General features: G+C 64.0%; 49 protein-coding genes, 1 pseudogene and 1 riboswitch (1 of these 51 running past the window's edge). Of the genes and pseudogenes, 27 read left to right on the top strand and 23 right to left on the bottom strand.

All coding sequences use genetic code 11. The annotated features are described in order from the left end of the window. Positions 1-2,237, bottom strand: the 5' portion of a protein-coding gene (locus RHODMAR_RS15590) for a bifunctional lysylphosphatidylglycerol flippase/synthetase MprF (RefSeq protein WP_157226115.1). 286 nt of this gene lie to the left of the window's left edge; the window shows 2,237 of its 2,523 coding nt (coding positions 1-2,237); it begins with the start codon at positions 2,235-2,237; the stop codon falls past the left edge of the window. Between the two features lie 128 nt (positions 2,238-2,365). Beyond that, positions 2,366-3,667 carry an alpha/beta hydrolase gene (locus RHODMAR_RS15585; protein WP_008716128.1) on the bottom strand — a complete coding sequence of 434 codons (1,302 nt, stop codon included), beginning with the start codon at positions 3,665-3,667 and terminating at the stop codon, positions 2,366-2,368. Positions 3,668-3,867: 200 nt separating this feature from the next. Between RHODMAR_RS15585 and RHODMAR_RS15580 the strand changes: the two genes are divergently transcribed. The 4 genes from RHODMAR_RS15580 to gndA all read left to right on the top strand — a co-directional run bounded on the left by RHODMAR_RS15580 (position 3,868) and on the right by gndA (position 8,911). Continuing rightward, positions 3,868-4,296: a BlaI/MecI/CopY family transcriptional regulator gene (locus RHODMAR_RS15580; RefSeq protein ID WP_042939444.1), complete on the top strand. Its 429-nt coding sequence runs from the start codon at positions 3,868-3,870 to the stop codon at positions 4,294-4,296. Between the two features lie 11 nt (positions 4,297-4,307). Beyond that, complete coding sequence (locus RHODMAR_RS15575; RefSeq protein WP_008716125.1) at positions 4,308-5,264, top strand: M56 family metallopeptidase; 957 nt, start codon at positions 4,308-4,310, stop codon at positions 5,262-5,264. Positions 5,265-5,541: 277 nt separating this feature from the next. Beyond that, positions 5,542-7,293, top strand: a complete 1,752-nt coding sequence (locus tag RHODMAR_RS15570) for a DEAD/DEAH box helicase (RefSeq protein WP_008716123.1) — start codon at positions 5,542-5,544, stop codon at positions 7,291-7,293. A gap of 166 nt (positions 7,294-7,459) precedes the next feature. Continuing rightward, positions 7,460-8,911 carry an NADP-dependent phosphogluconate dehydrogenase gene (gene gndA / locus RHODMAR_RS15565; protein ID WP_008716121.1) on the top strand — a complete coding sequence of 484 codons (1,452 nt, stop codon included), beginning with the start codon at positions 7,460-7,462 and terminating at the stop codon, positions 8,909-8,911. Between the two features lie 70 nt (positions 8,912-8,981). On the opposite strand, the gene RHODMAR_RS15560 is transcribed toward gndA, so the two are convergent. Then, positions 8,982-9,404 carry a DUF4262 domain-containing protein gene (locus tag RHODMAR_RS15560; protein WP_051048054.1) on the bottom strand — a complete coding sequence of 141 codons (423 nt, stop codon included), beginning with the start codon at positions 9,402-9,404 and terminating at the stop codon, positions 8,982-8,984. Positions 9,405-9,659: 255 nt separating this feature from the next. On the opposite strand from RHODMAR_RS15560, the gene RHODMAR_RS15555 reads away from it, so the two are divergent. The 9 genes from RHODMAR_RS15555 (at position 9,660) to RHODMAR_RS15510 (ending at position 22,212) form a co-directional block, all read left to right on the top strand. After that, the gene (locus RHODMAR_RS15555) at positions 9,660-10,979 is read left to right on the top strand and encodes a DEAD/DEAH box helicase (protein ID WP_042939436.1); all 1,320 of its coding nucleotides are present in this window, start codon (positions 9,660-9,662) and stop codon (positions 10,977-10,979) included. After that, entirely contained in the window at positions 10,976-11,875 is a 900-nt protein-coding gene (locus RHODMAR_RS15550; protein ID WP_008716113.1) for a DMT family transporter, read from the top strand. Before RHODMAR_RS15555 ends, RHODMAR_RS15550 begins: the two co-directional genes overlap by 4 nt. A gap of 11 nt (positions 11,876-11,886) precedes the next feature. Then, the gene (locus RHODMAR_RS15545) at positions 11,887-13,323 is read left to right on the top strand and encodes a GuaB1 family IMP dehydrogenase-related protein (protein WP_008716111.1); all 1,437 of its coding nucleotides are present in this window, start codon (positions 11,887-11,889) and stop codon (positions 13,321-13,323) included. Positions 13,324-13,671: 348 nt separating this feature from the next. Continuing rightward, complete coding sequence (locus tag RHODMAR_RS15535) at positions 13,672-15,051, top strand: hemolysin family protein (protein WP_008716108.1); 1,380 nt, start codon at positions 13,672-13,674, stop codon at positions 15,049-15,051. After that, positions 15,044-16,186 carry a hemolysin family protein gene (locus RHODMAR_RS15530; RefSeq protein ID WP_008716105.1) on the top strand — a complete coding sequence of 381 codons (1,143 nt, stop codon included), beginning with the start codon at positions 15,044-15,046 and terminating at the stop codon, positions 16,184-16,186. The genes RHODMAR_RS15535 and RHODMAR_RS15530 overlap by 8 nt, the downstream gene beginning before the upstream one ends. Next, positions 16,187-17,101, top strand: coding sequence for a hypothetical protein (locus tag RHODMAR_RS15525; protein WP_008716103.1), 915 nt, complete (start codon positions 16,187-16,189; stop codon positions 17,099-17,101). A gap of 64 nt (positions 17,102-17,165) precedes the next feature. Further along, positions 17,166-19,340, top strand: a complete 2,175-nt coding sequence (locus tag RHODMAR_RS15520) for a malate synthase G (protein ID WP_042939462.1) — start codon at positions 17,166-17,168, stop codon at positions 19,338-19,340. Between the two features lie 67 nt (positions 19,341-19,407). Further along, a complete protein-coding gene (locus tag RHODMAR_RS15515; RefSeq protein ID WP_008716099.1) occupies positions 19,408-21,069 on the top strand; it encodes a substrate-binding domain-containing protein in 1,662 nt (553 codons plus the stop codon). Between the two features lie 3 nt (positions 21,070-21,072). Next, positions 21,073-22,212, top strand: coding sequence for a metallophosphoesterase (locus tag RHODMAR_RS15510; protein ID WP_008716097.1), 1,140 nt, complete (start codon positions 21,073-21,075; stop codon positions 22,210-22,212). Positions 22,213-22,257: 45 nt separating this feature from the next. Here the strand turns inward: RHODMAR_RS15510 and gcvP are convergent, their stop codons facing one another. From gcvP to idi, 12 genes are all read right to left on the bottom strand, one after another. After that, positions 22,258-25,125, bottom strand: coding sequence for an aminomethyl-transferring glycine dehydrogenase (gene gcvP, locus RHODMAR_RS15505; protein ID WP_008716094.1), 2,868 nt, complete (start codon positions 25,123-25,125; stop codon positions 22,258-22,260). Positions 25,126-25,318: 193 nt separating this feature from the next. Continuing rightward, a riboswitch (glycine riboswitch) is annotated at positions 25,319-25,416 on the bottom strand. A 12-nt stretch (positions 25,417-25,428) separates the two neighbouring features. Next, positions 25,429-25,968, bottom strand: coding sequence for a MerR family transcriptional regulator (locus RHODMAR_RS15500; RefSeq protein WP_157226114.1), 540 nt, complete (start codon positions 25,966-25,968; stop codon positions 25,429-25,431). 413 nt (positions 25,969-26,381) lie between these two features. Beyond that, positions 26,382-26,855: a bifunctional nuclease family protein gene (locus tag RHODMAR_RS15495; RefSeq protein ID WP_008716091.1), complete on the bottom strand. Its 474-nt coding sequence runs from the start codon at positions 26,853-26,855 to the stop codon at positions 26,382-26,384. Between the two features lie 97 nt (positions 26,856-26,952). Further along, positions 26,953-27,690: a transcriptional regulator FtsR gene (ftsR, locus tag RHODMAR_RS15490; protein WP_008716089.1), complete on the bottom strand. Its 738-nt coding sequence runs from the start codon at positions 27,688-27,690 to the stop codon at positions 26,953-26,955. Beyond that, the gene (gene garA, locus RHODMAR_RS15485) at positions 27,687-28,184 is read right to left on the bottom strand and encodes a glycogen accumulation regulator GarA (RefSeq protein ID WP_008716088.1); all 498 of its coding nucleotides are present in this window, start codon (positions 28,182-28,184) and stop codon (positions 27,687-27,689) included. The genes ftsR and garA overlap by 4 nt, the downstream gene beginning before the upstream one ends. 213 nt (positions 28,185-28,397) lie before the next feature. Further along, complete coding sequence (gene gcvH / locus RHODMAR_RS15480; RefSeq protein ID WP_042939459.1) at positions 28,398-28,802, bottom strand: glycine cleavage system protein GcvH; 405 nt, start codon at positions 28,800-28,802, stop codon at positions 28,398-28,400. Between the two features lie 40 nt (positions 28,803-28,842). After that, positions 28,843-29,589, bottom strand: a complete 747-nt coding sequence (locus tag RHODMAR_RS15475) for a DUF881 domain-containing protein (protein ID WP_008716084.1) — start codon at positions 29,587-29,589, stop codon at positions 28,843-28,845. 3 nt (positions 29,590-29,592) lie between these two features. Next, positions 29,593-30,021 carry a small basic family protein gene (locus RHODMAR_RS15470; RefSeq protein WP_008716083.1) on the bottom strand — a complete coding sequence of 143 codons (429 nt, stop codon included), beginning with the start codon at positions 30,019-30,021 and terminating at the stop codon, positions 29,593-29,595. Continuing rightward, positions 30,018-30,740 carry a DUF881 domain-containing protein gene (locus tag RHODMAR_RS15465; protein WP_008716081.1) on the bottom strand — a complete coding sequence of 241 codons (723 nt, stop codon included), beginning with the start codon at positions 30,738-30,740 and terminating at the stop codon, positions 30,018-30,020. The genes RHODMAR_RS15470 and RHODMAR_RS15465 overlap by 4 nt, the downstream gene beginning before the upstream one ends. Before the next feature lie 146 nt (positions 30,741-30,886). After that, the gene (locus RHODMAR_RS15460; RefSeq protein ID WP_086000263.1) at positions 30,887-31,489 is read right to left on the bottom strand and encodes a CDP-alcohol phosphatidyltransferase family protein; all 603 of its coding nucleotides are present in this window, start codon (positions 31,487-31,489) and stop codon (positions 30,887-30,889) included. A gap of 69 nt (positions 31,490-31,558) precedes the next feature. Beyond that, positions 31,559-32,194, bottom strand: coding sequence for an NUDIX hydrolase (locus RHODMAR_RS15455; RefSeq protein ID WP_008716076.1), 636 nt, complete (start codon positions 32,192-32,194; stop codon positions 31,559-31,561). 27 nt (positions 32,195-32,221) lie between these two features. Then, positions 32,222-32,830 (bottom strand): isopentenyl-diphosphate Delta-isomerase, encoded by a 609-nt coding sequence (gene idi, locus RHODMAR_RS15450; RefSeq protein WP_042939426.1) that lies wholly within the window; start codon positions 32,828-32,830, stop codon positions 32,222-32,224. Between the two features lie 182 nt (positions 32,831-33,012). Here idi and RHODMAR_RS15445 point away from each other — a divergent pair, with 182 nt between their 5' ends. Beyond that, on the top strand, positions 33,013-33,270 hold the full coding sequence (locus RHODMAR_RS15445) for a hypothetical protein (RefSeq protein WP_008716074.1): 258 nt from the start codon (positions 33,013-33,015) through the stop codon (positions 33,268-33,270). Next, the gene (locus RHODMAR_RS15440) at positions 33,267-34,529 is read left to right on the top strand and encodes a cupin domain-containing protein (protein WP_008716072.1); all 1,263 of its coding nucleotides are present in this window, start codon (positions 33,267-33,269) and stop codon (positions 34,527-34,529) included. Before RHODMAR_RS15445 ends, RHODMAR_RS15440 begins: the two co-directional genes overlap by 4 nt. Before the next feature lie 6 nt (positions 34,530-34,535). Here RHODMAR_RS15440 and RHODMAR_RS15435 read toward each other — a convergent pair whose 3' ends face one another. Both RHODMAR_RS15435 and RHODMAR_RS15430 read right to left on the bottom strand, forming a co-directional pair. Next, positions 34,536-35,297, bottom strand: coding sequence for an SDR family NAD(P)-dependent oxidoreductase (locus tag RHODMAR_RS15435; RefSeq protein ID WP_008716069.1), 762 nt, complete (start codon positions 35,295-35,297; stop codon positions 34,536-34,538). 27 nt (positions 35,298-35,324) lie between these two features. Continuing rightward, complete coding sequence (locus tag RHODMAR_RS15430; protein ID WP_008716067.1) at positions 35,325-37,121, bottom strand: acyl-CoA dehydrogenase; 1,797 nt, start codon at positions 37,119-37,121, stop codon at positions 35,325-35,327. A gap of 279 nt (positions 37,122-37,400) precedes the next feature. On the opposite strand from RHODMAR_RS15430, the gene car reads away from it, so the two are divergent. Beyond that, positions 37,401-40,919, top strand: coding sequence for a carboxylic acid reductase (car, locus tag RHODMAR_RS15425; protein ID WP_008716066.1), 3,519 nt, complete (start codon positions 37,401-37,403; stop codon positions 40,917-40,919). A 70-nt stretch (positions 40,920-40,989) separates the two neighbouring features. Continuing rightward, a complete protein-coding gene (locus RHODMAR_RS15420; RefSeq protein ID WP_008716064.1) occupies positions 40,990-41,286 on the top strand; it encodes a DUF503 domain-containing protein in 297 nt (98 codons plus the stop codon). 22 nt (positions 41,287-41,308) lie between these two features. Here RHODMAR_RS15420 and RHODMAR_RS15415 read toward each other — a convergent pair whose 3' ends face one another. Further along, entirely contained in the window at positions 41,309-41,872 is a 564-nt protein-coding gene (locus RHODMAR_RS15415) for a dihydrofolate reductase family protein (RefSeq protein ID WP_008716062.1), read from the bottom strand. A 183-nt stretch (positions 41,873-42,055) separates the two neighbouring features. On the opposite strand from RHODMAR_RS15415, the gene RHODMAR_RS15410 reads away from it, so the two are divergent. Genes RHODMAR_RS15410 through RHODMAR_RS15400 form a run of 3 tightly spaced genes read left to right on the top strand, consistent with a single transcriptional unit; the run spans position 42,056 to position 43,130 of the window. Next, on the top strand, positions 42,056-42,358 hold the full coding sequence (locus RHODMAR_RS15410; RefSeq protein ID WP_042939452.1) for a hypothetical protein: 303 nt from the start codon (positions 42,056-42,058) through the stop codon (positions 42,356-42,358). A 50-nt stretch (positions 42,359-42,408) separates the two neighbouring features. Further along, positions 42,409-42,837: a hypothetical protein gene (locus RHODMAR_RS15405; protein ID WP_008716058.1), complete on the top strand. Its 429-nt coding sequence runs from the start codon at positions 42,409-42,411 to the stop codon at positions 42,835-42,837. Continuing rightward, positions 42,834-43,130: a transcriptional regulator gene (locus tag RHODMAR_RS15400; protein WP_008716055.1), complete on the top strand. Its 297-nt coding sequence runs from the start codon at positions 42,834-42,836 to the stop codon at positions 43,128-43,130. Before RHODMAR_RS15405 ends, RHODMAR_RS15400 begins: the two co-directional genes overlap by 4 nt. A gap of 93 nt (positions 43,131-43,223) precedes the next feature. Here the strand turns inward: RHODMAR_RS15400 and RHODMAR_RS15395 are convergent, their stop codons facing one another. The 4 genes from RHODMAR_RS15395 to RHODMAR_RS15380 all read right to left on the bottom strand — a co-directional run bounded on the left by RHODMAR_RS15395 (position 43,224) and on the right by RHODMAR_RS15380 (position 48,112). Next, complete coding sequence (locus tag RHODMAR_RS15395) at positions 43,224-44,495, bottom strand: MFS transporter (protein ID WP_042939451.1); 1,272 nt, start codon at positions 44,493-44,495, stop codon at positions 43,224-43,226. Between the two features lie 13 nt (positions 44,496-44,508). Next, on the bottom strand, positions 44,509-45,141 hold the full coding sequence (locus tag RHODMAR_RS15390) for a GyrI-like domain-containing protein (RefSeq protein ID WP_008716053.1): 633 nt from the start codon (positions 45,139-45,141) through the stop codon (positions 44,509-44,511). A gap of 81 nt (positions 45,142-45,222) precedes the next feature. Continuing rightward, positions 45,223-46,767 (bottom strand): alanine/glycine:cation symporter family protein, encoded by a 1,545-nt coding sequence (locus RHODMAR_RS15385; RefSeq protein ID WP_042939421.1) that lies wholly within the window; start codon positions 46,765-46,767, stop codon positions 45,223-45,225. A gap of 91 nt (positions 46,768-46,858) precedes the next feature. Then, on the bottom strand, positions 46,859-48,112 hold the full coding sequence (locus RHODMAR_RS15380) for an EAL domain-containing protein (protein WP_008716048.1): 1,254 nt from the start codon (positions 48,110-48,112) through the stop codon (positions 46,859-46,861). Between the two features lie 149 nt (positions 48,113-48,261). Between RHODMAR_RS15380 and RHODMAR_RS15375 the strand changes: the two genes are divergently transcribed. From RHODMAR_RS15375 to RHODMAR_RS15340, 7 genes are all read left to right on the top strand, one after another. After that, on the top strand, positions 48,262-49,608 hold the full coding sequence (locus RHODMAR_RS15375) for a serine/threonine-protein kinase (RefSeq protein ID WP_008716047.1): 1,347 nt from the start codon (positions 48,262-48,264) through the stop codon (positions 49,606-49,608). A gap of 30 nt (positions 49,609-49,638) precedes the next feature. After that, positions 49,639-50,973 carry a flavin monoamine oxidase family protein gene (locus RHODMAR_RS15370; protein WP_008716045.1) on the top strand — a complete coding sequence of 445 codons (1,335 nt, stop codon included), beginning with the start codon at positions 49,639-49,641 and terminating at the stop codon, positions 50,971-50,973. 128 nt (positions 50,974-51,101) lie between these two features. Further along, complete coding sequence (locus tag RHODMAR_RS15365; protein WP_232433674.1) at positions 51,102-52,550, top strand: alanine/glycine:cation symporter family protein; 1,449 nt, start codon at positions 51,102-51,104, stop codon at positions 52,548-52,550. A 246-nt stretch (positions 52,551-52,796) separates the two neighbouring features. Beyond that, complete coding sequence (locus tag RHODMAR_RS15360) at positions 52,797-54,860, top strand: AMP-binding protein (protein WP_008716041.1); 2,064 nt, start codon at positions 52,797-52,799, stop codon at positions 54,858-54,860. A gap of 706 nt (positions 54,861-55,566) precedes the next feature. Then, the gene (locus RHODMAR_RS15350) at positions 55,567-55,809 is read left to right on the top strand and encodes a hypothetical protein (protein ID WP_008716040.1); all 243 of its coding nucleotides are present in this window, start codon (positions 55,567-55,569) and stop codon (positions 55,807-55,809) included. Positions 55,810-55,931: 122 nt separating this feature from the next. Beyond that, positions 55,932-56,369 carry a carboxymuconolactone decarboxylase family protein gene (locus RHODMAR_RS15345; protein WP_042939450.1) on the top strand — a complete coding sequence of 146 codons (438 nt, stop codon included), beginning with the start codon at positions 55,932-55,934 and terminating at the stop codon, positions 56,367-56,369. 86 nt (positions 56,370-56,455) lie between these two features. Then, on the top strand, positions 56,456-57,274 hold the full coding sequence (locus tag RHODMAR_RS15340) for an Fpg/Nei family DNA glycosylase (protein WP_008716036.1): 819 nt from the start codon (positions 56,456-56,458) through the stop codon (positions 57,272-57,274). 138 nt (positions 57,275-57,412) lie between these two features. On the opposite strand, the pseudogene RHODMAR_RS29120 reads toward RHODMAR_RS15340, so the two are convergent. After that, a pseudogene (locus tag RHODMAR_RS29120) lies at positions 57,413-57,671 on the bottom strand (hypothetical protein); the annotation flags it as partial.

Genomic DNA, 57,671 nt, shown 5'->3' with positions numbered 1-57,671 from the left:
ACCTTGGCCAGCGGCGCGCCCGACAAGCTGAGGAACCGGGCACCCTCCTGCTCGCACAGCAGAGCAGCCGACGCGATGAGGAATTCCATCGTGGGCCGGAAGCCTTCCGAGCGACGCCGCATGAAGTCGAGCGTCCATCCGACGATCAGTCCGTCCTCGTACACCGGCATCCACGAGGTCACGCCGTGCACGGTCCGGTGCTCGTCGACGGCGATCAGGCACCGGACGTTCTCGTCGTCGACCTCCTCGAGACCACCGAGGGTGAAACCCATCTCGGGCATGCCCTTGTCTGCGACCCATTCCTCGGAAATCGCGGTGATCTGGTCGGTGATGGCCAGCGGTGCCGACGGGAAACGAATCCATTCGGCGGCGACGCCCGCTTTCTTCGCACGGTTGAGCGCAGTCCGCACATCCTGGAATCGTTTGCCGGTGAACGCAATTCCGTCCAAGTCCAACACCGTCTCCTCACCGACCTGAATTCCGCCCCATCCGAGGGAATCGGTGATGCGGCGAACATCGGAAGTGACGGAGTAGAAGCACGGAATCCACCCGTTCTTCGATGCAAATTCTGCGAAGTCGACGACATTCTCGCGCAACGACTCTCGCGGACCGACGGGATCTCCGGTCGTCAGCGCAACCCCGGAGATGACGCGGTAGGCGACATAGCTGCGGCCGTCGGGACCGAACCAGTACCTGTTTCCGCGCCAGGTCGTCATCCACGACAGCGCCGATCCACTGCTGGCCATGAGCATTCCGCGCGCTTGTTCGGTGGCGTCGGTCTCCGGCCCGTACACCGGAGTCAGGAAGGTACTCACGGCCAGAACGCATACCACCACCCAGAACAGCACTCCGGTCCACTCGAACAGCAAAGTGGTGGGGATGCTCTGCGGCAACAGAGCGGGTTCGAGCCACTGCAGATACACCGGCGGAACCAAGCGCTGCGGGAAGTCCGCCAACAGGCCACCGAACGATGGCGAATCGGCAAAACCACCACGCGCCAGATACCCACCGATCGAATAGACCAGGGCCAGTCCGACGCCGACGCCGATCACCGACGCCGTCCATCGTCGATAAGTACCCGATGGTGCCGATACATCGAAGAACCGACGGGTGACGATCAGGACCACCAACACGATCAGTGGCAGCAGAAACGGCACGGCGGTGCGATATGCGGTCGGTGATTCCAGTCCGTAGAACAGTGTCTGGTCGTCACCGGCCTCCAAGAACCGAATGGCGAAGTTGGCCAGCGACAGTGCGAGCAGAATCACCTGGGAGACGAACGCCATCGCCCAGGCGAAGCGCCTGCCCCGTCGGAGTCCGTCGCTGACCACCAGTAAGAACAGCGACGGCATGATGCTCAGGATGGTCGGACCCACGCCTCCGAGCCTGAGATCGAGCAGACCGCGCCGGCATTCCTCCGGGTCGGTAGTCGCATCGGCGCAGATTTCGCGCACCTCTGCCGCTGTGTACGGAACTCCTCGAACCACGTCGCGAAGTACGGCGAAAGGACCGACCGCGTTGGGGCTCAGGGCTGCCAGCACCGGGCCCAGGGCACTCGCGGCGACGATCAGCGCCACCAACACGCGCCCTTCACGTTGAGTGCCCGCCAATCGAGGACCACGCGCCGAACGGCCCACGATCCACGGCCCAGCTACCAGCCCGACGACTGCAGCAGCCAGTCGGATCACGTCCTGCAAGTGACCACCGAACAGGGCCAACGTCACCAGCAAGGCCAGCACGCCGACGCGGATCCGCCTGCGCCACAACGTATCCATTCGCGACGTGGCGACCAGCACCACCCCGAAGATCCAGGTCGTCGGACCGACGGCGGTACCGACGTGCAACCGGAAGCCCCAATCGGCGTCGAAAGTCTTGGCCAGAGCCGCGAGACCGAGACCGAGCAGTGAACCGGCCACTTGGGTGACGAATGCCGCAACGGCGAAACGACGGGACCCGATGCGGCGTTCGATCGGCGCAGCGGCGAGCAGAACCGCGATCGTCGCCACGACACAACCGGCGATGTTGGGTGCCGCCAGCCCCGAGGTCAGCGGCGTCCACAGGTGCCAGTGCTCGAACGGCATTATGCCCACGGCGAAGTACTTGTCCAGCTCGCCGCGGTCGTCCATGACGGCCGCAGTGATGCCCGTCGCCCACACGACCGCGAGCAAGGCGAGACTGACCGGGGCTCCCACGACACCGAACAGGATGAGTGACCACACCCGCCGGAGCTGGCGCATCACCGCGGATGCAACCACCGCGAGGGCTGTCGCTCGCTTCGACAGCCACGACGGTCCGACAGGGTCGTGCCCGTCGTCCGACAGCGTCGACGCGGTCGCAGCAGCCGGTTGTTCCGGATCGGTCGCGTTCACGAAATCAATCCTGTTCTCGTTGCCAGCCATGGGAGCTCACGACGAAGGCCCTCCGACCACACCTCGAAGCTGTGTCCGCCCGGTACCTCCACGTACTGCACATCCATTCCGGCGGCCTTGGCCGCGTCGTACATCTCTTGTTGGCCGGGTTTGTAATCCTTGTCGTCCGCGCCCACGACGAAAATACCGGCCGAGTCGGGGTACTGACGCGATTTCAACAGGTCGAGAGGATTGATGGCGGTGAACGCTGCAGAATCGCCGCCGAATACTTGTTGCACCGTGCGATCTCGATCGCCGAGGGTGGGCTCACGTTGACCGGACAGGTCGAGGAACGTGGGATAGACGTCGGGATGATTGGTCGCCATCTGGATCGAACACGTACCGCCGTACGACAATCCGCCGATGGCCCAGTGGGCACGATTTTCGTCCACCTGCAGGGCACTGTCGATCCAGGCCGGCACGTCCTGGGAGAGATACGTGTCCACGTTGCCCAGCGGCGAATCGACACACAGCGGATTTGCAATGGACGACCCCGTGCCGTCGGCGACGACCACCACCGGCGCAAGACCGGCATGATCACGGGCAAAATTGTCCATCGTCAGGGCGAGCTTTCCGCCGTTGAACCAGTCCTCCGGTGCACCCGGCTGACCGGCGAGCAGCACGAGAACCGGTAGCAGTGGACGAGGATCGGCGAAGTACGCGGGCGGTAGGTAGATCTGAGCGTCTCGGGCGGAAAAGTTCGATTTCGTGCCGGGAACGGCCGCAGAAGTGATCTTTCCGGCGGCCGGCACACCGGCGGGCACGGTCCAGACGGAATCCAGAGGCACACCGGTCACGGTCTGCTCCACCGCAGCCGGCACATTCGAGAACTGAATGCGGGCTGCCGACTCGACTCCCAGCGCATTTCCCACGGTGGGATACGCGTCGAACTCCAGGTTGACGTGCAAGGCCGACGCCGCAACCACGAGAAGAGCTGCCAGCACCGAGACAATCCTGCCCAGCACCCCACGCGCGGCGATCAGCCGAGGAACCACTGCGAACACGGCGGCCAGCCCCACTCCTATCCACACGTAGATCGAGGTGGCGATCGGGTCCGGAAACGGTCTCCACACCTTCTCCACCACCATGTAGCCGACCGCGGTGACGACGATCGCCGCCGTGGCAGCGATCGGCAACGCACGGGTGGCGTAGCGCCGCGACGTCGACACGAGCAGCCAAACGCCACCGAGAGCGCCGAGAACGGACACGATCACCGGTACCGGGCCGTCGATCAACGACAGTGAATCGAACCAATCCACGTGATGTCTCCACTCACTTCTCGAAAGTCGGGCCGCGGGGCGACACGATCACGGGTGAACAATATTCGCCCCGAGATTCCCGAAGTCGAGACCCGCCCATTCGATGCAACGACAACTATGACGGACCCCACACCGACCGAAGAGTCGTTACTACTACGGGTAGTACGCATACGCGTCGGACTAGCCGTAGACTCGGTGGAATGGCTGGTCTTGGTGAACTAGAGCGCGCAGTGATGGACCATTTGTGGGAGTCGTCGGATCCCCAGACCGTCCGGCAGGTCCACGAGGCGCTGGCAACGCATCGCGAGCTCGCTTACACGACCGTGATGACAGTGCTGCAGCGGCTGGCGAAGAAGAAGTTGGTCGTTCAGCAACGCGATGATCGAGCGCACCGCTACGCGCCGCTGCACGGACGCGACGAGTTGGTAGCGAGCCTCATGGTCGACGCTTTGTCTCAGGCCCCGGCGTCGGGCGGGCGGGCGGCAGCGCTCGTGCACTTCGTCGGGCAGGTGGGCGCAGACGAAGCGGCCGCCCTCCGTGAGGCACTAGCCGCTCTGGAAGTGGCACAATCGAGCACAGAGCCCACTTCGGCTGAAGAAGGCCGTTCGAGGGACCGACGCTCGCCGTAGTAAGTGAGGATATGAACTCGACGACTGCGCTGGCATTCGCGGTACTCGCACTGATTTTGGCGGGGCCGGTTCCCGCGGTGCTCGCCCGCGCCAGCTGGCCGTACCGCTCCCCCCGCGCCGCCCTCGTGCTGTGGCAAGCCATTGCACTCGCAGCCGTACTCTCGGCGTTCAGCTCCGGCCTTGCGATCGGCGGACTACTGCTGGTTCCCGGACCGGACGGCCGCCCCACCACTGCACCCACCGACGAGATCGACGCGCTCGGCCTGCCGTTGTGGCTTTTCTACGTGGTCGTCCTCGCGATCACGCTCGGAATCGGTGCCAAGTTGATGTTCTCCTTTGTTCAGGTAGCGGTCCGAACCCGCCGTCGGCGCTCACGACACCGCATGCTGGTAGATCTCCTGGACCGAAACAACACGAGCGAGAACCCTTTTCGCGGTCTTCGAGACGCAGACATCCGCGTACTCGACGCGGCCGAGCCGATCGCGTACTGCCTTCCCGGTCTGCGGCAGAGGGTTGTGCTGAGCCGGGGAACGCTCGTCAAACTCTCCGAGGCAGAAGTCACCGCCATCCTCAGCCACGAGCGCTCGCACCTGCGTGCCCGCCACGACCTGGTCCTCGAGGCATTCACCGCGGTGAACGAGGCTTTTCCGAGAATCGTGCGAAGCAAGTCGGCCCTGGGCAGCGTGCAGCTGTTGGTCGAACTTCTCGCCGACGATTCAGCGGTGAAGGTCACCGGGCCCACCCCACTGGCCCGGGCGTTGGTCACCTGTGCCGGTTCTACTGCACCGAGAGGTGCAATGGCGGCAGGCGGTCCGCACACCCTCATTCGCGTACAACGCTTGAGCGGTCCCGGCCGCGACGTGCGCATCGCCGCAGTTGCCTACGGGACCGCTGTGGTGATCCTCGTTCTTCCGACGATCTACGTGGCGATGCCCTGGCTCGAGGAACTGAGCAGACTCTTCGGATAAGCCTTGGATACGGTCGGGGTCGCACAGGTCACACCGACTCAGGGTGAACAATGTGCGGCCGGTACCGTACAGTGGAACTCGGTCGCCATCGCGACCTAGCAATCGAAATGGCACAAACAGCCCCACTTTATGTAGCTCTCGTCTGCATATCGATGGCCAGGTGACAGTGCCCTGGCTCGTCTCAATGTGTTCTGGCTGTTTTTCGTGTTCCCCGGTTGTCGGGTGCTCTCAGCTTCGGGCTTATTGGCGTGCCCGCAATCCGGAGAGGCTTTACTGCGTGACCCACGCTGTTTCCAACACACCCGTTTCCACCACGTCTGATTCCACTACGTCCGATTCCACGGCTGTAGCTGCACCGGCGTTCACCTTCGCCGATCTCGGACTTCCCGAGGCCGTTGTCGCCGCCCTCGCTCGTAACTCGATCACCGTGCCCTCCCCCATCCAGGAGAAGGCGCTGCCCGACGCCATTGCCGGCAAGAACGTTCTCGGTCGCGCGCAGACAGGTTCGGGCAAGACCCTCGCGTTCGGTCTGCCGATTCTGCAGCGTCTGTCGCTGCACACCGACCGCCCGGCCGCCAAGCGCCCGCGTTCGCTCGTGCTGGTTCCCACTCGCGAGCTCGCGTTCCAGGTCGTCGAGTCTCTCGCCCCCTACGCCAATGCGCAGGGCCTGCGAGTCATGCCCGCCGTTGGCGGTACTCCGTTCAACAAGCAGGTCGAGCAGCTGCGACGCGGCGTCGACGTCCTCGTCGCCACCCCGGGCCGCCTCGCCGATCACCTTCGTCAGGGCACCTGCATCCTCGACTCGATCGAGATCACCGCGCTCGACGAGGCGGACCAGATGGCCGACATGGGCTTCCTGCCCGAGGTGCGTGCTGTCCTCGCCGACACTCCGGCAGACGGTCAGCGCATGCTGTTCTCGGCCACTCTCGACCGTGAGGTGCAGTCGCTGGTACGCCAGTTCCTGCCCGATCACGTCGAGCACTCCACCCAGGACGGCAAAGCCAGCGTCCGGACCATGGACCACTACGTCCTCATGGTCGACCGCGGTCAGAAAGATCTTGTTCTCTCCGAGATCGGTGCCCGTGAAGGCGGTCGCACCATCATGTTCGCGCGCACCAAGCTGGGCTGCGACGGCATCACCGATCGCCTGCGTGCGCTCGGCATCGCGGCGGAGTCACTGCACGGCGGCAAAGCGCAGAATCAGCGCACCCGCGTGCTCGAACGCTTCAAGAACGGCCGCACTCCTGTTCTCGTCGCCACCGACGTTGCCGCGCGCGGCATCCACGTCGACGGCATCGACCTGGTCGTGCACGTCGATCCGCCCGCCGACCACAAGGATTACCTGCACCGTGCAGGGCGCACTGCACGCGCAGGCGAAAAGGGCACCGTCGTCGCGATCGTGCTCCCCAACCAGCGCCGTCAGGTCCTTCGTCTGACCGGTATGGCCGGCGTCAAGGCCACCGCCGTCAACGTCTCGCCCGGTTCGGCCGAGCTCAACAGCATCACCGGCGCGAAGAAGCCGACCGGTGAGCCGTTGCGCGCCGAGTCTGCACCTCGTGACCGCAACAGCCGTCCGCGCACCGGTGGATACCAGGGTTCGAACCCCCGCAGCAGCGGCGGATACCAGGGTTCCAACCCGCGCAGCAGCGGCGGATACCAGGGCTCCAACCCCCGCAGCAGCGGCGGATACCAGGGTTCGAACCCCCGCAGCAGCGAGGGCTACCAGGGAGATCGTCCCCGCACCGGCGGATACCAGGGCTCCAACCCCCGCAGCAGCGGCGGATACCAGGGCTCCAACCCCCGCTCCAGCGAGGGCTACCAGGGTGACCGCCCCCGTCGCTCCGACTCGAGCTCGTACCGCGGCTCCGAGGGCCGCAGCTACGAAGGTCGCGGTTCGGACAACCGGGGTTCCGACAATCGCCGACCCGCGTCTGCTCCTCGCCAGGACGAGCATCGCTCGGGGGGCTTCCGCAGCCGCACCGATCGCCGCTCGTACGACGGTTTCGAGGGTCCGGCTCGCAGCCACTGATCTGCTCTTCACTGTGAGGTCGTGAACCGGCCAGAACATTTCGACCGCAACGAGGTGTCGCATTCTCGACGAATGCGACACCTCGTTGTCGTTGTGCCAGGACGGGTTCGAGCGAATCTGGGGGGGTTGGCTCGCGCGAGTTCGCTCGGCAGGGAAAGCTGTTGGTATGACTTCAGCAGCAGAAGAGACAGAACTGGCTCAGATCGGAGTCACCGGACTCGCAGTCATGGGCTCCAACATCGCCCGTAACTTTGCCCACCACGGTCATACCGTTGCGTTGCACAACCGCAGCATCGCGAAAACCGATGCGCTGATCGACGAGCACGGTACCGAGGGCACGTTCATCCGCACCGAAACCATCGACGAATTCGTGGCCGCACTCGCGAAGCCGCGCCGGGTCCTCATCATGGTCAAGGCGGGAGATCCGACCGACGCAGTCATCGAGGAACTCGCCGACGCGATGGAAGACGGCGACATCATCATCGACGGTGGCAACGCGCTCTACACCGACACCATCCGCCGTGAGGCGGCCATGAAGGAGCGCGGGCTGCTCTTCGTCGGTGCGGGCATCTCGGGCGGCGAGGAGGGCGCACTCAACGGCCCGTCGATCATGCCCGGTGGTCCGGCCGAGTCCTACAAGGCACTCGGCCCACTGCTGGAATCCATTTCAGCGCATGTGGACGGCACTCCGTGCTGCACTCACATCGGACCGGACGGCTCGGGCCACTTCGTCAAGATGGTGCACAACGGCATCGAATACGCCGACATGCAGCTCATCGGCGAGGCGTACAACCTGTTCCGCGATGCCCTGGGCTACACCCCTGAGCAGGTTGCCGACGTGTTCACCGAATGGAACAAGGGCGATCTGGAGAGCTACCTGGTCGAGATCACCGCCGAGGTGCTTCGGCAGGTCGATGCCAAGACCGGTCAGCCGCTGGTGGACGTGATCGTCGACGCTGCAGAGCAAAAAGGCACCGGCCGCTGGACCGTCAAGGCAGCCCTCGATCTCGGCGTCCCCGTCACCGGTATCGCCGAGGCCGTCTTCGCGCGGGCCCTCTCGGGGTCGCGGGCTCAGCGCAAGGCGGCCGTTGGGCTGGCCTCGGGAACACTCGCTGACAAACCGGCCGACGCGGAGCAGTTCACGCACGACATCAGCCGAGCCCTGTACGCGTCGAAGATCGTCGCCTACGCGCAGGGTTTCGATCAGATCGCCGCGGGCAGCACCGAGTACGACTGGAACCTGCATCCCGGCGACCTCGCCACGATCTGGCGCGGTGGGTGCATCATCCGGGCGCGGTTCCTCAACCGCATCAAGGATGCCTACGACGACGACGCCGAACTCCCCAGCTTGATCCTGGCACCGTATTTCCGTGATGCAATCGAGGACGCCATCGACAGCTGGCGTCGCGTCGTGATCACTGCGGCATCGTTGGGTATTCCGGTTCCGGCGTTCGCATCCTCGCTCTCGTACTACGACGCTCTGCGGGCCGAGCGGCTGCCCGCTGCGCTGACGCAGGGCCAGCGCGACTTCTTCGGGGCGCACACGTACGAGCGAACCGACTCGGAAGGAAAGTTCCACACTCTGTGGGGCGGCGATCGTTCCGAGGTCGAAGCCTGACGTAGTTCGCACTACTCCGGTGGCGCTGCGCGGATCGTGCAGCGCCACCGGAGTGTGCAGACGAGTTGGATCAGAATGGCAGCGGACCGAAGATCGGCTGTACCACCGTCGAGGGGATGCCTTCCCAGGGCAGCGAGCCCTCCAGGTCTCTCCAGACGGTCTGAACTGCACCGAAGCGCCCCTTACCGTAGACGTCCGACGCGGCATGGAGGATGTCGGAGCAATCCGGTACGTCGATGGTGAACAACTCGAATCCTGCTGCTGAGCAACCCATTCCAGCCTCGATCTCCAGCATTCCCGAGGCCACCGAAGTGCCGAGCGCATTCAGTATCCGCGAGGACTCGTGCGGCCCTCGCCCCGTCACCACGATCTCCGGGCTGCCGAAATCGGTCAGACCCACGGTGTAACAGAACGCCGGGTGAATTCCATCGCTGTCGATTTCCGATTCGACGTACTGCAAGGCCCACCCGAATTCTTCGATCGAGCGCCTCACCTCTCGGATGTACTCATCGAGACTCAGCCCCTGACACATCTTGCACATAGCTCCCCCAACTCGGCATGCAACCGCCCCCTCGGCGGTTGCGGTCTCGAACGCTCTTCGAACGTGCGTTCTATCCGAAGTATTGCCTCGGGTACCGACAAGAAGTTTCTGCGTACCGACAAATAGTTCCTGCGTACCGACAAGAAGTTTCTGCGTACCGACAAGAAGTCTCCGGGGTGTGAGTGACGCAGCGGTAAGGTCACCACCATGCCGGGTCAATCCGCTCCATCATTCGCAGACCTGGGACTGCCGGTAGTTCTCGTGCACTCTCTCGACCGTGCGGGCGTGTCCGAGCCATTTCCTATCCAGATCGCTGCCGTACCCGATGCGCTCGCCGGCCGCGACGTCCTCGGACGCGCCCCGACCGGATCGGGGAAGACCCTCGCGTTCGGACTTCCACTGCTCGTGCGGCTGGCCGGCCGTCGCAGCGAGCCGGGTGCACCGCGCGGCCTCGTGCTCGCCCCCACTCGAGAACTCGCGCTCCAGATCCATGAGGTACTCGACCTCCACGGTGCCACCTTCGGCCTGCGCACCGTCGGTCTCGTCGGAGGCGTTCCGCTCGAACGCAACATGCGCGATATTCAGCGTGGTATCGACATCGTGGTCGCCACCCCGGGCCGGCTGAACGACCTGCTCGAGCGACGGTCGATCGCGTTGGACCAGGTTCAGGTGACCGTGATCGACGAGGCGGACCGGATGGTGGACATGGGATTTCTGCCTCAGGTCGAATCGCTCCTTGCCGCGACGCCCGCCGACGGTCAGAGGCTGTTGTTCTCGGCAACCCTGGATCAGGACGTCGACCGCCTCGTCGAGAAGTTTCTGACCGATCCGGCCGAACACTCCCTCGCCGAGTCGGTGAGTGAACCCGACATAGCGCACTACGTGTTTCGGGTCGATCGTGCCCACAAGACCGAGGTAGCTGCCGCGCTCGCCAACAGAGACGGCCGCACGGTGTTGTTCCTGCGTACGACCCATGCCGTCGATCGACTCACCGACGAGTGCCGCAAACAGGGCGTTTCGGCGGCGTCGTTGCACGGCAACAAGACTCAGGCACACCGTACGCGTGCGCTGGCCGCTTTCGGTGACGGCAGTTCGCCCGCACTGATCGCAACCGATGTCGCTGCCCGTGGCGTTCACGTCGACGACATCACGCTGGTGGTGCACGTCGATCCCCCGGTGGATTCCAAGGATTACCTGCATCGGGCGGGCCGCACCGCGCGGGCCGGTGCCAGCGGCACGGTCGTGACGTTGGCTACCGCCGACCAACTGGATCTCGTGTGTGCCATGGCCGACGAAGCCGGCGTCTCGGCCACGGTGGTCGACACCGAGACCGATCCGACCTCGTGGCGTCGAATGACGGGAGCCAGAACGCCCCTCGGTCGTCCCCTGCCCGAGTCTCCCCAGACATCCGCGTCCGAGCGCGGTACCCGGGCAGCACGGGGGGCACGAGGATCAGCACCGTCCCGGCGCGAGCGAAGCGGGCCGACCGGGGGCAGGCGGGGCGAGCGCCGAGGACGACGCGGGTGAACTCGCCCTGGTTGTCGATCGGGCTCGCGCTCGTCTCGGCCTTCCTGTTCGCATGTGCTTCGGTAGCGCAGCAGAGCGCCGCAGCATCCGTGCCCGAGGGCACGTCGCTGTTGTCGGCCCTCATCCGTAGCCCGCGGTGGTGGGTCGGCGTACTCGGTGACGGGGGCGGATATGCGGTGCAGATCGCCGCACTGTGGGTCGGTTCGGTGCTGGTCGTGCAGCCGTTGCTCGTCACGGCCCTGCTGTTCGCACTACCCATGTCGGCAAAATTGGCGGGCCGCTCCCTCCCTCGCTCGACCTGGGCGCTCGCATTCCTGCTGGCGGCAGCGCTGGCTGTGTTCCTCGTCGTCGGCGATCCGAGCGAGGGGAACACCGACGCTCCCCTCTCCGACTGGATCTTCCCGCTGATCGTCGCGGCCGTCGTGATCGGCGGAGCGGCCGTCGGCGGGTTGGTTGCCACGGCTCCCGGCGTGCGAGCGTTACTACTCGGCGCGGCAGGAGGATTGCTGTTCGGTCTGGCTGCAGCTCTGACGAAGTTCGTCACCGACCTCGTGGACACCGAGTTGCTCGGCGCGCTGGCGGCGTGGCAGACCTACGCCCTGGTCGGCTGCGGCGTTCTGGGGTTCTACTTGCAGCAACGCGCATTCCAGGTCGGGCCGCTGTCCGCGTCGATGCCGGCCGTCACGATCTGCGAACCTCTCGGCGCGGCATTCATCGGTGTCACGGTTCTGGACGAGCGAATCCGAACCGACGGCAGCGCACTCGCCATCATCGCCGTGGCGGTGGCCGTCATGCTCGTCACGACGGTTCGGCTCTCGCGTGCCCAGGCGTCGGTCGGCACCGACCCGCAGACTGCGGACGGGGCGTCGAACCCACCGATCCACCCCGACCGGTAGTCTCGATCAACGTGCAGTTCCTCGATGGTCACCGACCGCCCTACGATCTCACCTACGACGACGTCTTCTTGGTCCCCAATCGAACCGATGTCACGTCGCGCTTCGATGTCGATCTCAGTACGGTCGACGGGTCCGGAACGACCATCCCGATAGTCGTGTCGAACATGACCGCTGTGTCGGGACGTCGGATGGCCGAGACCGTCGCTCGGCGCGGAGCCATAGCGGTCATCCCTCAGGATCTGCCGACCGACGCAGTTGCCGAGACCGTTGCATTCGTCAAGAGCCGAGACCTGATTGCGGACACCCCGGTAGTGCTCGCTCCGAATGCATCCGTATCCGATGCATTGGCGCTGGTGCACAAGCGGGCGCATCAATGCGTCGTGATCGTCGAGCACGGCAAACCTGTCGGTGTGGTCACCGAAAGCGCGTGCGCCGACGTCGACCGCTTCGCTCGAGTCAGTTCGGTGGCGTCCGCCGACTTCGTTCGTGTGCCGCGCCATGCATCGCCCAAGGAAGTCTTCGAGCTCATCGAGGCGGCGCACGCCCCCCTGGCGGTCGTCGTCGAGGACGACGGTTCGCTGGCGGGTGTCGTGACCCGGACCGGCGCGGTCCGCACCGGCATCTATGCACCCGCAGTCGACGCGTCGGGTCGACTGCGGATCGCCGCCGCCGTCGGCATCAACGGCAACGTTGCGGAGAAGGCGACCGCTCTGGTCGAGGCCGGAGCCGACGTTCTGGTCATGGACACCGCTCACGGGCATCAGGAGAAGATGCTCGAAGCCCTCGCTGCGGTGCGCGCGCTCGATCTCGGAGTGCCGCTCGCTGCCGGCAACGTCGTGTCTGCGCAGGGCACCCGGGATCTGGTGCGGGCGGGCGCGGACATCGTCAAGGTCGGCGTAGGTCCCGGCGCGATGTGCACGACGCGGATGATGACCGGCGTCGGGCGCCCACAGTTCTCGGCTGTTGCGGAGTGTTCTTCTGCAGCCGCCGAACTCGGCGCTTCGGTATGGGCCGACGGTGGCGTGCGCCATCCCCGTGACGTTGCACTCGCGCTGGCCGCTGGTGCGGCGAACGTGATGATCGGGTCCTGGTTCGCCGGCACCTACGAGTCGCCGGGCGACCTTCGGGTCGACGCGGCGGGCAATCGTTACAAGGAGAGCTTCGGCATGGCGTCCAAGCGAGCGGTTGCCGCCCGCACCGCCACCGACGGTGCCTTCGACCGGGCCCGCAAGGCCCTATTCGAAGAGGGTATTTCCAGTTCACGTATGCGCCTGGATCCGGATCGCCCGGGTGTCGAGGATCTGATCGATCACATCTGTGCCGGAGTTCGCAGCACCTGCACCTACGCGGGAGCGCGCAGTCTCCCGGAGTTGGCACAGCGAGCGGTTCTGGGTGTCCAGTCCGCTGCCGGATTCGCCGAGGGGCGGCCCCTGCCCTCCGGATGGTGACGAGCAGGCACGGTTAGACTCGTCCACAGCACACGCAGATGTTCGTGTTCGCCACTCATCCGACAACGAGCTTCACCTGTTCGGATGCGAGGCAGAACAGTCGGCTCCTCCACCGGGTGGGGCCACAGCGCGAACCAGACAGAAGGGAATCAGGTGCCCGAGGCACCCACTATTTCGGTTGCCGATGCGGCAACCTCTGAGCAGCACGACGACGGTTCCACGTCGGAGGGCTCCTCTATCGAGCCGGGAGAGAAACCCGGCGATATCATGTTCGGCAACCCCGCCCACTCCGGCGGCGCGATGCTCTTGTCCCAACTCCGACGGCCCCGGCTCAGGCGGAGTTGACACGTGGCCACGCTCATCACGATCGTCAGTCTGCTCGGATTCGTAGCCTTGACGGCAGGTACCGCACTGTTCGTTGCCGCCGAGTTCTCGCTCACTGCTCTCGAACGCAGTGCAGTCGAGTCGCAGGCCGAGAACGGCGACATGCGCTCGCGCCAGGTCCTGCACGCCCACAAGACGCTGTCTTTTCAGCTGTCCGGCGCGCAGCTCGGCATCACCATCACCACGCTGATCACCGGTTATCTCGCAGAGCCGGTGCTGGCAGGATTCATTCGACCGGTGGCCGGGGCGCTCGGCGCTTCGGACACGCTTGCGTCGGGCATCTCGCTTGCGGTCGCGCTGATTCTCGCCACCTCGTTCTCGATGATCTTCGGTGAACTGGTCCCGAAGAACATCGCCATAGCAAAACCCATGTCGACCGCCCGTGTCACCGCCGGAGCAATGGCCGGTTTCTCGCTGATCTTCAAGTGGGCGATCAACGGGCTCAACGGCTCCGCCAACTGGCTCGTTCGCCGGCTCGGGATCGAGCCGGCCGAGGAGCTCAGGTCGGCTCGATCGCCACAAGAGCTGGGCTCACTCGTTCGTACGTCGGCCCAACAGGGATCCATAGACGAGAACACGGCCCGACTGGTGGATCGATCGTTGCAGTTCGGCGATCGCACCGCGGAGGAACTGATGACACCGCGAGTGAAGATAGAGACGCTCGCCACCGACGCGACCGTGGCCGATCTGATCGAAACGGCCGCGCGCACCGGCTTCTCGCGCTTTCCCGTGGTCGACGGCGATCTGGACGACACCGTCGGTGTCGTCCACATCAAGCATGCGTTCACCGTCCCAGGTGCGCAGCGTCGTTCGACCACGGTCGAGTCCCTGGCACGCGATGTTCCGGTCGTACCGTCGAGCCTCGACGGCGACGCCGTGATGGAACGCGTGCGCGCCGACGGTATGCAGGTGGCGCTCGTCGTCGACGAGTACGGCGGCACCGCGGGCATGGTCACGATGGAGGACCTCATCGAGGAGATCGTCGGTGACGTCCGCGACGAGCACGACGAGCCAGAACTCGACGTTTCGCGTTCGGGTGAAGGGTGGGACTGCGCCGGCCTGTTGCGTATCGACGAAGTCGCTTCGGCGACGGGGTATTCCGCTCCCGAGGGTGAGTACGAAACCATAGGCGGGTTGGTTCTGACCGAGTTGGGGCGCATCCCGACCGAGGGAGACTTCGTCCTCTTGCCTCCCCCTGCCAGCGAGGATCCGCTCGAGGCGGACGGTGGCTGGGTGGCCAGAGTGATCCGGATGGACGGCCGCCGCATAGACCGGGTGCTGATCTTGCCGGTGGACGCCGAAACCGTGGGCCGGATGAGATCGGAGGGAGAGATCGATGGGTGATGTCTTCGGAGTGGGTCTCGCAGTTCTCTTGCTGGCAGGTAATGCATTCTTCGTCGGAGCCGAATTCGCACTGATCTCCGCTCGTCGCGATCGACTCGAGGCCTTGCTCGCGCAAGGCAAGAAGCGCGCGCAGAGTGTCATCGAGGCCGGTCAGAATCTCTCGCAGATGCTCGCGGCCGCTCAACTCGGCATCACGATCTGCTCGATTCTGCTGGGCCGCGTGGCCGAGCCGGCAGTAGCGCATCTGATCGAGGTTCCGCTCGAGGCGATAGGGATTCCGGAGTCGTTCCTGCACCCGATCGCCTTTGCGATCGCCCTGACTCTCGTAGTCGTTCTGCACATCCTCATCGGCGAGATGGTTCCCAAGAACATCGCGATCGCTGGTCCGGAAAGCACCGCCATGGTCCTGGTACCGATCCATCTGATGTTCATCAAGGTGGCGCTACCCCTGATCTGGTTCTACAACCTGTGCGCCAACCTAACTCTGCGGATGCTGCGTATCGAGCCGAAGGACGAACTGAGCTCGTCGGTCTCGGCTGTGGAGCTGTCGCAGATGATCGGCGAATCGCGATCCGAAGGGCTGATCGACGCGGAGGAACATCGCCGACTGCGGCAAGCCCTCGAAACGTCCGGTCGGACGGTCGGCGAGGTCCTGATTCCCTACCATCAGGTTCGGAGTATCGAGTTGTCCGGCCCCGATCACACTCTCGGACCGACACTCGGCTCCGTCGAACGTGCCGTCATCGAGACCGGCTTCTCGCGCTATCCAGTACAAGATGCGGCGGGTGCCCTGGTTGGATACCTGCATCTCAAGGACGTACTCGACGACATGGCCGACGAGTCGGCCGGACCCGACACGGTCATCCCGCGAAGTGACGTCAGGGCGCTTCCTGTGGTCTCCATCGACACGGTTCTCGACGACGCTCTGACCAAATTGCGGCGCGCCAGCAGCCACCTCGGAGCCGTGCACGACGCGACGGGTGCAACCGTCGGCATCGTCGCGCTCGAGGACCTGGTCGAGGAGTTCGTCGGTACCGTTCGAGACGGCACGCACAGGGTGGCAGGTCCTCGGCCGGGTCAATCGGCGCCCAGCGTCGCACCGACCTCCTCGACCGCTCCCCCACGGAACGTGTGAATGCCCGGCGCGACGTCGCTGACCGAAGCGGAGTGGACCACCCGGCAGGCTGCGCATGCGGCGCGGGTCGAAAATCTCGTCGGTGACTATCTGACCGATCGAGGACATGGCGGCGTCCATCCGGTCCTGGATTTCCTGTTCACCTACTACAGCCATCGGCCGGGTCAACTGCGCCGATGGAATCCGGGCCACGGCGTCGTTCTGACCGGTGAACGTGCGCGCGATTACGCCGAGTTCGCGTCCTACGAACAGGTGGAAACGGCCCAGGGAACGGGCTTTCGGGTGCGGTCGGATCTGGTGGAGCGACGCCGATCGAGTATCGAGTTCACTCTCGGCCTTCTCGCTGCCACCCGCGAACGACCAGCGGCGCTGGGCTGTTTCGGGCTGCACGAGTGGGCCATGGTCTACCGCGGTGGCGGCTCGGCGCAGCGGCACGAGCAGGTGCCTCTACGACTCGGTCCCGACGGAACAGATGAAGTGGTCGACTCGATGACGTTACGGTGCACCCACTACGACGCCTTCCGGTTCTTCACCCCCGACGCCGCACCGCGCAACTCCCTGCCGCTGTCGTCGGAGTCGCGGCTGAGGTCCGAGCAGCCCGGTTGTATTCATGCGTCCATGGATCTGTACAAATGGTGCTACAAGATCGGACCGCTGATCGATTCCGAGTTTCTGACCGATTGCTTCGAGCTGGCTCTGCACGCGCGAACGATCGATATGCGTGCGAGTCCGTACGACCTGAGCGAGTATGGACTCGAACCCATTCGAATCGAGACTGCGGCCGGTCGAGCGGAGTACGTGCGCGCGCAGGGTGAACTGTCTGCCGAAGCGGCACCGCTACGCTCGGCGTTGATCGCTCGATGCCAGAATTTACTGACCAACGGCGAGTTCGGAATCGGACTTACCGCCGAGTAACATGGCCATCGTTGTCGTGGGGACACCGTCACCGGTGTCCGTGACCGAAAAGAGTGAGGAATTCATGACCGATCGTGTGCAGGCTGGTGGACTTCAAGTCGCCAAGGTCCTATTCGATTTCGTCGAGGAGGAGGCGCTGCCGGGTACCGGTGTCGATTCCGAATCCTTCTGGAACGGTGCCGCGTCGCTGATCGCCGATCTCGCTCCCGAGAACAAGTCGTTGCTGGCCGTTCGTGACGAAATCCAGGGCAAGGTCGATGCCTGGCACGGCGAACATGCCGGCCCCGACTACGACCGCGCTGCGTACAAGGCATTCCTGAAAGACATCGGCTACCTGCTCGACGAGCCCGCCGACTTCCAGATCACCACGGCAGACGTGGACACCGAGATCACCACCACCGCGGGGCCGCAACTCGTGGTGCCGGTGCTCAATGCCCGATTCGCGATCAATGCGTCCAACGCCCGGTGGGGCTCGTTGTACGACGCGCTGTACGGAACGGATGCGGTCCCCGAGACCGACGGTGCCGAGAAGGGATCGAGCTACAACAAGGTCCGCGGCGACAAGGTCATCGCGTTCGCGCGTGATTTCCTGGACGAGGCGCTGCCGCTGAGCTCCGGCTCGCATGTCGGTACCACCGGATACGTCGTCGACGCAGCATCGCTGACGGTGACGCTTTCCGATGGCAACATCGTCGGCCTGCAGGACCCGTCGCAGTTGCTCGGTTACCAGGGCACCCCCGACGCACCGTCGGCGATCCTGTTCGTGCACAACGGCTTGCACTTCGAAATTCAGATCGATTCCGAGAGCCCGATCGGCAAGACCGACGGCGCGGGCGTCAAGGACGTGCTGCTCGAATCGGCCATCACGACCATCATGGACTTCGAGGATTCCGTCGCTGCAGTCGATGCCGACGACAAGGTTCTGGGCTACCGAAATTGGCTTGGGCTGATGAAGGGCGATCTCACCGAGGAGGTCGCCAAGGGTGGCAAGACATTCACTCGCACGCTGAACGAGGATCGCACCTACACCTCGGTCGACGGTTCGGAACTGACTCTGCACGGTCGCTCGCTGCTCTTCGTCCGCAACGTCGGGCACCTCATGACATCCGACGCGATTCTCGATGCCGACGGCAACGAGGTTCCCGAAGGCATTCTCGACGCACTGTTCACCTCGCTCGCCGGGATGCATTCGCTGGCCGAGGACAACGTGCTGTCCAACTCGCGCACGGGTTCGCTCTACATCGTCAAGCCGAAGATGCACGGACCGGACGAGGTTGCTTTCACTGCCGAGTTGTTCGGCCGCGTCGAGCAGGTTCTCGGTCTGCCGAACAACACGCTCAAAGTCGGCATCATGGACGAGGAACGCCGCACGACGGTCAACCTGAAGGCATGCATCCAGGCCGCGTCCGAACGCGTCGTGTTCATCAACACCGGCTTCCTCGACCGCACCGGCGACGAGATCCACACGTCCATGGAGGCAGGTCCCGTGGTGCGCAAGGGAGCGATGAAGGGCGAGAAATGGATCTCCGCCTACGAGGACTTCAACGTCGACACCGGATTGGCGGCCGGGCTCGAGGGCAAGGCGCAGATCGGTAAAGGCATGTGGGCCATGCCGGATCTGATGCACGACATGCTCGAACAGAAGATTGGTCATCCCAAGGCCGGTGCAAACACCGCGTGGGTTCCCTCCCCCACCGCTGCAACGTTGCACGCCTTGCACTATCACAAGGTCGATGTATTCGCCCGTCAGCACGAGATCGCCAAGGCCAAGCGCGCCTCGGTCGACGATATTCTCGAAATTCCCCTCGCACCGTCCACCGATTGGACCGACGAGGACAAGCGCAACGAGCTCGACAACAACTCACAGTCGATCCTGGGCTACGTCGTGCGCTGGATCGACCACGGTGTCGGGTGCTCGAAGGTGCCCGACATCAACGACATCGCACTCATGGAAGACCGTGCGACGCTTCGCATTTCGAGCCAGTTCATCGCCAACTGGCTGCGTCACGGCATCGTCACCGAAGAGCAGGTGCGCGAATCGTTGAAGCGGATGGCTCCGGTGGTGGACCGTCAGAACGAATCGGATCCGACGTACAAGCCGTTGGCTCCCGACTTCGACACCAACATTGCATTCCAGGCTGCAAGCGACCTGATCTTCCAGGGCACCGATCAGCCCAATGGCTACACCGAGCCGATCCTGCATCGCCGTCGACGGGAGTACAAGGCCGTCAACAGCTGACGGACTTGTCGACCACGTGGGTGAACATCGGAACACAGGGCGCGGGCGTTCGATAGCCGCCGGACCCGTGATCGTCGTGCTGGCGATCGCGGTGATCGTCGCGGCCGTGTTCGGATGGTTTCAGCTTCGCAATCGAATCTCCGATCAAGGGGTCGAAGCTGCCGGGCAGTGTGTGGAGGGATCGGCGGTGCTCACTGTGGCCGCCGATCCCGACATCTCCGGACCCATCGAGAAGTTGGCCGACCGGTTCAACGAAACTGCACCGGTGGTGCGCGATCACTGTGTGACGGTGCAGGTTCGAGCGACGGCCTCCAGCGAGGTGCGGTCGAACTTGAACTCCGGTATCGACAACTGGGATACAGCACTCGGTGACCGGCCGGGCCTGTGGATACCGCAATCGACGGCCGATGTCGAGGCCGTGACCGAACGCGGAGCCATCGACGGAACTCCGCGGTCCGTCGCGTCGAGTCCGATCGTTCTCGCAGCGCCCGCCCCGGTGGCCGACGCAGTGGACGCGATCGGCTCGAGCTGGGCTGATCTCGTTCGGCTGCAGCGAGACTCGCAGGCTCTCGGCTTGCCCGAGTGGGGCGGGCTTCGTCTCGCCTTACCGGCCGGCTCCGATACCGGCGCAACCACTCTCGCCGTTGCGGCGATCGCAGCCGGGGTTCGCGGTGATCCGGCCACCGCACTCACCGTCGAGCAGGCATCGTCGAAAGAGTTGGTGTCGGCGATGTCGGAGTTGGCCGTCACCGACACCGGAGGCGGCGCACTGTCCACCTCCACCACGTACGACGCGCTCGCCACCCTCGAGAACGCATCGGGCCCCGGCGCACCCATCCATGCCGTCCCGGTCACCGAACAGCAATTGGCATCCACCGATTCCTCGACCCTGACCGCCGTTCGGCCACAGGGCCCTACGCCTGTGGCCGACCATCCCGCCGTAGTGCTCGCCGGCGATGAGACATCCACCCGAGCGGCATCCGCCTTCGTCGAATTCGTTCGCCAGCCGGACGGTGCTCAGACATTTCGGGATGCAGGCTTCACCGTCGACGACGTCGAAGACGACGGTGTGCTCGCCCCTCCACCGGGCCCGGTGACCGACGCACTGCTTGCAGTGCTGCGCAATCCGGTCCTGCCTCGACGCGCTACCGTCCTACTCGACGTCTCCGAGTCGATGGGCACCACCGAGGGCGGTGCGACACGCTTGCAGAACACGGTGCGCGCACTGAGCGCGCAGTTTCAGCGAGTACCCGACTCCACCGAGCTCGGCCTCTGGAGTTTCAGCGAGGATCTCGACAACGCGCGGCCGTTCCGGGTAGAAGTTCCGACGGGCCCGATGAACGTTCCGGTCGGAACTACTCCCAGGCTCGCCGCGCTGGATGCCAATGCTGCGGCGTTGACTCCGGAATCCGGTTCGTACACGTACGCATCGGTGTTGGTCGCGTATGCCGACGCCGTGGCCGGATACGTGCCGGGACGGGTCAACTCCGTCGTGCTGATCACCGACGGTTCCGACGATTCACCCTTGTCCGCGGCGCAACTGCTCACCGACTTGACCGCGGCGTCCGATCCGGCGCGGCCGGTCCAGGTCGACGTCGTGCTGATCGGGGACGGCACCGACGCCTCCGCATTCGCCGACGTCACCGCCGAGACCGGGGGCACTGTGTCGACCGTGCCGACGTCGGATTCACCTGACCTCATCGATCGACTCGGAAAGTTGCTGTACTAGAACATGTCTCGTGTACTTTTTGTGGGCGTCTTCCTACTGCTCCTCACCCTGTTCCTGCACTGGCGGTTTCTCTCCGTCACCGAGACGTCGACCCGACTGAAACGGTCCGCAGATGTGCTGATGGTGCTGCTGGGACTGTGCGCGGTGATCGGGTTCGGCAGCGGCGTAGTGTTCGATCCGTCCTGGGCTCGTGGTCCGGGCTTCGTCGGTCTCACCTGGCTCGCCGTGGTGCTGTATCTGTTCCTGGGGACGGTGCTCGTCGGATTGGTCTGCACTGTTGTCCGGTTGGTTTTCGCAGTGCGGCACCGTGATTCCGCCGGCGTCCGGTTGCGTGTGTCGAGGGTCGGCTCCGCGATGGTTGCAGTTCTGAGCGTTGTGGCGGTGGGGTACGGACTTTTCGAAGCCGCGACTCCGCGAGTGACCGATACTGCAGTTTCGCTCTCTGGACTACCGGCCGAATTCGACGGCCTCCGAGTGGCGTTGGTCTCCGATATTCACGCCGGTCCCTCCCGAGGTGCAGGGTTCGTGCGCAAGGTCGTCGATTCGGTCAACGCCCAGAATCCGGACGTGGTGCTGCTCGACGGCGATCTCATCGACGGCACTGTCGACCTGGTCGGGGCGGACCTCGATCCGCTGCGCGAACTCCAAGCGCCGTTGGGGGTGTTCGCCGTCAGTGGCAATCACGAGTTCTACGCCGGCGACGGCGGAGAGTGGCTCGATTTCTGGTCGACTCTCGGCATCGATGTGCTGCGCAACGAACGAACGACGATCACCCGTGGTGATGCCTCGATCGACATTGCCGGCATCAACGACGCCACCGCCCCCGCCCCGTACGAACCCGACCTCACCTCGGCATTGGACGGGATCGCTCCCGACCGCTTCGTACTGCTGATGGCACATCAGCCGAAGCAGGCACTCGAGGCATCGGACTTCGGAGTCGACATACAGGTATCGGGTCATACACATGCAGGCCAGATCTGGCCACTGCGCTACCTGGTGCCACTACAGCAGCCGAGTATCGAAGGACTGGACACGATCGGCAACACCACGTTGTACACCACTCGCGGTGCCGGCGCGTGGGGTCCGCCGGTGCGGGTGGCCGCCCCGCCCGAGATCTCGATGCTCGAGCTCACGCGGGGCTGACCACACCGCTCCTCGGACCAGGCGAATCGGCCCGAGCGAACGGGATCAGGCGAAGGCCTCGATCGGCGGGCACGAGCACACCAGGTTGCGGTCGCCGTGCGCGCCGTCGATGCGCCGTACCGCCGGCCACACCTTGGGACGGTCGTAACCCGCTGGGTAGGCCGCCAGCTCCCGCGAGTACGGGTGGTCCCACTCGGAGACCAGACACCGGGCGGTGTGCGGCGCACCGCGCAGCGGATTGTCCTCGACGGTCCACTCGCCGGATCCGACGCGATCGATCTCGCGTCGGATGGCGATCATCGCATCGCAGAACGCATCTATCTCTTCCAGATTCTCGCTCTCGGTGGGCTCCACCATCAGGGTTCCCGGCACCGGAAAGCTCATCGTCGGCGCGTGGAATCCATAGTCGGCCAACCTTTTCGCAACATCGTCGACGGTAACGCCGGTGTCCTTGGTCAAACCTCTCAGGTCGAGGATGCACTCGTGGGCGACCATGCCGTTGTCGCCGGTGTACAGAACGGGGAAGTACTCGTCGAGGCGACGGGCGATGTAGTTGGCCGACGCGATCGCCGTCAACGTCGCCTGCCGCAGGCCCGTCGCACCCATCATCGCGATGTATGCCCAGGTGATGGTCAGGATCGAGGCGCTACCGTACGGGGCACCGGAGACCGTCGGACCCGAGCCGAGCTCCGGAGCCAGCGGGTGGCCCGGTAGATACGGCTGCAGGTGTGACCGAACACCGATGGGTCCGACGCCGGGACCGCCACCGCCGTGCGGAATACAGAAGGTCTTGTGCAGATTCAGGTGGCTGACGTCGCCGCCGAATCGGCCGGGGCGTGCGAGCCCCACGAGAGCGTTGAGGTTCGCGCCGTCGACGTACACCTGACCGCCTGCGTCGTGGACCGCAGCACAGATCTCGGAGATCTCGTGCTCGTAGACACCGTGCGTGGAGGGATAGGTGATCATGATCGCCGCGAGCGTATCGGCGTGCTCGGCGATTTTGGCGCGCAAATCGTCGACGTCGACGTCGCCGTTGGTGCGGCACGCCACCACCACGACGCGCATGCCCACCATCACAGCCGAGGCCGCGTTGGTGCCGTGTGCGCTCGACGGGATCAGGCAGACGACTCGCTGGGCATCACCGTTACCGAGGTGATATTGGCGGATGGCAAGCAGACCCGCGTATTCGCCCTGGCTTCCCGCATTCGGCTGCAGACTCACCGCGTCGTAACCGGTGATGTCGACGAGCCACCGTTCGAGGTCGTCGATCACACGCCGCAGGCCGGGTACGTCCGACGCCGGAGCGAAGGGGTGCTGGCGGGCGAACTGGGGCCAGGTGATGGACTCCATCTCCGCGGTCGCGTTCAGCTTCATCGTGCACGAACCCAGCGGAATCATGCTGCGGTCCAGTGCAATGTCTTTGTCGGACAATGCGCGGAGGTAGCGAAGCATGGACGTCTCGGTGCGGTACCGAGTGAACGCGGGGTGCGTGAGGTACTCCGAGGTGCGAGTCATGTTCGCGGGCAAGAATTCGGCCCCTACCTCGATAACCCCTGCTTCTACGACCTCGGCACCGAAGGCGGCAAGCACGCCGGCGACGTGCTCGGCCGAGGTTGCCTCGTCGCACGCGATGGCGACGTGATCGGCGTCGACGAGTCGCAGATTGATACCGCGCTGTTGTGCGCTGTCGGTAACAGCCTGCGCCCGACCGGGGACCGACGCGAGGACGGTATCGAAGAATTCGGTGTGTACCACCTCGATACCTGCCGCCCGTAGGCCTGCCGCTACGGATCGAGCGTGCGTGTTGACGCGAGTTGCTATGGCACGCAAGCCGTCCGCGCCGTGATAGCTGGCATACATCGCTGCGACGATGGCCAGCAGGACCTGAGCGGTGCAGATGTTGGAGGTCGCCTTTTCGCGGCGGATGTGTTGCTCACGGGTTTGCAGCGCCAATCGGTAGGCGCTGTGCCCGTCCGCGTCGAGCGAGACTCCGACAAGTCGGCCGGGAAGCTGACGGGATTGACCGGACCGCACCGCGAGGTATCCGGCGTGCGGTCCGCCGTATCCCATCGGAACACCGAATCTCTGGGTGGTGCCGAAGCAGACATCGGCACCGATTTCTCCGGGCGGAATCACGACGGTTGCGGCCAGCAGGTCCACGCCCACGGCCACCAACGCGCCACGCTCGTGTGCGGCCTCGATGGTGGCCGTGTGATCGACCAGCCGGCCGGATGCACCCGGCAGCTGCAGCAACACGCCGAAGAACTCTCCGTCCGGCAGGCCGTCGGTCAGATCGGCATACACCAGCTCGATCCCCAACGGCTCGGCGCGAGTTGCCAGCACGGCTTCGGTCTGCGGAAAGATATCGGAGTCGACGAGCATCCGAGGCGACTTCGATGCTTTGTTCGCGCGTCGCATCAACGTCATCGATTCGGCCGCCGCGGTGGACTCGTCCAGCATCGACGCATTGGCCACGTCCATGCCGGTGAGGTCGGCGACCATGGTCTGGAAGTTCAGCAACGCCTCGAGTCGACCCTGACTGATTTCGGGCTGGTACGGCGTGTACGCGGTGTACCAGGCGGGATTCTCCAGAATGCCTCGGGTCAACACCGGTGGAGTCAACGTGTCGTAGTAGCCGAGGCCGATCATGGACGTCGACACGGTGTTCTGTGCCGCGAGATCGGCCAGCGCGGCGAGCGCCTCGTGCTCACTCAACGCAGGCGGTAGCGTCGCCAATCCGTTCGGGACGCCGTCCACCACGGTGTCGAGGATCGACGAGGGCACTGCCTTACGAGCCAGCTCGTCGAGACTCTCGACGCCGATGGTGTCGAGGATGCGGACCAGCTCGGAGGTGTCGGGTCCGATGTGGCGGTCGACGAAAGTACGGACGGGCGAGGTGGTTCGATCGGTCACGATGTGCTCCCAGGTGCCGGAAAGACGAGGCGTCGGACGACCGAGGCATACGCTCCGGCCGCTCCTCCCCCTCTGTCGTGTGCCCGCTGACGCGTGCGCCTGAGAGATTCGGTCGAACACGGCGCGTTGTTCTTACGCGCCGGCACCTTTCCCCTTGGGCGGGTGGGTGCTCCCACCACTTTCCAGAGTTGTCGAAGCCCACACGGTCCGTGTGCCTGAGAGATTGACGGGGAGGTGTTGCTCCTTCGGCGTCCGAGACTGGATGCCTCGGAACTCTCCCGCGCGGGCGCGACGTAGGAAAGTCTAGCCGGTCTTGCGGCTCGCGCGATTCTTGCGCCGTGACGCCAGCTCGTCCTCGGGGCTCGGTTGGCTTTCTCCGCCGTCTGCTCGTTCGGCCGGAAAGTCTGCGATCGTGCCGGTGAGCTCGCGCATTGCACCGTTCACGGCTATCCCGAATACACCCTGACCGCCCTGGAGCAGGTCCACCACTTCCTCTGCGGAGGTGCACTCGTACACGGTGGTGCCGTCCGAGAACAGGGTGATGTTGGCGAGGTCGCCCACGCCGCGCTGACGGAGGTGATCGACGGCGACGCGGATGTTCTGCAGCGAGATACCCGTATCGAGCAACCGCTTGACGATCTTGAGTACCAGCATGTCCTTGAAGGAGTACAGCCGCTGGCTTCCAGACCCGGCTGCGCCTCGAATCGACGGGACGACGAGGCCGGTGCGGGCCCAGTAGTCGAGCTGACGATAGGTGATGCCTGCGATCTGGCAGGCACTGGGCACCCGGTAGCCCACGAGTTCGTCGGGGACGGAGTCGTCGGGGAACAATCCCGGCTGAATGTCCTGAGGTGAGTCGACCCGGCTGTTCGACGCCTGGTCGGGGGTGTCTACCCGAGCATCGGCATCGACGGGCGTGTCCTCGGTCCGGCCTGCGGCATCGGACTCTCGGCTGCCGTGATGCTGCTGCGGCTGATCTCCCACTGACTGCTCCCTCTCGGATGTCTCACTGCGTTCGGATCGTCAGTACTGCGATCCGTCCGGGACGTAACTCGAGCCCCGGTGTACTCGCGTGAATTCATGCCGTGTACCAGGCCAGACTACGCCTCGACAGGTGTTGAAGAGACGTGAACTGCAACAGATCCGACCAGCGGCGGCGATGAGCTTCACTGGCACAGACGTTATGGGGACGATCGCGCAGATTCAACGCAACGCGCCGTAAACCTGAACCTAAAGTTGAGGTTGAGACTCTTCCGTTACCCGTCGGTGGCCTTGAAGTCGTCCGGCGACACCGAATCGAGGAACTCCTTGAACTTCTCGACCTCGTCCTCGCGCTCGTCGGGCATGATCAGGCCGGCCTCTGCCAGCACGGGCTCCTCGGCGAAGATCGGCACCCCTGCCCGCAGCGCGATGGCTACGGAGTCCGACGGCCGAGCTGAGACTCGGACGTCCTTGTCGAACACGAGGTCGGCGTAGAAAGTGCCCTCCTGCAGATCCACGATGCGCACCTCTTTGAGCTCGTGCCCCAGCGCCGAGATCAAATTCTTGACGAGATCATGGGTGAGTGGCCGAGCGGGTTGCACCCCCTGCTGCTCCAAAGCGATTGCCGCAGCCTCGGTTTGACCGATCCAGATCGGGAGGTACCTGTCGCCGTCTGCCTCACGCAGCAGCAACACGGGCTGATTCTGCGGCTGTTCGACACGAATACCGACCACACGCATCTCACTCATCGTGTCTGCCTCTCACCTCGAGAAATCCGGGCTGTGATCTGCTGGTTCAGCTCGTCGCAGCCGAGTCTATTTGAATTCGCACCGACACGAGCACGCGTCACCGGTCGAGCGCACCGCGCACCGCCGCTTTGACCAGGCAGGTGTGCAGAGTCAACGACAGCGCAGCCAACTCACGAATCATTTCTTCTGCACGATCACGTGCACCGGCGTCTCGGCCCTTGGCAACCGGCGCGGCGATCTGCGCTACCAGGCCGGCTTCCCGATCTGCCGCGAGTTTGAACGCACGCAGGTGACGCACCTCGAGACCGAACTGCAACATTGCATGTGCCGTTCGCGCGAGCGTCACAGCTCCGTCGTCGTAGAAGCCGGCCTGCCCGGGCGTGATCAAACCGCTGCGCAACAGCTCGGTCAGAAACGCATCCTCGATACCGGCCTGTGCGAGAAGGTCGGCTTTGCTGATACGGACCTCTCGATCCGGCAGGAACTCCTCCGGAGACACCTCGCCGGCGGCGACCGTCAATGACCGAGGTCTCTTGACGGACGCGTCGGCCCGCTCGACTGTGGCGACGCCATGATCGATGGCTTCGAGTTGTTCCTTGATCACTTTGAGCGGTAGGTACTGATCACGCTGTGCGGTCAGGACGAACCGCAGCCGCTCGCAGTCTGCAATGGAGAACCGCCGGTATCCCGACGGGGTGCGCTCCGGAGAGATCAGACCCTCGGCTTCGAGGAATCTGATCTTCGAGATGGTCACATCCGGAAAGTCGGGCCGTAGTCGATCGAGGACGGAGCCAATCGACATCCCCCCGTTGGACTGCTGCCCGACGGCGGTCACTGGCTTCCTGCACCCGCAGACGCGTCGCCGACCTGAGATCCGTTGTCGCCCCGCGGTCCGGTAAGGAACACCAACCGGAACTTGCCGATCTGCACTTCGTCGCCGTTGGCCAGTACCGCGGAGTCGACCGGCTCCCGATTGACGTAGGTGCCGTTGAGGCTGCCGACGTCGACAACCTGAAACTCGTCCTCGTCCTGCCGAAACTCGGCGTGCCGACGGCTGACCGTGACATCGTCGAGGAAAATGTCACTGTCGGGGTGGCGTCCGGCAGAGGTGGTCGGCTGGTCGAGCAGAAATCGCGATCCGGCATTGGGGCCACGCTTGACGACGAGCAGAGCAGCACCGACAGGCAATCCCTCGACGCCCGATACCGGAGCTTCGGTGCTCTGGGCGGCCGCGGAGTTGTCCAGCTCCTGGAGGAAATCGGCACGGAAGACCGAGGTGGTCTCGGCCGGCGACTCCCCGTAGTTGCTGTCGTTGTCGTTCTGGCTCACCGTTACTCCTTCTCAGTCCGTTCACCCGGGCAGAGAGCGCCGCGGGTAACGCAGTACATGGTCTTCACATCTGGTGTTGCTTGACGTTCGGTGTCGCGTAGCTGTCGTACAGCTTGCTGGACCTTCGCCCCGACAGGGTAATCGCTCGGTGTCGACCGTACCCTGCGCAGCGGGGACCGTGTGGCCGGTTGGCCGGTGTCGACAGTCGGCCGATCACTCGGCCGTGATGAGAGCATATCCGGCAGCATCGAGCATCTGTGCCAGTGCCGCGTCCAACTCCTCCGCCGACGAAACCTCGAGGTCGATCAGCCAGCCGCCGGTATACGGTCCGGAGTTCACCTTGTCCGGCTCACCGTCCAGATCCTGGTTCACGCCAGTCACTTTCGCAGTCAGTGGGCTGAAGACGTCGGACACGCTCTTGGTCGATTCGACCTCGCCGAGCGACTCGCCGGCAGTAACGGTATCGCCGACCGCCGGGAGCTGAACGAACACCACATCGCCGAGCTGCGCCTGCGCGAAATCGGTGATTCCGATCCGCACCGTCGCGGGACCCGTGCGGTGCACCCATTCGTGCTCGGGCGTGTAATACAGATCAGCTGGTGCTTCGATGTCGCTCAACGCGGCATTCCCTTCGATCATGGCCCGGGCGATCGGGCGGTCAGTTACCGGGCTGAGCGTATTGACGCGGTCGCGGATCCCGCAAGGCGGAGACCGTGACCAGGTCCGACTGCGCGATGCTCGACGTAGCGCCGTTGCGAGTCACCGTATCGAGGACGCCGCCGGGAATGTCGAGTGCCGACGCCAACGTGGGCGGGTCGCCGATGGCCGTGAAGGTGTACGGGGCTTGCAGTTCTCGACCGTCGACCACCACCCGCCCTGCGGATCCGGCGAACCACGAGTCGACGCCGATGCGGACGGAATTGCCGCCGCCGTCGATCTGGAGCGCCTCGGCACCGGCAGCACGCAACTCCTGCATGGCGTCGAGCAGTACCGCGGATCCGACGCCCGAGTTCGGATCCTCGATCACCAGGGTAATCCCCGGCCCCTGAGCAGGTACGGTACCAACTTGAATCGACAACGCGGACAATCGTTCCTGCGCTTGCGCCATCGCTGCCTCGGACCCCGAACCGGACTGGTTCAGCGTCGCCAAGGTGCTCTGCAGGGTGCTGATCTCGTCGCGAATCGACGCCTCACGCCTGGTCAGCGAGTCCAACAGGACCAGCAGGTCCTCCGGCCGAGAGCTCTCGAGGTTGTCGGAGGTACTCGTTTCTCGTACCTGCGTGGCGATACCGATTCCGAGGACGCAGAGCAGTGCGAGCGCGAGAATGCCGAACGCCGTTCCGCGCCTGCGTCGATCTGTTCCGCGTCGAGCGCGCCAACCGTGTCGTCCCCTGCCGTCGGTCATGTTCTATGCACCGAACAGACGGCGGCGCAGAGCAGCAGCGTTGCCGAAAATGCGAATTCCGAGAACGACGACGATGGCGGTGGACAGCTGAGTTCCCACTCCGAGCTGGTCGCCGAGCCACACGATCAGCGCGGCGACCAAGACGTTGAACACGAACGAGACGACGAACACCTTGGCGTCGAAAATTCCGTCGAGGAATGCGCGGACACCACCGAAAACCGCGTCTATCGCGGCGACGACCGCGATGGGCAAATACGGCGCCACGACAGCGGGAACCTGCGGGCCTGCGACCGTACCGATGACGACCCCCGCGATCAGCGCGGCGAGCGCGGCGATGGCGTATGCACCGTGAGCGGTGGTGATCGGTGCATCCGCTGCTGCCTCCACGTCGAATTCGGCCGGTACGGCGTTCGTCGAATCGTGTTCCGTCATGGTGGACCAGCCTCCTGTGCCTCGAACGACTCTCTCACAACGGCGGGTCCGAGTTCGAGATCGGCGGCCGGGCGCACCGAGAACCCGACTCCGTACAACTGCGCCACCGTACTCATCCTCAGATACGCATCGCTGACGACGAACTGGACCTGGATCCGCTGCGGCGGTCCGATCGCGTCGACCTGGTAAGGCGAGTCGATCGGGCGGTTGTCGACGAGCATGGCCCCTCCGGCTTGCCTGATCGTCACGTTCGGTCCGACTCGGATTCCGTTCACGGACACCGCCTCTGCACCGCTGGCCCACAACGAGTTGACGATGGACGCAATGTCTCGATCGAGCACGGCTGCGCCGGAGCCTGTGCGAACCGACCGATCCGAAGAATCACCCTGGGCCGCCGGCTCGGTGACGGCGACCGAAAGGCCGGGACCGGTGACCGTGTCGATGCCGGCGGCGGATTCGACGGCACTCAATCGGTCGAGGAGGGCGCTACCCGATGCGTCGGACTGCAAGGCGCGATCACGCTCCGACGCCACCTGCTCGGCCAGCTCGTCTCGTGTCGATTCCAATTCTTCGCCGCGGTCCTGGGCGGCACGGACAGCCGCTGACGCATCGGCACCGGCGCGGTCGACAGCGGCACCGGATGCCAATTGGGAAAACGCGATACCGAATATCAGGCCGATGACGACGGCCCCGGACAGCAGCCAGATCGCCGCAGGCATCCGAGGCTTCCGAGTGTGTTGCGCGGAGCGTTCTCCGGCCGCAGCCGCGTACCCGGGATCGAGGTGATCGGTCAGCAACGACGTCAACAACGACGGGACGGGATTTCTCCTGGGCCCTTCCGGTGGTCGCTGCGCGGGCTCCGCCGTCACATGCCGGCCACTGTCGGATCGACTGCCTTGGCAACGGCGATGGCCTTGCCGAGGTACAGCAGTCCGGTCCAGGTGTAGAGCGCGGTGCCCCAGATGAGCAGGGCGTACCCGAGTGGACCCGCGGCGTCGGCCACCGAACCGGTACCGGTGGAGACCAGCAGCACCGGCAACGCAATCATGACGACGAAAGTTGCGGCCTTGCCGAGGTAGATGACGTCCGGCGGCGGGAGGGAACGACGTCGATAGACGAACATCGTCAACCCGAGCACGACGTCGCGCCCGATCAGTATCGCAGCGACCCACCACGGGATGATTCCGCGCAGCACGAAGGCAACCAGCGTGCTGACGACGTAGAGCCGATCGACCAGCGGATCGAGAACGGCACCCAACTTGGAGGCCTGACCCAGCATGCGAGCGAGCTTGCCGTCGAGCCAATCGGTTCCACCGCTGACGAGCAGGATGACCAGCGCCCAGCCGTCCGCTTCGGGACCCAGCAGGAGGTACAGAAACAAGGGAACGCCGGCGAGTCGAATGGCGCTGAGCAGGTTGGGAACGGTGGCGATGCGATCGGACACCTCGACTTCACGGTTGTCCGTCATCACCGATCACCTCCTGTCGTACTGCTCTTCGTGCGCACGCGGGCCGTCGGCACCGTGTCTGCGGCCACGTTAGCGCCATGCGAACACGGGCTGCTCGAAGTCCGCGACCCGGGTGTGGCGACCATGCAACGCCACCTCCCGGAATTGGTGGACGATCGCACCGGTCGGAGCATGGATGGCACCGGTACGGTACGGCCATCTGATGACGGGACGAGGCGATTCGGGAATCGAGACGAACTGGGCATCGACGTCCAATTCGTCGACCGTCACCTCGAACACCTCGGCTACCTCGTCCTCGCTGGGGCGCAACGAGGACGAATAGTCCCCTACCCACACCACGAACGGCGTGATGACGTAGCCGGATCGAGTGACGTAGTCGTCCAGCCTGCCGAGTACGTCGGCGGGCGCGGCGCGAAGACCCAACTCCTCGTCCAGTTCCCGAAGGCACGCCTGCACGCTGGACTCGCCCGGATCCACGCCGCCGCCGGGCAGGGCGTACTGACCGGGATGTGCGCGCAATCGATCCGGCCGCTTCGTCAACAGCATCCGTCTGTCCCCCGGTGCTCCGCCCACGGCAACAGCTACCGCAGCGGCGCGCAGTCCGTCGGTTTCGGCGGTGCGATGAGCGAAACGCGCAAGTTCACGCGCGATGGAACTCCGCTCGAGACGGTCCTCGGCCCGGTCACCGGAAGCGTCGGCATTCACAGCACGAACACCACAGGCCCGGCGATATCAGTGGGTGTCGGCACGGCGGGCGGCGGGAGGCAGCAGATCGTCGGCCGCACTCGGCCAGGCCAGCGGCTCGTCGGCCACAGCGGTCAATTGCTCCACTTGCGTTCGGCACCACGGTGATACGTCGATGCTGCCGTCGAGCACGCCGGCAGAGAATTCTGGCCACGACACCCATCGAGTCTCCTCGACTTCGAGCGGATCGGGATCGAGCGACGCGTGCTCGTCCACCCTGACGCGATACACGGGACAGATCTCGTTCTCCACGATTCCGTTGTCCATGACGGCCCGATACCGAAAGTGCGGAAGTACCAATTCGGCCGAACTCGCATGCAGCCCCAGTTCCTCGCCGATTCGTCGCAGCACTGCATCGCCGAGATCCTCACCCGGTGCCGGGTGGCCGCAACAGCTGTTGGTCAGCACCCCGGGCCAGGTCGTCTTGGTCGATGCTCTCCGTGTAAGGAGAACCGCACCGTCGGACCTGACCACGTAACTGGAAAATGCCAGATGCAGTGGGGTCGAAAGCGTGTGGACGGTGGTCTTGTCCTGTGTGCCGACAGCGCGGCCTTCGTCGTCGAGCAGCACCACGTGCTGCGCCGGGGATCGCTCCATCGTTCCATGGTCCCACGGCCGACCCCGAGGTCTAGTGTCGAACCGTCGGACTCGAAGAGGACCCGCACGAATCGGTCTGAAATTCTCGATCCGACGCTGTTTGAAGAACAGAGTTTGCGTCAATACCCTCGGTGTTCTCGCACTGCGCGGGCACACGAACCTCCACGACTGGAAGGACCTCGATGAGCATCAACGACGACGACATCACCACTTCGGGCGGAGCCGCAGGCGAAGGCCCAGCAGACGGCGGATCCAACCCCGGCGGCCACGACGGCGGAGCCGACGGCACCGCCGGAGGGGGCGAAGGCCCGGCCGACGGCGGATCGAACCCTGACGGTCACGACGGCGGAGCCGACGGTCCCGCCGGAGCGGGCGAAGGCCCGGCCGACGGCGGATCCAACCCCAACGGACACGACGGCGGTGCGGACGGCAGCGCTTGATCACTGAGTCGAGCGACGAGCGCGGATCGGATCACCGGTCCGCGCTCCGTCGTCTCACCGGCCTCGACCTCGAGACATTCGCAGATCGGTTCTGGGGTATCGCTCCCAGGCTGACGCGGTCCGCTGACCTACCGGAGACGTTCGATGATCTGATGACGCTCGATGCGGTGGACGAGCTGATTGCCGAACGCGGAGTACGCACACCGTTCGTGCGCATGGCCAAGGACGGCCGGCTGGTGGACAAAACGCACTTCACGGCCTCCGGTGGGTTCGGAGCAGAGGTGACCGACCAGATCGACTCGGGTGCGGTGCTGGAATCGTTCGCGGCCGGGAATACCCTCGTTTTGCAGGGTCTGCACCGCTTGTGGCCACCGCTGATCCATTTCGTCGGTGACCTCGTTCGCGAGCTAGGCCATCCCGCCCAGGTGAATTCGTACGTCACACCGGCAGCGTCACAGGGCTTTTCGCCTCACTACGACGTGCACGACGTGTTCGTTGTTCAGATCGCAGGCACCAAGCGGTGGATCGTTCACTCGCCGGTACACGTCCATCCACTCAACAATCAGCCGTGGTCCGACCGGCGTTCGGCCGTCGAAGAGCAGGCGTCGAACTCTCCCGCACTGGATGTCGTGCTCGAACCCGGGGACGTGCTCTACCTTCCTCGCGGGTGGATTCACTCGGCTCAGGCCCTCGGAGATACCACCATTCACCTGACAGTCGGGGTCGCGTCGTTCAATGACTACGACATCGCTCATCACGCGCTGAAAGCCCTCGGTGACGTCGAGAGTGTGCGTGCTCCGCTACCCGCCGGATTCGATCCAACCGATCCAGAGTCCGTCGTACCCCACGTCCACCGAGTTCTCGATGCCATGCGCACCGCCCTCGACGAGATCGACCGAGATCCCGACGCGGTTCGCCGCCTCGCCGACCGCGTCGCCGATCGGTACGACGATCTCGTCCGACCGGCACCGGTGCGGCCTCTGCAGAGTGTGGCCGCCATGGGGGCATTGCGAGGCGAGGATTCCATTCGGCTCCGGGCCGGCGTCATCGCTCGCATCGTGCGCGGGACGGACGGCGTATCGATAGTGCTGCGCAACAAGACCGTGACGATGCCGACCCAGTGCGCCGATGCTCTCGAACAGATTGCGCGCGGTACACCCTGCCGTCTGGACTCGCTGCCAGGCCTCGACACCGACGACGCACTCGTCATTGCGCGCAGGCTGATTCGCGAAGGCATCGCCGTGACGACGGCCGTGTAACAGCCGTCAGGTGATCGTGATTCCGCCGTCGACAGCAATGGTCTGACCGGTCACGTATCCCCCGGCGTCGGAGGCGAGCCAGATCGCAGTGGCGGCCAGTTCCTCGGGATCGCCCTTGCGGCCGAGGATCATTCGTGAGGCCATCGAATCCAGGTACCCGGGCTGGTAGGAGTCCGTCATCTCGCTTCGGAAGAAGCCTGGCGCAATGGCGTTGACTCTGATGCCTTTCCGTGTTCCCCACTGCTGTGCGAGGTCGCGAGTGAGACCGATGATGGCAGCCTTGCTGGCACTGTACGCAGCCTGCGGTAGGCCCGCGGTGGTGAGTCCGAGCACGCTGGAGATGTTCACGATCGAACTGCCGGGTGCCATCACCCGGCCACATGCCTGGGCCGCCCAGTACGACCCGTTCAAGTTGATGTCGATCACCGAGCGGAACTGCTCGGGTGTCTCCCGAGTCGCCGGGTAAGCGGTACCCACGCCGGCGTTGTTGATCAGCACGTCGACCTTGCCGAACTCTGCCACCGCGGCATCGACCATCGCGGTGCACTGGTCGGGGTCGACCACATCGGTTGCGACCGTGATCGACCGTCCTCCGACACTGTCGATCAACTCCGCGGTCTGCGCCAACTTGTCCACTCTCCGTGCGGCGAGTACCACGTCCGCTCCGGCCTCGGCGGCTGCCTTCGCGAAGGCGACGCCCAATCCGGAGGATGCGCCGGTCACGATGACGACTCGACCGTCGAGGCGAAATTTGTCCAAGATCGACATGGGTGTGAATCTCCTTGTAGCTCGTACTCAGAACCAGGCGGGTGACATATCGAGGGTGGTGCGGTCCAGTCGCGCCAGCAGATCGAGCTGAACCTTCACCTTCGGCAGCTCGTAGACAAAGAAGTATTTGGCCGCAGAACGTTTTCCGTCGTAGAAGTCTCCGGTTTCGGTACCGACGGCCAGTAGTTGCTCCAGCCACATCCAGGCAATGACGATGTGCCCCATCGCCTCGAGGTACGCCGTGGAGTTGGCCAGGGCTACGGCTGCATCGCCGGTCCCCCACACTGCCGCGGTGACCTCGACGATTCTGGCGAATTCGGCATGCAGTTCCGCTCCGTATCGGGCAGCGTCATCGCCTGCGGCGCGCGCTCGTTCGACGGTTTCGGAGATCTGCTCCCCGAGCAGCGCCAGTCCCGCACCGTTCTGCATGACCACCTTGCGGCCGAGCAGGTCCAACCCCTGAATGCCGTGTGTACCTTCATGAATCGGGTTGAGACGGTTGTCGCGGTAATGCTGTTCCACGTCGTAGTCGCGGGTGTATCCGTAGCCGCCGTGCACCTGGATAGCCAGACTGTTGGCTTCGAGACACCACTGCGAAGGCCAGCTCTTGGCGATCGGCGTCAGTACATCGAGCAGCAGCGTCGATCGCGCTGCTTCCGCATCGTCGGACGCCGAATCCTGATGATCGACCAGACGTGAGCAGTAGAGCCCGAGCGCCAGCGCGCCTTCGACATACGATTTCTGCGCCAACAACATTCGGCGGACGTCGGCGTGCTCGATCAACGCGACCGGGGGCGCTGCCGGATCCTTTGCGCCGAGCGGTCGTCCCTGAGTACGCGTCTTCGCGTACTCGACCGACTTCAGGTAACCGACATAGCCGAGCGCAATGGCAAGAAAGCCGACGCCGATTCGGGCTTCGTTCATCATGTGGAACATGTACGACAATCCGCGGTTCTCTTCGGCTACGAGAAATCCGATCGCCCCGGGTTGCCCAGCGGGAGAATGGGTTCCGTCGCCGAACGCCAGCAGGGTGTTGGTGGTACCGCGGTTGCCCATCTTGTGATTGAGGCCGGCCAACACGATGTCGTTGCGCTCGCCGATACCGCCGTCACCGTCCGGGAGGAACTTGGGCACGATGAACAGGGAAATTCCCTTGACCCCGGGCGGGCCTCCGGGGGTCTTCGCAAGTACCAGATGGACGATGTTCTCGGTGAGTTCGTGATCGCCACCGGAGATCCACATCTTGGTACCGGTGATACGGAAGCTGCCGTCGTCCTGCGGTACCGCTTTCGTTGTGATGTCCGCCAGCGACGATCCGGCCTGCGGCTCCGACAGGCACATGGTTCCGAACCAGCGTCCGTCGAGCATGGGCCGAACGTAGTCGCGCACCTGATCAGGTGTGCCGTGTGTCGCGATCAGGTTGGCATTGGCCATCGTGAGAAACGGATAGGACGAGGTCCCGGCGTTCGCGGCTTGAAAAAATGCCATTGCCGCTCGAGAGACCGTCGTCGGTAGTTGCATACCGCCGATCGACTCGTCGAATTGCCCGGCGATCAGACCTGCCGACGCATACACGTCCAGTGCTTCCTTGACCTCGGGAATCAGCTCGACCGAGCCGTCCGGATTCATCGTCGGCTCATGCGCATCCGCCTTCTTGTTGTGCGGCGCGAAGTGTTTGCGGGCGATGTCCGCACTGAGGTCCAGCACCGCATCGAAGGTCTCGCGGGAGTGTTCTGCGAAGCGCGGACGAGCGGTCAACCCAGCCACGTCCAGCCACTCGTACAGCAGAAAATCTAGGTCGCGGCGCGAAAGGACATCCGACATTCACTTCTCCGATCACAAAGGTTGCACCAGTAGCCGAGTCGTTCCGCAGGCTTCTCGTGTGACTACGACCTCACCATACAAGTCCGATTTCGACGGCCCCGTCGAGCCTCGTCCGCAGTCCTGCGGTCCGCGAACGGCTATCGAAGATCGATCGGACTATGAGGAGCATCACGATTGGAACCACAGGCTCCGGCATATACTTACCTTTGATAACGATATTTACTGGACAATCGCGATCGCCCGGACAGGTTCGGCGCGCATCGTCGGAGGGAGTCGAGCATGACGCACACACTGACCGTCGACAGCGAACAGGATCGTGACAGCAGGCAGCGCAGTAGATACCAGGACCTGCACGAGACCGACCGTGAGTTTCGGGCCGCCGAGCCCGTCAGCGCGGTGGCCGACGCAGCGCAGGAGTTGTCGCCCAACCTCGCCCGCGTGGTCGCCGAGATCATGACGCGCTACTCGGATCGACCGGCACTCGGCCGCCGCGGCCGAGAGATCGACGACGCCCACACCCTCCACCTGCTCCCGCAGTTCGAGACCATCACCTACGGTCAGGCCTGGACCGATGCAGGCGCCCTGGCCTCGGCACTGAAGCACGACGAACTCGGCATCGCCCCAGGGGACTTCTTCGCAACCCTGGGATTCGCCGGCGTCGATTACGTGATCGCCGAATTGGCCACTATCCGATTGGGCGCAGTCGCCGTCCCTCTGCAGGCCGGTGCCTCCGCCGGCCAGCTGGCCGCGATCGCAAGCGAGGTCGAACCGGTCGTTCTCGCAGCCGGTGTCGACAATCTGTCCGTGGCGGTTCAGGTTGCAGCGCATTGCCGGTCCATTCGCCGAATCATCGTGCTCGACTACGACGGAGCGATCGACGCTCACGCGCACACCATGTCGGCCGCCCGCGAGGACGCCGAACCAGTGGGCGTCGTCGTCCAACCACTCACCGACATGATCCGCGACGGCGCACAGCTTCCGGAGGTTCCTCTACCCGACGCCGAGGATCCCGACCGACTCGCAACGCTGATCTACACCTCGGGTAGCACCGGCACCCCGAAAGGTGCGATGCACACCGAGCGAATCGTCTGCGGTGCGTGGACCGGTGCCTGGCACCACACCGGCGCCTCCTCAGAAGCTACCGACCAGCCGGCCTTTCCCGTCATCACCCTCGACTATCTTCCGATGAGTCACCTGGCCGGGCGCGGACTCGTGTTCTCGACTCTGGCCGCAGGCGGGACCGTGCACTTCGCAGGAGCCAGCGACCTGTCGACACTGTTCGACGATTTCGCGCTTGCTCGACCCACGTTGGCACTGCTGATTCCGCGTGTGTGCGAGATGATTCGACACACCGTGCTCGCCGAGATCGATCGGGAGACAGAACGCTCTGCCGGGGGCGACGACGAGCAGACGCGTCGGGCGGTGTTGGAGCGCAACAGGACAGCAATCTTCGGCGGACGCATCCTGGCGGCGATGGTCGGCACCGCACCGATCGCCCCTGAGGTCAAGGAGTTCGTCACGGAGTTGCTCGATGTGCGGGTTCGTGACAACTACGGCTCGACCGAGGCCGGAATGGTGTTGCACGACGGCGTCGTTGCGCGGCCACCGGTGATCGAATACAAGCTCGACGACGTGCCCGAGCTCGGCTACTTCTCCACCGACACTCCGCATCCGCGTGGCGAACTACTCCTCAAGACGGCGTCCATCATTCCCGGCTACTACAAACGTCCCGACGTCACCGCCGACGTCTTCGACTCCGAGGGCTTCTATCGCACGGGCGATGTCGTCGCCGAGATCGAGCCGGACCGGCTCGCCTATGTCGATCGCCGCAAGAACGTTCTGAAGCTGGCTCAGGGCGAGTTCGTGGCGCTGGCACGCCTCGAAGCACTGTTCGGTACGAGCGACCTGGTCGATCAGATCTTTGTCTACGGCAACAGCCAACGCTCCTACCTGCTGGCTGTCGTCGTTCCGGCTCAACAGAATACGACGGCCGGTTCGATCATCGAATCGCTGCAGCACATCGCACGGGCGGAATCGTTGAACTCGTACGAGATTCCGCGTGAGGTGACGATCGAGCGTCAACCGTTCACGCAGCAAAACGGACTGCTGTCCGGTGCAGGCAAGCAACTGCGACCCAAACTCGTCGAACGCTATGGTGCCGAGCTCGAGCGCCGCTACGCAGAACTCGAGTCGGGTCAGAACGAGCGCCTGCGCGAGCTTCGACGCAGCGGTGCCGACGCCCCCGTGCTGACCACGGTCGGGGACGCCGCACAGGCCCTGCTCGGATGCGAGACCTCCGACATCAGGCCCGATGCCCACTTCAGCGATCTCGGCGGAGATTCGTTGTCGGCGTTGACGTTCTCGACACTGTTGCGAGACATCTACGATGTCGATGTACCGGTCGGTGTCATTACCGGGCCTGCCATGGACCTGAATGCACTGGCCGAGTACATCACCTCGGCCCGCGACAGCGATTCCGACACCGCAACCTTCGCATCGGTCCACGGTCGCGACGCAACCGTAGCCCACGCCTCCGACCTGAGCCTGTCTGCGTTTCTCGACGATGCTCTACTCGATGCCGCGCGCCATCTTCCCAAGCCTGGGAACCGAACCGACACGGTTCTGTTGACCGGTGCCAACGGATATCTCGGCCGCTTCCTGTGCCTGGAGTGGCTCGAGCGCATAGCCGAGGCCGGCGGCAGGGTGATCTGCCTGGTGCGCGGACGCTCCGACTCCGACGCGCGAGCTCGACTCGACGCGGCCTTCGACAGCGGCGACGCAGAACTGTCCGATCGCTACCGGACGTTGGCCGACGCCGCCCTCGAGGTCGTGGCAGGCGATCTCGGCACGCCTCGGTTCGGGTTGGCCGAAGATGCCTTCGCGAGGCTGTCCGAGCGGGTCGATCGCATCGTCCACCCCGCCGCGCTGGTCAATCATGCACTCCCGTACGAGCATCTCTTCGGCCCCAACGTCGTCGGAACGGGCGAGGTGATCCGGCTTGCGCGCACCCATCACGTCAAACCGATCACTTACCTGTCGACGGTAGCCGTTGCAGTGGGCGTCGATAACTTCCGAGAGAACGGCGACATCCGCACGGACAGCCCGTCGCGCGCGGTCGACGACTCTTACGCCAACGGCTACGGCAACTCCAAGTGGGCCGGTGAAGTGTTGTTGCGCAATGCGTTCGACGAGTTCGATCTACCGGTGTCGGTCTTCCGCTCCGATATGATCCTGGCGCACAGCAGATGGTCGGGACAGCTCAACGTTCCGGATGTCTTCACCCGGCTGATCCTGTCGGTGGTGGCCACCGGTTTGGCTCCACGGACGTTCTACGCCACCGGCACCGGCGCACCGACCGATGAGCAAGGACGGCCACTGGCCCACTACGACGGGCTCCCTGCAGATTTCAGCGCTGCTGCCATCACGACGATCGCGGGCGACGACCTGTCGGGCTACCGAACCTTCGACATTCTCAACCCACACGATGACAACATCTCGCTGGACACGTTCGTCGACTGGCTCCGTGAGGCCGGTCGCGACATCGAGATCGTCGAGAACTACGACGAGTGGTTCCAGCGTTTCAGCACAGCGGTCGAGTCGCTACCGGACAAGCAGCGGTCGCACTCGCTGCTTCCCCTCATTCACTCGTACGCGCGTCCCCAACACCCGTCGTCCGGTGCCATTCTGCCGGCGGACGAATTCGCAGCTGCCATCGGTGAGATTCCACACCTGGGGCGCGAACTCATCGAGAAGTATCTGTCCGATCTCGTGGCACTCGGTCTGGTCAGCGAGCGCTAGCGACGTTCCCGATGCGGGTCGTGCGGCCCGCATCGGGAGGTGGTCCTCCCAGCGCTAAGATGGACGGTCTATGTGGATTGGATGGATAGAATTCGACTTTCTCCTCGGCGATGTGCACTCCCTCAAGGAGAAGCGTTCGGTGATTCGGCCGGTGATCTCCGAGATGCAGCGCAAGTTCGCTGTCTCTGTCGCAGAGACCGACCATCGCGAACTACACAGGCGAGCAGGTATCGGTGCATCGGTCGTGGCGGGCGACCTCGAGCATGTCACCGATGTTCTCGATCGAATCGAACGCGTCGCGGCCTCGCGGCCCGAGCTGCAGCTGGTCTCGGTACGCCGACGCACCATTCGAAGCGACGACGTCTGACACCTCGATCACGAGTGCTCCTTCATCGACGAACGTCGAACACCTGCTTCTGAATTCCGTTGCCGTAGACCTCGTGTTCGATCAGCTTCAGATGCGTGGTGTCCTTGTCGGCCGCACTGAACAATCGTTTTCCCGCACCGAGCAGGAGCGGGAATACCAGTAGGTGGTATCGGTCGACGAGCCCGGCGTCGGCCAGACTCCGACCGAGCGTGGCGCTGCCCTGTACCGAGATAGGCCCACCGTCGGTGTTCCTGAGCTCGGCGACATCGTCGATGCTGCGCAAGATGGTTGCGGGCCAACGAGAATCGTCCTGTTCGAGCGTACTCGACACCACGTACCTGGGCATCGCGTTGTATCCGGCGAAGTCGTCCATGGTGGGCCAGATCGGCGCGAATGCCTCGTACGACGTGCGGCCGAGTAGCAGCGCCGTGGCCTCTTCCTGCTCGCGGCCCTTGATCTCGTAGACGGCCGGGTCGAATTCGATGCCCTCGAACGTCCACCCGGAGTTGCGATAGCCGGCTTCGCCGCCGGGCGCTTCCATCACACCGTCGAGCGAAACGAATGCGGTCACGATCAGGGTGCGCATGTGTACGTCCTCTCCAATTCGCGGTACGGGTCCGGGAATCGTAGATCATGCATTCAACCGTCGCAGCTTCCGTGTTCGGAATGATCGACACCGGTGAATGCACGGTGGGCTGCGTCGGTCGGATTCGCCAAGGACGGGCGGCCGCAGTGCACCTACGCAGCTGACACATGGCAGTGTGGACTCATGGCCGAAGAACCGGGACGCACCGAGGACGGCCGGTACGTCGTCATCAAGGGTCGACGTTGGCGCGCAACGGATCCCGATATCCCAGAGCAGCGCAACGCAGAGTTGCGATCGATCCTCATGGCCTGGCGCAGGGAGGTCAAACGAACATCCGGTGCGCCGGAGGCCCGCGCCGGTGTGCAGGCAAGCAAGGTCGCTCTGGGCGAGCGGGGAACGCCGTGGTGGGAACAGTCCGACGACGAACGTCAGGCTCGGTGGGATGCGGAGGTCCCCCGGCCCGTGGATCTCGATACCGAAAACTGAACTCCGCAATATTGTTGCCACAGTGGAAACTATCCAATACAGTTTCCACTATGGAAAACATCGGCAAGCCCACTTCGTCCGAAGCACGAACCGCTCTCGACGACATCGACCGAGTACAGCGCGCGGTGCGCGATACTCCATGGCCGGTATGGCTCTATCCGGTCAACGCGCTGCTCGTCGGGGCGATAGCACTCACGCCGCTGCTCGGCGACGTCGGTCGCGTCGTCGCACTACTGACTCTGGCGTTCGCTACCATCGCCGTCAACGTGATCACCGGCTACCGCATGGGAACACCGTGGGCCCTGCCCACCAGCCGAGGTTTTCTCGCCTCGGTCGCACTGTCGGCTGCGTTCGTAGTGGTCGCGCTGGCATTCGCGGACCCGCCCCTTCCCGCCTGGGCGCTGGTACTGCTCGCGGTAGCGGCAGCGACCACCTATTCGATCGGCTCGTTCGTCCACTACCGCAGCACGCGCCGATGACGGACGATCTCGATCCCATCATTCATCCCGCGCATCGGCTGCGAATCTGCGCACTGCTGGCTGCCGCGACGACGCTCGAACTCTCGATCGTCAAGGAACACAGCGGGTTGAGCGCATCCGCACTGAGCAAGCAGGTCGCTGCCCTCGTCGACGCCGGATACGTCGTGCAGCAGCGATCGCACACCGACTCGCGCAGGGTCTGGCTCTCGCTGACGAGAAACGGCAAGAGCGCCTATCGGAGTCACGTTCGCGCTCTGCGTGCCCTTCTCTCGGACACCGACGCCTCGATCTGACCTCGTGATCAGGACAAGATCATGCACGCCCACATGACCACTTCGAACGGGTTCGCACTGAGGGGTTACGACTCCCCGTCTTCGCGGTCGCCTCTAGCCGGCGAGAGTCTTCGGTGGAATCGGCTGCTGTAGGCCTTCTGGCCCCCAGCCTCGGTCGAGTGCGAAGAGCAGCATTGCACAGCCGATTCCGGACAGTACGAGTGCGGAGCCGAACATCGCCGTGTAACCGAACAGGTCACCCACCACACCGGCCGCTAGACCCGCGGCACCTTGCGCAAAGACCACCGCGCACGCCATCAGCGTGTAATCGCTTCCTGCGAAACGCTTCTCGGATGCGTCCATCATCAGCGCGAAGACCGCGACCGTGGCCGCCCCACCGAGTACGTGCTCGGTGATGTTGGCCGTGACCAACAGCGGAAATCCACCGATGCCGAACGACGCAACGACGTACAGTGCGAGGCTGAGGGTTTGGCTCACTCCCCCGACCAGCAGCGCGTGACGTCGCCCGTGCCGAAAGGACAACCAGGCTCCCAGTGCTGCCCCACCGAGCGCAGCGACCGACGACAGGCCGCCCTCGACCAACGCGATCTGTGCAAGTGACAGTCCGCTGTCCGACAGGAACGGCCCCACGAGAGCCGAGCCCATCGAATTACCGAACTTGAACCCGATGATCAGCAGGATGAACACCGCCATGCCGGGCCTGCGCAGCCGGGACCACCAAGCAACAGCAAGCCGCACCGGTGTCTCGGACTCGGCATGCCGATCGACAGCTGCATCTGCCGCGTCCAGTTGGCTGCGCATCCACCACACCGGGATCGTCGTGAGCACGATGAGCAGTGCCATAGCGACGAACAGCACCCGCCACCCGGCAAAGGTGAACAGCCACAACAGCAGTCCCCCGCCGCACACCATTCCGATCCGGTAGGCACCGACTTGCAGACCGTTGCCGAGCCCGCGCTGCGCCGCGGTCAGCGTACGCACGGCGATGCCGTCGGTCGCGATATCCTGCGTGGCCGAGATGACGTTCATGACGAAGATGCCGACGAACAACCAGCGCAACGTCGATGACAGGTCCAGAAACGACAGCGCCAGTGCCACCGCGGCGGCCGAACATTGGAGCGAGAGCAGCCACCGCCGCCTGGATCCGTAGCGATCTATGTACGGTGCCCAGAGGAACTTCAGTGCCCAGGGCGCGAACAGCACACCGGTGGCACTGATCTTCACCAGCGAGAAGCCCGACTCACGGAGTACCACCGGGAGCGCCTGGGTGAAGAAGCCGAAGGGCAGCCCCTGCGCAAAGTAGAGCGCACCGAGCAAGGTGAGGGTTCCGGCCGTGAACGACACCGGACGCACCGCGTTGGTCATGACGGACATCGTCTCAGAGCGTCGTAGGCTCCGCGCGCTGCGCGACCGGTTGACGGAGGATGGTGCGCAGTTTCGCCGCGGGCACTCGGCGCGGATCACTCAGGTAGACCTCGTGATGGTTACCGGTCATCGTCAATCCTGCATTCGGAATGTATTCGTCATGCATGTCGGCCAGTACGCGCGTCTCGTCGTCGTAGGAACCGACGTGCAGCGTTTGCACGCACAGTCCCTCGTCCAGATTCTCGAAACGGATCCTGTTCAGCGCGGCGTATTCGCGCTTGGCACGCGCAGCCGCGACTGCCGCCTCGAACATCGCGCGATCGATCCAGTCGGGCACCATGATCATGGCGGTCCAATTCCACTGCGCTTTGTTGCGCTCGGTGGTGAACGACGCCATGTCGTCGGCCCGCCACAGCGCCTCGAGCGGCATGACGACGTAGTCACGGTCCATATTCTTCTTGCTGGCGAACTTCAGTGCGTAGGCCACGGGATAGAGCGCGGCAATTGCTTCCGCATACTCCGGCGCGGTGTTCGGATCGCCACGGCCATCGATCATCAGATAGGCCAGCGACGGAACAACAAGAGTGCGAAAGACGTTGTGCCGCGCGGAGTACGAGTCGAGTGCTTTCTTGAAATCGATCTTCATCGCACCCGCCTGTCCGACCGGCCTGCTGCCGAGGACCTCGTGTTCTCGGCAGCCGGTCTGTCGTCCCGATTCGTTTGCCGGTCAGGCCTCGGCGTCGACCTTGTCCGGCTCACCCCGGCGCATCGCCATGTATTCGGAGAGTTCACGCTTGACCACCGGCAGCAGCAGGTACAGGCCGGTGATGTTGACCAAGGCCAGCAGGAACAGGGTGGCATCGGCGAAGTCCAACACCGAGCCGAGCGAGAGCACGGTTCCGATGACGGTGAACGCGCAGAACATGATGTTGAAGAAGGTGCGTGAGAAACGGCTGCGTCCGAACAACGACGTCCAGGCCTGCAGTCCGTAGTAGGCCCAGGTTATTGCCGTCGACAGCGCGAACAGCGCGACCGCGATCGTCAGCACGTACGGGAACCACGGGAGCACGGTTTCGAAGGCGTCGGAGGTGAGCGTCACGCCGCCGGCGGGAAGCGCGCCCGTCTCGGCGACGATCGCCCGCTGGTCCTGCCAGGTGACAGTGTTGGCGATGACGATGGTCAATGCCGTTGCGGTACAGATGACAACCGTGTCGATGAACGGCTCGAGCATGGCCACGAAGCCCTCGGTGACCGGGTGTCGGGTTTTGACGGCCGAGTGTGCAATTGAGGCCGATCCCAGCCCTGCTTCGTTGGAGAATGCGGCGCGCTGGAAGCCGATGATCATCACACCGAGCACTCCGCCTGCCACACCCTCGGGCGAGAACGCGCCCTCGAATATCGCGGTGAATGCCGTCGGGACCGAGCGGAAGTTGACGCCGATGACGACAGCGCAGGCGACGATGTAGACCAGCGCCATGGACGGGACCAGCTTCGCTGTCACCGCCGAAATCGACTTCATTCCGCCGATGATGACCAGACCGATGATCGACGCGATGACAAGACCGAATATGGCCTTGGCCCCATCGGAACCGAGGAACCCGTCCTCACCGCCGGTGACGGAGCGAACCTGCGCGAACGTCTGATTGGCCTGGAACATATTGCCACCACTGATGGCGAAGAAGGTGATGATGATGGCGTAGAAGACCGCCATGACCTTGCCGAGCTTTGCCAGACCCCGCTCTGCCAGCCCCTTGGTGAGGTATTTCATCGGTCCGCCCGAGACGGTGCCGTCCTCGTTGATGTCTCGGTACTTCACACCGAGGGTGCACTCGACGAATTTCGACGCCATGCCCAGTAGGCCTGCGAGAATCATCCAGAGGGTGGCACCGGGTCCGCCGAGCGTCACTGCTACCGCGACGCCGGCGATGTTGCCGAGTCCGACGGTTCCCGACACCGCGGCGGTGAGGGCTCTGAAGTGGCTCACTTCTCCAGGCGCGTCGGCCTCGTCTTCTTTGCCACTCACCAGAATCAAGGATCTCTTGATTCCGCGGAACTGAATGAATTTGAAGGTGACCGTGAAGATGATGGCGCCGAGGATCAGCCACAGCACGATCAAGGGCACCGCGGCACCGCCGATGTCCACGGTGAAGAAGACGAAGTTCGACACTGCGGCGGAGATCGGATCGAATGCGTTGTTGATCGCTGTCTCGATCGAGCTGAGCGTGCCTCCGTCCGCGGCCAGAAAGTCTGTTGAGTGGGGGTGAGGGCTCATGTATTGGAGTGAACAGCAGTTGGACCGCAGGCGATGGGCTTTACTGCAATTCAGATCAGAATTTACGTGATCTTGACCGAGGACAGTCGGCTCAGATCGCGGACCGATCGGGTATTCGCCGCAACAGCACCGTTGCTGCATCGAGGACCACATGGCGGTCGTAGGTGAGGCGGTAGTCGTACAGCAATCTGCCGTCGTCTCCCGCACCACGCTCGACTGCGATCAGTGCCACGCTCGACATCGGAGCGAGAACGATGATCGAACGTTCCATCGCCAATGGCTCATCTGCGCCCACGATCACCGTACGGAAGCTGCGCTCTGCCGGTGCAGCGTGCGAGTCGAACACAGCCGTGAGCGCGGTGCGTGCCACCAGATCCTCGTAGATTGCCGCGCGGGCAGGGGTAACGCCCGTAGAAGAGCTGTGCGTCGCCAGTACCACGGTCGACGAGCCGGTACCGTATGCACTGCGCAGCAGGCTGTTCTCGATGGCGTCGAGCAAGGTCGAGTCGGCCTGCCTGGCGGCACCGAGTGGATGGGTCAGACCGTAGGGCGTGACGGCCACCGGGGCGCGCACCGTGACGGCTGCGCTCAGATCGAGCGAGTGAACAGGTTCGGTGACCACGCCGAAATCCGGCAGGGACGCCGGTGCGCCGTAGAGGTATCCCTGTCCCAGAACGGCACCCATGGAGTGCGCGAAGCTCTCGTGTCGATCGGTTTCGATTCCCTCTGCCAGCACCAGGGCACCGGTTCGTTCTGCCTCGGCGGCGACGGCGGCGACGATGGCGGCGGTCTCGTCGGTCGAACGCCCTTGCACGAGTGCCATGTCGAGCTTGATCACGTCGGGCCGCAGCAACGGGATCAGCGCCAGGCTGGATGAATCTGCACCCACATCGTCGATGGCGACCCGCCATCCCATGTTTCGCGCATGCTCGGCCGCCCTCAGCAGACCGGCCGGATCTCCCATCAGGTCTCGTTCGGTGATTTCGACGACGATCGACAGTCGTGACGCTTCGGCGAACAGCGACAAGCAATCCTGTGGAGGCGGCGCATCGAGTGCAGTGGGCTCGGCATTGACGAACAGCGCCAGCCGCTCGGGATAGCCGGCCTCGACAGCACCGCGCAGCGCGCTTGCTCTGCACCGCCAGTCGAACTCGGCGGTGATTCCCTGCGCTCGTGCAGCCAGCAGCAGTTCTGGCGGCGTCATCGACGGACCGTCACCGCAGGTCCGGACGAGGGCTTCGTACCCCACCACGGTGCGGTCGTCCAGAGAGACGATCGGCTGGTAGGCGGACGTGATGTCGATCGACATCGGTGAGATCTGCGCAGTCGTCGAATAGGGACGCATGGTGGGACCTTCCTCGATGCTGCTCCAACTGCCCCCACCCGGTGAATCATCATGCCCGACGGAGCGGTGGTCTCGATACCGGACTGCGCTCTTGGGGTCCGTCCTTTGACGATAAGGTGCTCGAAGTAGTCGACGAACGGCGGTGAATCATGGTGGGAACGGACATTCGTCCTCGGGCCGATCACGATCACCTTTTCGCGGGTCGATATCGCCTGGGCACCGTTCTGGGGCGCGGCGGAATGGCAGATGTCGTGCACGCCCACGACGTGATGCTCGGCAGATCCGTCGCAGTGAAGATCTTCCGCCACGGCGAACCCGCTGACACCGCCAATCGCATCGACGCCGAAATCCGGACTCTCGCGTCACTGTCGCACCCGGGTCTCGTTACATTGCACGACGCAGGGACGGCAGCGGATGCAACGGGAGTACCGGTTCCGTACCTGGTGATGGAACTGATCGACGGGCCGACGCTCGGTTCTTATCGCGAGGGCCTACCCCTCCGGAGCGACCACGTGGCGCTCATCGGATGCGAGTTGGCGGACGCCCTTGCCTACATTCACGACCGGGGTGTGGTGCACCGCGACATCAAACCGGCCAACATCCTCATCGCGCAGTCGCCGGACGTCGGTGTGGGACAGTGCGCAAAACTCGCCGACTTCGGTATCGCCCGCATAGTCGACGCCGAACGGCTCACCGAGCACGGCACCACTGTCGGCACTGCGCATTATCTGAGCCCGGAGCAGGCAACCGGAACTGCCGCCGGCCCACCGGCCGACATCTACACACTGGGTCTTGTTCTCATCGAATGCCTGACCGGGACAATGGTATTCGAGGGCAGTGCGGTGGCGGCAGCGGTGGCAAGGCTGCATCGTGATCCCGCTGTCCCCGAGGAACTGGGACCGGAGTGGCACTCGTTGCTGACGGCGATGACATCGAGGCGGCCGGAGGATCGGCCGGGTGCACCTGCTGTCGCACAGCGATTGCGCGGGCTCGCACGAAGCGCCACGCCCCTCCCCCCGACTACTGCAATGGCTGTCCAACCCACCGACGGATCGACCAGCGAAGGTGTTCCGCCGCTCGCTTCCCAGGAATCGCCGCGCCGACGATGGATCGTGCCGACAGCGGCTGTTCTCTTCGTCGCACTCGGAGCGGGCGTCGTGTGGCTGGCGACCGACACGGGCGGCGGAACGGGCGAGGTGCCCACGTCTCCGATCGCACCGACGCTCGTGGAGTCGACGACCGATTCGCCCACGACGCCCGCACCGACACCGCAGCCCGTGATTCCGGCGTTCTCGAACCCACCCGAATCTGCTCCGGCACCCCTGTCGAATCCGGTGCTCATCGAACCCGTCGCACCGGCCCCGCCACCGGAAAACGGAAACCCTGGGAACGGAAACGACAAGGACAAGAACAAGGACAAGAACAAAGACAAATCCGGCAACGGCAACGCGGGTAACGGCAACTCCGGCAGAGGGAACTCCGGTCGAGGAAACTGAGCACACCCCCGGCGTGAGATCGGAGCGACGATGACACGATTCGACACCCTCGTTGTGGGAGCAGGAATTTGCGGTTCCACGGCTGCCCGAATTCTGCACCGTGCTGGTCAGCGCGTCGTCGTTCTGGAAGCGCGCGACCGCGTCGGCGGCCGGGTGTGGACGGTACGCGCCGACGGGAGAACTTTCGACGTCGGCGCTTCGTGGATTCACGGGATAGAGAACAATCCTCTTGCCGACGCCGTGCAGGCGTTCGGTATCGGCACTGCCGAGTTCACCGTGGGCAGCTACCAACCGGATGGCCGCCCCATTGCCTACTACTCCCCCGACGGAACCAGGTTGAGCGAGAACGCAGCCGCACGGTTCGCCGCCGATGTCCACTACTTCGACGAAGCGTTCGCCGCGACGATTGCCGAGTCATCCCCAGGAGTGTCATTCGGCGATGCAGTGGAAGCGACTCTGACGCAGTTGGATTGGGATGCCGGCCGACTCGATCGAGTGCGCGAGTTCCTCGCCCACCGAGCCGAAGAACAGCTGGGGGTAGGCCAGGGCGATCTCGACGCACACGGGTTGGACGACGATGCCATCGAAGGCGACGAAGTCGTGTTCCCCGACGGCTACGACGAGCTCGCCGTACGTTTGACCGAGGGCCTGGACGTTCGACTACAGCACGTGGTGACACACGTCCGTTGGAGCGACGACGGAGTTCTCGTACGGGCCGGGTCTCATTCGTTCTCGGCCGATCGCGCCGTCGTGACAGTCCCGATCGGGGTACTCGAGTCGGCGGACTTCATCATCGAACCTCCGCTGCCGGAGCCTGTTTCGGGTGCGCTGGACCGACTTGCGATGAACGCGTTCGAGAAAGTTTTCCTTCGATTTCCGATCAAATTCTGGGACGAGAATGTCTACGCCGTGCGGCGGCAGGGCGAGGCCGGGCGCTGGTGGCACTCCTGGTACGACGTGACCCAGCCGCACGGGTTGCCCACGCTGCTGACGTTCGCAGCGGGGCCGTGCGCACAGCAGACCAGGCATTGGTCGGACGAGAGAATCAGTGACTCGATCGTCGAGGCGCTGCGCGGCATGTACGGCGAACGCGTCGTTCCACCGGACAGCGTGTATGTCACTCGATGGCAGGACGATCCGTTCTCGTACGGTTCGTATTCGTACATGACGGTGGGCTCACGTCCCCGCGATCACGACGATCTCGCCACGCCGATCGGCGGTGTACTGCATCTCGCGGGTGAGGCCACCTGGACGGATGATCCCGCGACGGTGACCGCTGCGATGAAGTCGGGACACCGTGCGGCAGAACGCATTCTGGAGCGTCGAGTTCCGTTCTGCGAGATCTGGGAAGCCATGAACCGTTGACGCAGCCACCGAACACGAGCTTCGGTGTCTTTGTTCAGTGCAAACTTTCGACAATCTACGAGTAACGTGCTGTCGACGCACCCACACACCGAGCACTCCAGGATGGCACCGTGGATACCGTCAGTTCAGTGATCGACTTCTTGGCAGATCGCCTCTACAGCGTTTTTCTCATCTACTTGTTGATCGGCGTCGGGCTGTATTTCACAGTCCGCACCAAATTCGTTCAAGTTCGACTGCTGCCGTCGATGTTCAAGGCAATCGGTGGGTCTCGCTCGGATGCCGAAGGCGGCATCTCGGCGTTCCAGGCATTCTGTGTCGGTCTTGCATCCAGAGTGGGCACAGGAAACATCGCAGGCGTCGCCATCGCGATCACCCTCGGTGGACCGGGCGCCATCTTCTGGATGTGGCTGGTCGCCGTAGTCGGCATGGCGACAGCCTTCATCGAGGCGACGTTGGCGCAGATGTACAAGGTGCGTAATCCGGACGGGAGCTTCCGAGGTGGCCCCGCCTACTACATCCAGCTCGGTCTGGGTTCGCGCCGCTGGGGAATCGTCTTCGCGTGCCTGCTGATCTTCGCTTTCGGATTCGCGTTCAACATGGTTCAGGCCAACACGATCACCGAGTCCTTCTCGTCCACGATGAACATCGATGCAGGCTGGATCGCAGTCTTCCTCGTGGTGCTCTCGGCTCCGATTCTCTTCGGTGGCGTTCGGCGAATCGCTCGGGTAGCCGAGTATCTCTTGCCTGTCATGGCCGTGATCTACGTGCTGCTCGCATTGGTGATCGTGGCGATGAACGTCGGTGAGATCCCCACGGTGTTCAGTCAGATCGTGTCCAGCGCCTTCGGCCTGAACGAGGCAATCGGCGGAACGACGGGCGGAATCTTGGCTGCCATGCTCAACGGCGTCAAGCGTGGCTTGTTCTCCAACGAGGCCGGAATGGGAAGCGCACCCAATGCCGCGGCGACCGCCACGGTGTCGCATCCGGTGAAGCAGGGCCTGATTCAGTCCCTCGGAGTCTTCTTCGACACCATCGTCATCTGTACGGCAACAGCGTTCATCATCCTGGTCTCGGGTGTGTACGACGTCGCCGATCCGGGCGGCGTGGCGGGTGCGGTGCTGACCCAGGATTCGATCTCCGCTCAGCTGGGAACATGGACGACGATTCCTATGACGCTGTTGATCTTCACGTTCGCGTTCTCGTCGATCCTGGGCAACTACTCGTACGCGGAGATCAACCTCAACTTCCTCGGCGTCGAGGGCAAGCTTCTCAATGTCCTGCGGACCATCGTCCTTGCGGCTATCGGCTTCGGCTCCCTGTCGGCACTGACGACGGTGTGGGCTCTGGCGGACGTCGCTATGGCTGCCATGGCGACGGTCAACCTGGTGGCCATTGCACTGCTGGGCAAGTGGGCATTCGGGGCATTGGCAGACTTCGAGGCGATGCGACGCGAGGGTCGCGACGACAAGTTCGTCGGCCGCGGCAACAGTCATCTGCCCGGTGACCTGCCAGGAGATGTCTGGGATCCGGTCCTCGATGACAACACCGCTACCTCGAACCCCAACCTGAGCAAGTAACTCCGTCCCGAACTCGAAGCTGGGGATGCGTCTTCGTACCGACGCGTCCCTGACTTCGAGTTCGGCCGTTGGACGAAGCTCGGATAGCGGAGTTCGAATTTCGTACGATTTCCCCCACGAACCGCACTTGGGGGATAACATGACGGGTTCATCCAGGCGGATGACCCGTTCCAAGTGCACGCCGCCATCTCCTGGTCGGTATTGGAGCGGCGTTGATGTCGTCTCGGCGGGTACAAGGGGTGGGACATGGTCTCGGACGTCATCGATTGCAGTGTGGTCTTCGAGCACGGCATGGAGCAGGTCTGCGGGGTCTTGAGTGCCGTCGAAATGTTCCCTCGCTACCTCCCGGGCCTCGAATACTGCACGCTTCGTGATTCGGCAGCCGGGTATCGATGCGGAGTCGGCGGTGTCGAACACAACCTCGAACTCGTGGTGAATCGGCGTAACCGAACGATCATCACCATCGAACACCCCGAGTCCGGTGGATTCATCAGATTCACCCTCACCGCAAAATCCGCGAGCGAGACGAAGATCGATGTCACCATGTTCCGAGCGGGTCTCGGCGGGGCCTACGCGCCGCAACCCGAAAACAACCGCGCGGTCATCGACTGGGTCAAGGGCGGTCTGCACAAACTCGAGAATTCTCTGTCGGGTACCGCTACGTCGATCGTTTCGAACAGCGGAGACTCTCGGTCGCTACAACTGGCCATCCTGAAGACGATGGTGGCCACGGGCGTCGTCCGCGCGGCACGTCCCGACCGCGCGTACCGGCAGTTGAACTCGCTGTCGAAGTGGGGCTTCACTCTGGGGGGAGGCTTCGCGGCCGCTACGGCGAAGTCACCGGACGAGATCGCCGTGATCGACGACAGAGGAACCCGCACGTTCGCGGAGATCCACCATCGGTCACATCGCATCGCAGCAGGTCTGGATGCATCCGGTATCCGTCCCGGTAGCACCGTAGGAATTCTGGCTCGCAACCACTCCGCCATGATCGAATGCACAGTCGCGTGCGGCATGCTCGGAGTCGAGGTGGTGCTGCTCAACACCGGCTTGGCCTCGCGCCAGATCGAGGCCATCGCCGCCCGTCACGAACTTCGAATGGTGTTCGTCGACGACGAATTCGACTCGATGGTTCGCTACCTCGGCGACGACGTCACCCGTGTCAGTCTCTCCTCTCATACCGCCATCCCGCGTCGACGCACCCTCGAGCATTTCGTCGCGCCCCCGTCGGCAACATTCGCGCGTCCGGCTCGTCCCGGGTCGGTCGTCGTGTTGACGTCAGGGACCAGTGGCTCGCCGAAGGGCGCGCTACGCCCCACGCCGAGGGGCTTCGGAACCATCGCTGCAATGCTGTCTCGGATGCCGCTTCGAACGGGCGAGCGGATGCTCATCGCAGCACCCATGTTCCACAGCTGGGGACTCGCAGCACTGCAGATCAGCACTTCGTTGCGAGCAACGGTGGTGCTCCAGGAACGATTCGATGCCGAAGACTGCCTACGCGCAATCGAGGAAAATCGATGCACCTCGTTGATCGCCGTACCGATCATGTTGCAACGCATCCTCGATCTGCCCGAGGCGGTGCGCTCCCGTTACGACACCTCCAGTCTGCGCGTCGTCGCCTGCAGCGGCTCTGCGTTGACCGGATCGACCGTCAGCCGCTTCATGGACGTCTTCGGCGATATCCTGTACAACTTCTACGGTTCCACCGAGGTTTCGTGGGCCACTATCGCCACCCCTGACGATCTGCGCGCGGCCCCTGGCACTGCGGGACGGCCGCCGCTCGGCACGACGGTTGCGGTGCTCGATGCCGACGGCAGCGTCGTACCGGTGGGGAGCCTCGGCCGCATCTTCGTCGGCAACGACATGCTGTTCGACGGCTACACCAATGCCGAACCGCCGCCGACCGCGTCAGCACGGGGTGCCGCGATGATGGACACCGGCGATCTCGGTTTCGTCGACTGCAACGGACGGCTTTTCGTTTGCGGCAGGGACGACGAGATGATCATTTCCGGTGGCGAGAACGTCTTTCCGGGCCCGGTCGAGGACGCCATCGCCAACCTTCCTCAGGTCGGCGAGGTCGCTGTGGTCGGTGTCCCCGACAGCGAGTACGGGCAACGTCTTGCCGCGTTCGTCGTCGGCCGCGGTGCGGCGGGCCTCGACGCAGACATGGTGCGCGCCTACATCAAAAACCGCTTGAGCCGCTTCTGCGTTCCACGAGACATCACGTTTCTGGATGAGCTCCCCCGAACTGCCACCGGAAAAGTGATCAAGAGGATGTTGATCGAACCACCCACCGCTGCGGGGACGTGACAGACCGAGCATCGATAGCCCACAGGCGCTCGGCAGCGTCGACGTCGGGCGAGTACGAGGCCACGGTCTCCAGCAGTACCGACGTCGATGTGGCGTGCCCGGGAGTCTTCCCGTAGGCCTGCACCGCATCGTCGGTGCGACAGTGAGAGTTGCTGCCTCCGAACACGACTGGCGAGAAAATACGCCTCGAACGTCGGACGCGAACTCATCCCCGGAAACCCCATTCTCGGCAATGCTGCAGCTCTCGGGAACCATACCGCTGCCGATCCGAGGTAGTGGGCCGCCATCCAGGCCGTCGGATCTACGTGCCGGTCGGGACTGTCTCAGTTGTTTGACTATTCAAATTCTGAGACTATTCGAGGTGAAGTCGGACACGACGTGAGTTCTCCGAACAGCCGATCCAGGAGGGATGCGAATCGCCATGCCCGAGCCATCCGAGGAGCCTCGCTCGAAGAATGTCATGGGGGAAAGCACATCGCACTCGAGTTTTCTGCAGCTGTTCCTGGAAGCAACTCGCGTAGAGCAACCGTCCCGTGACCACCCCCTCTCCAGCGACGACGGACCGAACCTTCAGCGCTGAGGAGCTCATCGGAGCTACTGAACTACCTCGCATCGACTGATCGGGACAGCAGAGAGTAGCGCCAGACGTTGACGGCGACGCTTTTATGTTCGACGGTAGGAGGACGGACGCACACGGGAGGAAGCAATGGACGCTGCATTGATACTTGTCGTGGGCTTCGCCGCGGTTCTTGTTGGCTTCGTCGCCGTCGCCCGCGTACTTCGCTCGCGTATGCGAAGCGGACGCTTCCACGGGATCGAAAGTGCGGTCGGCGGTAGCGCGTTCATGGGAGCGACACGTGAGCCGGGCGTCGCCCCGCCCGAAGGTCGCAATTTTCGTACCGGCTCGAGTCAGCCGGAGCCGTCGACGTCGGACGACATTTCCACGTGACGGAAACGGTCGCCGGTGATTTCTCCCGTCATCGGCAGGCCACGAGTCGCTGCGCAATCATGACCTCTCCGATCGACGCCTGCGATGATCTGACGACACCGCAGCGGACGAGAGGGAACATCATGATCGACGACGAGTCCACGAACCAGAGCAGAGGTCCGCGCTTCCAGGATGGACTCGAGGTTCGAAGAGATGTGATGGGCGCGGAGTACGTCGAGCGCGCATTCGCCAACGCCGAGAACACCGACTCCGCTGCACTTCAGGATTTCGTGACCGACACCGTGTGGGGAGGGGTGTGGACGCGTCCCGGCCTCGATCACCGCAGTCGCAGTCTGCTCAATCTCGGGATCCTCATCGCGCTGCGCGCCCACGAAGAACTTGCCGGCCACGTTCGGGGGGCTCTCCGCAATGGCCTCACGAGAACGGAGATCACCGAAGCTGTCATTCACACAGCCGGCTACTGCGGAGCACCGGCCGCGCTGGCTGCGATGCGCGTCGTACAGAAAGTGCTCGACGCCGAACTGGGCCCTCTGAGTTCCGACGCGACCGAGACGCCGTAGCCGAGAACACCGAACCAGCATCGGTCGTTGTCGATGTTGTCCGCGGTATCACCGATTATTGTCCGTCGATCGGGTACTCCCGACTCATGCCCGAACTCCCCGAGGTCGAAAATGCCCGACAGGTCGTAGAGAAGGCGCTCGGTCGCGTCATCGTCGACATCGACGACGCGGACACTTTCGAGTGTCGCCCGCACATGCCCGGCGAGATTGCGCACGCGCTGAAGGGCGGGCAACTCACCGAGGCGTGCCGCCGCGGCAAGGCGATGTGGTGCGAGACCGTCACGGCCGACGGATCGAGCGGCCCGACGCTGGGCATTCACCTGGGTATGGGTGGACGGGTGATCGTCACTGCACCGGACGGCGACAGCACGTCACGGTACGGCGGCGGTGACCCTCATGTCGGCGAGCGGCCCACCGACAAGCCGGAATGGACGCGATTTTCCATGACGTTCGACGACGGTGGCCAGCTTCGACTGTTCGACAAGCGTCGTCTCGGTCGAGTTCGGCTCGAACCCGACATCGATGCGCTGGGGCCCGATGCCGCCGAGATCACACGCGACGAGTTCCGTCACCGAATCGGTTCCAGCGCTGCACCTCTGAAGGCGAGACTGCTGGATCAGGCCGCAATCGCAGGCGTGGGCAATCTTCTTGCCGACGAAGTGCTGTGGCAGAGCGAGCAAGCACCGTCCAGGCGAGCAAAGACGCTCACGACCGAGGAACTCGACGAGCTTCGAGTGGTGCTGCGGCGGGCCATCCGAGCTGCGATCAAGAAGGGTGGCGTGCACACCGGGGAGATAATTCCTTTTCGCAAAGCGAATGCGACCTGTCCCCGGTGCGGTGCGCCGATGTCACGCGGAACTGTCGGCGGACGCACCACCTGGTGGTGCTCACGCGAACAGTCATGAGCACAAATCGAAAGGTGCAGAACACCGCAGGCAAATGCGTCCGAAGCCCCGACACGATCAGCCCGCTCCCGAGATCCTTCTTCCAACTCGACACCGTGTGCCTCACGATCGCTCTCGGTGAATCGTGCGGCGGACCAGTCAGTCCTTGGCACGCAGGTGGCAGACGCTCCCGCAACCACCTCGTGATTTCGATTGTGCGCCAAGTTTCCGAACTCGTACCAACTCGTAGGCATAACTCGCCCAGTGATCACCGAGCAATGCACGGACCCACCCTTCGCTCTCGGTCACCGAATCGAGGAGATCCGAGCGCGCAGAACTGCGATCCGGGTACTCGTCGGAGCAACCCTGAACGTGGATTCGCAGCGCCATCGGACTTGCCACGGACGGGAAGCACCCT

Source organism: Rhodococcus sp. AW25M09, from assembly GCF_000333955.1.
Classification (GTDB): Bacteria; Actinomycetota; Actinomycetes; order Mycobacteriales; family Mycobacteriaceae; genus Rhodococcoides.
The sequence above is the reverse complement of the archived record's forward strand: the minus strand, read 5'-3'. Positions and strand labels throughout refer to the sequence as shown.

Coding starts and splice junctions, on each gene's coding strand:
- RHODMAR_RS15580 (WP_042939444.1), top strand. CDS start 3,868: ATGGCTGGTCTTGGTGAACTAGAGCGCGCAGTGATGGACCATTTGTGG.
- RHODMAR_RS15575 (WP_008716125.1), top strand. CDS start 4,308: ATGAACTCGACGACTGCGCTGGCATTCGCGGTACTCGCACTGATTTTG.
- gndA (WP_008716121.1), top strand. CDS start 7,460: ATGACTTCAGCAGCAGAAGAGACAGAACTGGCTCAGATCGGAGTCACC.
- RHODMAR_RS15555 (WP_042939436.1), top strand. CDS start 9,660: ATGCCGGGTCAATCCGCTCCATCATTCGCAGACCTGGGACTGCCGGTA.
- RHODMAR_RS15530 (WP_008716105.1), top strand. CDS start 15,044: ATGGGTGATGTCTTCGGAGTGGGTCTCGCAGTTCTCTTGCTGGCAGGT.
- RHODMAR_RS15525 (WP_008716103.1), top strand. CDS start 16,187: ATGCCCGGCGCGACGTCGCTGACCGAAGCGGAGTGGACCACCCGGCAG.
- RHODMAR_RS15520 (WP_042939462.1), top strand. CDS start 17,166: ATGACCGATCGTGTGCAGGCTGGTGGACTTCAAGTCGCCAAGGTCCTA.
- RHODMAR_RS15510 (WP_008716097.1), top strand. CDS start 21,073: ATGTCTCGTGTACTTTTTGTGGGCGTCTTCCTACTGCTCCTCACCCTG.
- RHODMAR_RS15495 (WP_008716091.1), bottom strand. CDS start 26,855: ATGAGTGAGATGCGTGTGGTCGGTATTCGTGTCGAACAGCCGCAGAAT.
- RHODMAR_RS15475 (WP_008716084.1), bottom strand. CDS start 29,589: ATGACCGACGGCAGGGGACGACACGGTTGGCGCGCTCGACGCGGAACA.
- RHODMAR_RS15470 (WP_008716083.1), bottom strand. CDS start 30,021: ATGACGGAACACGATTCGACGAACGCCGTACCGGCCGAATTCGACGTG.
- RHODMAR_RS15465 (WP_008716081.1), bottom strand. CDS start 30,740: ATGCCTGCGGCGATCTGGCTGCTGTCCGGGGCCGTCGTCATCGGCCTG.
- RHODMAR_RS15460 (WP_086000263.1), bottom strand. CDS start 31,489: ATGACGGACAACCGTGAAGTCGAGGTGTCCGATCGCATCGCCACCGTT.
- idi (WP_042939426.1), bottom strand. CDS start 32,830: ATGGAGCGATCCCCGGCGCAGCACGTGGTGCTGCTCGACGACGAAGGC.
- RHODMAR_RS15445 (WP_008716074.1), top strand. CDS start 33,013: ATGAGCATCAACGACGACGACATCACCACTTCGGGCGGAGCCGCAGGC.
- RHODMAR_RS15435 (WP_008716069.1), bottom strand. CDS start 35,297: ATGTCGATCTTGGACAAATTTCGCCTCGACGGTCGAGTCGTCATCGTG.
- RHODMAR_RS15430 (WP_008716067.1), bottom strand. CDS start 37,121: ATGTCGGATGTCCTTTCGCGCCGCGACCTAGATTTTCTGCTGTACGAG.
- car (WP_008716066.1), top strand. CDS start 37,401: ATGACGCACACACTGACCGTCGACAGCGAACAGGATCGTGACAGCAGG.
- RHODMAR_RS15420 (WP_008716064.1), top strand. CDS start 40,990: ATGTGGATTGGATGGATAGAATTCGACTTTCTCCTCGGCGATGTGCAC.
- RHODMAR_RS15415 (WP_008716062.1), bottom strand. CDS start 41,872: ATGCGCACCCTGATCGTGACCGCATTCGTTTCGCTCGACGGTGTGATG.
- RHODMAR_RS15410 (WP_042939452.1), top strand. CDS start 42,056: ATGGCCGAAGAACCGGGACGCACCGAGGACGGCCGGTACGTCGTCATC.
- RHODMAR_RS15405 (WP_008716058.1), top strand. CDS start 42,409: ATGGAAAACATCGGCAAGCCCACTTCGTCCGAAGCACGAACCGCTCTC.
- RHODMAR_RS15400 (WP_008716055.1), top strand. CDS start 42,834: ATGACGGACGATCTCGATCCCATCATTCATCCCGCGCATCGGCTGCGA.
- RHODMAR_RS15395 (WP_042939451.1), bottom strand. CDS start 44,495: ATGACCAACGCGGTGCGTCCGGTGTCGTTCACGGCCGGAACCCTCACC.
- RHODMAR_RS15390 (WP_008716053.1), bottom strand. CDS start 45,141: ATGAAGATCGATTTCAAGAAAGCACTCGACTCGTACTCCGCGCGGCAC.
- RHODMAR_RS15385 (WP_042939421.1), bottom strand. CDS start 46,767: ATGAGCCCTCACCCCCACTCAACAGACTTTCTGGCCGCGGACGGAGGC.
- RHODMAR_RS15380 (WP_008716048.1), bottom strand. CDS start 48,112: ATGCGTCCCTATTCGACGACTGCGCAGATCTCACCGATGTCGATCGAC.
- RHODMAR_RS15375 (WP_008716047.1), top strand. CDS start 48,262: ATGGTGGGAACGGACATTCGTCCTCGGGCCGATCACGATCACCTTTTC.
- RHODMAR_RS15370 (WP_008716045.1), top strand. CDS start 49,639: ATGACACGATTCGACACCCTCGTTGTGGGAGCAGGAATTTGCGGTTCC.
- RHODMAR_RS15360 (WP_008716041.1), top strand. CDS start 52,797: ATGGTCTCGGACGTCATCGATTGCAGTGTGGTCTTCGAGCACGGCATG.
- RHODMAR_RS15350 (WP_008716040.1), top strand. CDS start 55,567: ATGGACGCTGCATTGATACTTGTCGTGGGCTTCGCCGCGGTTCTTGTT.
- RHODMAR_RS15345 (WP_042939450.1), top strand. CDS start 55,932: ATGATCGACGACGAGTCCACGAACCAGAGCAGAGGTCCGCGCTTCCAG.
- RHODMAR_RS15340 (WP_008716036.1), top strand. CDS start 56,456: ATGCCCGAACTCCCCGAGGTCGAAAATGCCCGACAGGTCGTAGAGAAG.